The sequence below is a fragment of the Bacillus sp. KICET-1 genome (genome assembly GCF_027721405.1).
GTDB classification, from domain to species: Bacteria; Bacillota; Bacilli; order Bacillales; family Bacillaceae; genus Bacillus; species Bacillus velezensis.
Genome location: NZ_CP113515.1, coordinates 3,570,495 through 3,628,165, shown reverse-complemented (window position 1 = coordinate 3,628,165; position 57,671 = coordinate 3,570,495). Strand labels below are relative to the sequence as shown.

At 45.9% G+C, this 57,671-nt stretch carries 56 protein-coding genes and 3 riboswitches (2 of these 59 cut by a window edge); of the genes, 41 read left to right on the top strand and 15 right to left on the bottom strand.

Going from position 1 to position 57,671, the window contains the following annotated elements; genetic code table 11:
• Positions 1-185, top strand: partial view of a YkoP family protein gene (locus OVA33_RS18060; RefSeq protein WP_007407215.1) — the final stretch only. 370 nt of this gene lie to the left of the window's left edge; 185 of the gene's 555 nt are visible here — the last part of the coding sequence; its start codon lies off the left edge, out of view; its stop codon occupies positions 183-185.
• A gap of 9 nt (positions 186-194) precedes the next feature.
• Here OVA33_RS18060 and OVA33_RS18055 read toward each other — a convergent pair whose 3' ends face one another.
• Positions 195-2,030, bottom strand: coding sequence for a DNA ligase D (locus OVA33_RS18055; protein WP_025650359.1), 1,836 nt, complete (start codon positions 2,028-2,030; stop codon positions 195-197).
• A gap of 2 nt (positions 2,031-2,032) precedes the next feature.
• Positions 2,033-2,914: a non-homologous end joining protein Ku gene (gene ku / locus OVA33_RS18050; RefSeq protein WP_015239724.1), complete on the bottom strand. Its 882-nt coding sequence runs from the start codon at positions 2,912-2,914 to the stop codon at positions 2,033-2,035.
• 533 nt (positions 2,915-3,447) lie between these two features.
• Between ku and OVA33_RS18045 the strand changes: the two genes are divergently transcribed.
• The 4 genes from OVA33_RS18045 (at position 3,448) to OVA33_RS18030 (ending at position 7,310) form a co-directional block, all read left to right on the top strand.
• Positions 3,448-4,083, top strand: coding sequence for a DedA family protein (locus OVA33_RS18045; RefSeq protein WP_390184486.1), 636 nt, complete (start codon positions 3,448-3,450; stop codon positions 4,081-4,083).
• A 246-nt stretch (positions 4,084-4,329) separates the two neighbouring features.
• Positions 4,330-5,112: a TerC family protein gene (locus tag OVA33_RS18040; RefSeq protein WP_025650362.1), complete on the top strand. Its 783-nt coding sequence runs from the start codon at positions 4,330-4,332 to the stop codon at positions 5,110-5,112.
• A gap of 276 nt (positions 5,113-5,388) precedes the next feature.
• A complete protein-coding gene (sigI, locus tag OVA33_RS18035; RefSeq protein WP_003154719.1) occupies positions 5,389-6,144 on the top strand; it encodes an RNA polymerase sigma factor SigI in 756 nt (251 codons plus the stop codon).
• The gene (locus OVA33_RS18030; RefSeq protein ID WP_017417640.1) at positions 6,141-7,310 is read left to right on the top strand and encodes an anti-sigma-I factor RsgI family protein; all 1,170 of its coding nucleotides are present in this window, start codon (positions 6,141-6,143) and stop codon (positions 7,308-7,310) included. Before sigI ends, OVA33_RS18030 begins: the two co-directional genes overlap by 4 nt.
• Before the next feature lie 6 nt (positions 7,311-7,316).
• Here the strand turns inward: OVA33_RS18030 and OVA33_RS18025 are convergent, their stop codons facing one another.
• Positions 7,317-7,511 carry an alpha/beta-type small acid-soluble spore protein gene (locus tag OVA33_RS18025; protein WP_003154717.1) on the bottom strand — a complete coding sequence of 65 codons (195 nt, stop codon included), beginning with the start codon at positions 7,509-7,511 and terminating at the stop codon, positions 7,317-7,319.
• 135 nt (positions 7,512-7,646) lie between these two features.
• Positions 7,647-8,348, bottom strand: a complete 702-nt coding sequence (locus tag OVA33_RS18020; protein WP_012117404.1) for a DUF1836 domain-containing protein — start codon at positions 8,346-8,348, stop codon at positions 7,647-7,649.
• Between the two features lie 148 nt (positions 8,349-8,496).
• Between OVA33_RS18020 and htpX the strand changes: the two genes are divergently transcribed.
• From htpX to OVA33_RS18000, 4 genes are all read left to right on the top strand, one after another.
• A complete protein-coding gene (htpX, locus tag OVA33_RS18015; RefSeq protein WP_007407207.1) occupies positions 8,497-9,390 on the top strand; it encodes a protease HtpX in 894 nt (297 codons plus the stop codon).
• 158 nt (positions 9,391-9,548) lie between these two features.
• Positions 9,549-10,901, top strand: coding sequence for a TrkH family potassium uptake protein (locus tag OVA33_RS18010; protein WP_007408478.1), 1,353 nt, complete (start codon positions 9,549-9,551; stop codon positions 10,899-10,901).
• 94 nt (positions 10,902-10,995) lie between these two features.
• Entirely contained in the window at positions 10,996-11,670 is a 675-nt protein-coding gene (locus OVA33_RS18005; protein ID WP_017417641.1) for a DUF421 domain-containing protein, read from the top strand.
• A gap of 1 nt (position 11,671) precedes the next feature.
• Positions 11,672-11,842, top strand: coding sequence for a hypothetical protein (locus tag OVA33_RS18000; RefSeq protein ID WP_014417569.1), 171 nt, complete (start codon positions 11,672-11,674; stop codon positions 11,840-11,842).
• 41 nt (positions 11,843-11,883) lie between these two features.
• Here the strand turns inward: OVA33_RS18000 and OVA33_RS17995 are convergent, their stop codons facing one another.
• Positions 11,884-12,906, bottom strand: coding sequence for an acyltransferase family protein (locus OVA33_RS17995; RefSeq protein WP_017417642.1), 1,023 nt, complete (start codon positions 12,904-12,906; stop codon positions 11,884-11,886).
• Positions 12,907-13,161: 255 nt separating this feature from the next.
• Here OVA33_RS17995 and OVA33_RS17990 point away from each other — a divergent pair, with 255 nt between their 5' ends.
• Both OVA33_RS17990 and OVA33_RS17985 read left to right on the top strand, forming a co-directional pair.
• The gene (locus OVA33_RS17990; protein ID WP_014417571.1) at positions 13,162-15,381 is read left to right on the top strand and encodes a PAS domain-containing sensor histidine kinase; all 2,220 of its coding nucleotides are present in this window, start codon (positions 13,162-13,164) and stop codon (positions 15,379-15,381) included.
• Positions 15,378-15,875: a methylated-DNA--[protein]-cysteine S-methyltransferase gene (locus OVA33_RS17985; RefSeq protein ID WP_007610941.1), complete on the top strand. Its 498-nt coding sequence runs from the start codon at positions 15,378-15,380 to the stop codon at positions 15,873-15,875. The genes OVA33_RS17990 and OVA33_RS17985 overlap by 4 nt, the downstream gene beginning before the upstream one ends.
• Before the next feature lie 241 nt (positions 15,876-16,116).
• Here the strand turns inward: OVA33_RS17985 and mtnA are convergent, their stop codons facing one another.
• From mtnA to OVA33_RS17965, 3 genes are all read right to left on the bottom strand, one after another.
• A complete protein-coding gene (gene mtnA / locus OVA33_RS17975) occupies positions 16,117-17,178 on the bottom strand; it encodes an S-methyl-5-thioribose-1-phosphate isomerase (RefSeq protein ID WP_017417644.1) in 1,062 nt (353 codons plus the stop codon).
• A 6-nt stretch (positions 17,179-17,184) separates the two neighbouring features.
• A complete protein-coding gene (gene mtnK / locus OVA33_RS17970; RefSeq protein ID WP_017417645.1) occupies positions 17,185-18,369 on the bottom strand; it encodes an S-methyl-5-thioribose kinase in 1,185 nt (394 codons plus the stop codon).
• 109 nt (positions 18,370-18,478) lie between these two features.
• Positions 18,479-18,633, bottom strand: a riboswitch (SAM riboswitch).
• 92 nt (positions 18,634-18,725) lie between these two features.
• On the bottom strand, positions 18,726-19,505 hold the full coding sequence (locus OVA33_RS17965) for a carbon-nitrogen family hydrolase (RefSeq protein ID WP_017417646.1): 780 nt from the start codon (positions 19,503-19,505) through the stop codon (positions 18,726-18,728).
• Positions 19,506-19,596: 91 nt separating this feature from the next.
• Here OVA33_RS17965 and OVA33_RS17960 point away from each other — a divergent pair, with 91 nt between their 5' ends.
• From OVA33_RS17960 to OVA33_RS17935, 6 genes are all read left to right on the top strand, one after another.
• The gene (locus tag OVA33_RS17960; RefSeq protein WP_014417575.1) at positions 19,597-20,793 is read left to right on the top strand and encodes a pyridoxal phosphate-dependent aminotransferase; all 1,197 of its coding nucleotides are present in this window, start codon (positions 19,597-19,599) and stop codon (positions 20,791-20,793) included.
• A 36-nt stretch (positions 20,794-20,829) separates the two neighbouring features.
• Positions 20,830-20,929: riboswitch (SAM riboswitch) on the top strand.
• Positions 20,930-21,010: 81 nt separating this feature from the next.
• Positions 21,011-22,225 carry a 2,3-diketo-5-methylthiopentyl-1-phosphate enolase gene (mtnW, locus tag OVA33_RS17955; RefSeq protein ID WP_044801329.1) on the top strand — a complete coding sequence of 405 codons (1,215 nt, stop codon included), beginning with the start codon at positions 21,011-21,013 and terminating at the stop codon, positions 22,223-22,225.
• A complete protein-coding gene (gene mtnX / locus OVA33_RS17950; RefSeq protein ID WP_017417648.1) occupies positions 22,222-22,926 on the top strand; it encodes a 2-hydroxy-3-keto-5-methylthiopentenyl-1-phosphate phosphatase in 705 nt (234 codons plus the stop codon). The genes mtnW and mtnX overlap by 4 nt, the downstream gene beginning before the upstream one ends.
• Positions 22,884-23,513, top strand: a complete 630-nt coding sequence (locus OVA33_RS17945; RefSeq protein WP_017417649.1) for a methylthioribulose 1-phosphate dehydratase — start codon at positions 22,884-22,886, stop codon at positions 23,511-23,513. Before mtnX ends, OVA33_RS17945 begins: the two co-directional genes overlap by 43 nt.
• Before the next feature lie 15 nt (positions 23,514-23,528).
• A complete protein-coding gene (locus tag OVA33_RS17940; protein WP_017417650.1) occupies positions 23,529-24,065 on the top strand; it encodes a 1,2-dihydroxy-3-keto-5-methylthiopentene dioxygenase in 537 nt (178 codons plus the stop codon).
• A 279-nt stretch (positions 24,066-24,344) separates the two neighbouring features.
• Positions 24,345-24,605: an aspartyl-phosphate phosphatase Spo0E gene (locus tag OVA33_RS17935; RefSeq protein WP_003154690.1), complete on the top strand. Its 261-nt coding sequence runs from the start codon at positions 24,345-24,347 to the stop codon at positions 24,603-24,605.
• A 210-nt stretch (positions 24,606-24,815) separates the two neighbouring features.
• Here OVA33_RS17935 and OVA33_RS17930 read toward each other — a convergent pair whose 3' ends face one another.
• Positions 24,816-26,333, bottom strand: a complete 1,518-nt coding sequence (locus OVA33_RS17930) for a sporulation kinase KinD (protein WP_104843305.1) — start codon at positions 26,331-26,333, stop codon at positions 24,816-24,818.
• Between the two features lie 198 nt (positions 26,334-26,531).
• On the opposite strand from OVA33_RS17930, the gene OVA33_RS17925 reads away from it, so the two are divergent.
• A complete protein-coding gene (locus tag OVA33_RS17925; RefSeq protein ID WP_063636601.1) occupies positions 26,532-26,978 on the top strand; it encodes a MarR family transcriptional regulator MhqR in 447 nt (148 codons plus the stop codon).
• A gap of 35 nt (positions 26,979-27,013) precedes the next feature.
• Here the strand turns inward: OVA33_RS17925 and motB are convergent, their stop codons facing one another.
• From motB to clpE, 3 genes are all read right to left on the bottom strand, one after another.
• A complete protein-coding gene (motB, locus tag OVA33_RS17920; protein WP_017417652.1) occupies positions 27,014-27,799 on the bottom strand; it encodes a flagellar motor protein MotB in 786 nt (261 codons plus the stop codon).
• On the bottom strand, positions 27,771-28,586 hold the full coding sequence (gene motA, locus OVA33_RS17915; RefSeq protein WP_007408461.1) for a flagellar motor stator protein MotA: 816 nt from the start codon (positions 28,584-28,586) through the stop codon (positions 27,771-27,773). Before motA ends, motB begins: the two co-directional genes overlap by 29 nt.
• Before the next feature lie 169 nt (positions 28,587-28,755).
• Positions 28,756-30,852 carry an ATP-dependent protease ATP-binding subunit ClpE gene (gene clpE, locus OVA33_RS17910; protein ID WP_017417653.1) on the bottom strand — a complete coding sequence of 699 codons (2,097 nt, stop codon included), beginning with the start codon at positions 30,850-30,852 and terminating at the stop codon, positions 28,756-28,758.
• Positions 30,853-31,253: 401 nt separating this feature from the next.
• Here clpE and OVA33_RS17905 point away from each other — a divergent pair, with 401 nt between their 5' ends.
• From OVA33_RS17905 to OVA33_RS17875, 7 genes are all read left to right on the top strand, one after another.
• Positions 31,254-32,291: a YkvI family membrane protein gene (locus tag OVA33_RS17905; protein WP_017417655.1), complete on the top strand. Its 1,038-nt coding sequence runs from the start codon at positions 31,254-31,256 to the stop codon at positions 32,289-32,291.
• Between the two features lie 97 nt (positions 32,292-32,388).
• Positions 32,389-33,510, top strand: a complete 1,122-nt coding sequence (locus OVA33_RS17900) for a hypothetical protein (protein ID WP_025650399.1) — start codon at positions 32,389-32,391, stop codon at positions 33,508-33,510.
• A gap of 108 nt (positions 33,511-33,618) precedes the next feature.
• Positions 33,619-33,663, top strand: a riboswitch (PreQ1 riboswitch).
• 96 nt (positions 33,664-33,759) lie between these two features.
• Positions 33,760-34,419: a 7-cyano-7-deazaguanine synthase QueC gene (gene queC, locus OVA33_RS17895; protein WP_003154679.1), complete on the top strand. Its 660-nt coding sequence runs from the start codon at positions 33,760-33,762 to the stop codon at positions 34,417-34,419.
• A complete protein-coding gene (gene queD / locus OVA33_RS17890) occupies positions 34,420-34,860 on the top strand; it encodes a 6-carboxytetrahydropterin synthase QueD (protein ID WP_003154678.1) in 441 nt (146 codons plus the stop codon). It abuts the gene before it with no gap.
• Complete coding sequence (queE, locus tag OVA33_RS17885; RefSeq protein WP_017417657.1) at positions 34,853-35,584, top strand: 7-carboxy-7-deazaguanine synthase QueE; 732 nt, start codon at positions 34,853-34,855, stop codon at positions 35,582-35,584. Before queD ends, queE begins: the two co-directional genes overlap by 8 nt.
• 17 nt (positions 35,585-35,601) lie before the next feature.
• Positions 35,602-36,099 carry a preQ(1) synthase gene (gene queF / locus OVA33_RS17880; protein ID WP_017417658.1) on the top strand — a complete coding sequence of 166 codons (498 nt, stop codon included), beginning with the start codon at positions 35,602-35,604 and terminating at the stop codon, positions 36,097-36,099.
• A 348-nt stretch (positions 36,100-36,447) separates the two neighbouring features.
• A complete protein-coding gene (locus tag OVA33_RS17875; protein WP_014417589.1) occupies positions 36,448-36,723 on the top strand; it encodes a DUF3219 family protein in 276 nt (91 codons plus the stop codon).
• A gap of 71 nt (positions 36,724-36,794) precedes the next feature.
• Here the strand turns inward: OVA33_RS17875 and OVA33_RS17870 are convergent, their stop codons facing one another.
• A complete protein-coding gene (locus tag OVA33_RS17870; RefSeq protein ID WP_003154669.1) occupies positions 36,795-36,980 on the bottom strand; it encodes a YkvS family protein in 186 nt (61 codons plus the stop codon).
• A 163-nt stretch (positions 36,981-37,143) separates the two neighbouring features.
• Between OVA33_RS17870 and OVA33_RS17865 the strand changes: the two genes are divergently transcribed.
• The 6 genes from OVA33_RS17865 to OVA33_RS17840 all read left to right on the top strand — a co-directional run bounded on the left by OVA33_RS17865 (position 37,144) and on the right by OVA33_RS17840 (position 43,613).
• Positions 37,144-37,338 carry a hypothetical protein gene (locus OVA33_RS17865; RefSeq protein ID WP_014304905.1) on the top strand — a complete coding sequence of 65 codons (195 nt, stop codon included), beginning with the start codon at positions 37,144-37,146 and terminating at the stop codon, positions 37,336-37,338.
• 274 nt (positions 37,339-37,612) lie between these two features.
• Positions 37,613-38,236, top strand: a complete 624-nt coding sequence (locus tag OVA33_RS17860; RefSeq protein ID WP_014417591.1) for a cell wall hydrolase — start codon at positions 37,613-37,615, stop codon at positions 38,234-38,236.
• 115 nt (positions 38,237-38,351) lie between these two features.
• Positions 38,352-39,692, top strand: coding sequence for a polysaccharide biosynthesis protein (locus tag OVA33_RS17855; RefSeq protein WP_003154663.1), 1,341 nt, complete (start codon positions 38,352-38,354; stop codon positions 39,690-39,692).
• 62 nt (positions 39,693-39,754) lie between these two features.
• Positions 39,755-40,249, top strand: a complete 495-nt coding sequence (gene stoA / locus OVA33_RS17850; RefSeq protein WP_063636602.1) for an endospore biogenesis thiol-disulfide oxidoreductase StoA — start codon at positions 39,755-39,757, stop codon at positions 40,247-40,249.
• 242 nt (positions 40,250-40,491) lie between these two features.
• Complete coding sequence (locus tag OVA33_RS17845; protein WP_017417664.1) at positions 40,492-42,405, top strand: heavy metal translocating P-type ATPase; 1,914 nt, start codon at positions 40,492-40,494, stop codon at positions 42,403-42,405.
• Between the two features lie 113 nt (positions 42,406-42,518).
• Positions 42,519-43,613, top strand: a complete 1,095-nt coding sequence (locus OVA33_RS17840; protein ID WP_017417665.1) for a M24 family metallopeptidase — start codon at positions 42,519-42,521, stop codon at positions 43,611-43,613.
• A gap of 57 nt (positions 43,614-43,670) precedes the next feature.
• Here OVA33_RS17840 and OVA33_RS17835 read toward each other — a convergent pair whose 3' ends face one another.
• On the bottom strand, positions 43,671-43,796 hold the full coding sequence (locus OVA33_RS17835) for a hypothetical protein (RefSeq protein WP_017417666.1): 126 nt from the start codon (positions 43,794-43,796) through the stop codon (positions 43,671-43,673).
• A 99-nt stretch (positions 43,797-43,895) separates the two neighbouring features.
• Here OVA33_RS17835 and OVA33_RS17830 point away from each other — a divergent pair, with 99 nt between their 5' ends.
• From OVA33_RS17830 to OVA33_RS17790, 9 genes are all read left to right on the top strand, one after another.
• Complete coding sequence (locus OVA33_RS17830) at positions 43,896-44,861, top strand: LacI family DNA-binding transcriptional regulator (protein WP_017417667.1); 966 nt, start codon at positions 43,896-43,898, stop codon at positions 44,859-44,861.
• Positions 44,862-44,911: 50 nt separating this feature from the next.
• A complete protein-coding gene (glcT, locus tag OVA33_RS17825) occupies positions 44,912-45,778 on the top strand; it encodes a glucose PTS transporter transcription antiterminator GlcT (protein ID WP_012117426.1) in 867 nt (288 codons plus the stop codon).
• 231 nt (positions 45,779-46,009) lie between these two features.
• Entirely contained in the window at positions 46,010-48,106 is a 2,097-nt protein-coding gene (ptsG, locus tag OVA33_RS17820) for a glucose-specific PTS transporter subunit IIBC (RefSeq protein WP_007409599.1), read from the top strand.
• A 96-nt stretch (positions 48,107-48,202) separates the two neighbouring features.
• Positions 48,203-48,469: a phosphocarrier protein HPr gene (locus tag OVA33_RS17815; protein WP_003154654.1), complete on the top strand. Its 267-nt coding sequence runs from the start codon at positions 48,203-48,205 to the stop codon at positions 48,467-48,469.
• Complete coding sequence (ptsP, locus tag OVA33_RS17810; protein ID WP_017417668.1) at positions 48,469-50,184, top strand: phosphoenolpyruvate--protein phosphotransferase; 1,716 nt, start codon at positions 48,469-48,471, stop codon at positions 50,182-50,184. Before OVA33_RS17815 ends, ptsP begins: the two co-directional genes overlap by 1 nt.
• Positions 50,185-50,271: 87 nt before the next feature.
• Positions 50,272-50,511 (top strand): splAB operon transcriptional regulator SplA, encoded by a 240-nt coding sequence (locus OVA33_RS17805; protein WP_003154646.1) that lies wholly within the window; start codon positions 50,272-50,274, stop codon positions 50,509-50,511.
• Between the two features lie 84 nt (positions 50,512-50,595).
• Positions 50,596-51,624 carry a spore photoproduct lyase gene (splB, locus tag OVA33_RS17800; protein ID WP_017417669.1) on the top strand — a complete coding sequence of 343 codons (1,029 nt, stop codon included), beginning with the start codon at positions 50,596-50,598 and terminating at the stop codon, positions 51,622-51,624.
• 126 nt (positions 51,625-51,750) lie between these two features.
• Positions 51,751-53,718, top strand: a complete 1,968-nt coding sequence (locus OVA33_RS17795) for a methyl-accepting chemotaxis protein (RefSeq protein WP_063636805.1) — start codon at positions 51,751-51,753, stop codon at positions 53,716-53,718.
• An 80-nt stretch (positions 53,719-53,798) separates the two neighbouring features.
• Positions 53,799-54,665 (top strand): NAD(P)-dependent oxidoreductase, encoded by an 867-nt coding sequence (locus OVA33_RS17790; protein ID WP_003154640.1) that lies wholly within the window; start codon positions 53,799-53,801, stop codon positions 54,663-54,665.
• A 35-nt stretch (positions 54,666-54,700) separates the two neighbouring features.
• On the opposite strand, the gene OVA33_RS17785 is transcribed toward OVA33_RS17790, so the two are convergent.
• The gene (locus OVA33_RS17785; protein WP_017417671.1) at positions 54,701-55,477 is read right to left on the bottom strand and encodes a CAP domain-containing protein; all 777 of its coding nucleotides are present in this window, start codon (positions 55,475-55,477) and stop codon (positions 54,701-54,703) included.
• 340 nt (positions 55,478-55,817) lie between these two features.
• Between OVA33_RS17785 and OVA33_RS17780 the strand changes: the two genes are divergently transcribed.
• Positions 55,818-57,671 carry the 5' portion of a peptidoglycan D,D-transpeptidase FtsI family protein gene (locus OVA33_RS17780; RefSeq protein ID WP_063636603.1) on the top strand. It continues 279 nt past the right edge of the window, so 1,854 of the gene's 2,133 nt are visible here — the first part of the coding sequence; it begins with the start codon at positions 55,818-55,820; its stop codon lies beyond the right edge, outside the window.

Sequence of the window (57,671 nt, the reverse complement as noted above, 5' to 3'; positions counted from 1 at the left end):
CGAGACTCGGTTTTGATGTGATAAAACCGTCCAGCGGCTGCTACAGGCTGTTTAAGAAAGCGGCCCATATTCCGATTTTATACTTTACTGCAAAACAGCTCACCCTCAAAAACATTCCTTACTCCTGCTATTTATTTATTTCCAAAGAAAAATTGATGTGCACGTATCAGACTGAAAAGAGCTGACAAAAAGCGTCAGCTCTTTCTCTTGATTTGCTCAAGCACGATTGAAAGCGGGCCGTCCTGCGGATTCCGGTAAAAATCATAAAACGGATCTCCCTCTGTCCTGACGCGGTTCACTACTGTATCGATCGTATAATCATCAGGTGTTAAAGAGGAGTTGACTTCGCTCCAATAAAGGGGAGCCGCAACCGTTCCCAATTCGTTGCCCCGGGTCGAATAGGGGGCGATAATGGTTTTCCCTTCGGCATGCTGCAAGTAATCTAGGTAGAGCCTGCCGTTTCGGTTTTTGATAAACCGCTCTGTCGTAAAAAGATCCGGGCGCGTCCTGACGCAATAATCGGCGATGAGCATTGTGAACGCACGGGTTTCTTCATAGGTGAATGCTTCCGGTGAAAGCGGGATATAGAGCTGAATGCCTTTATTTCCGGAGAGCTTCGGGAATGACGTAATGCTGAATGAGTCAAACAGCTGTTTCAGCACATGCGCAGCCTCCACTGCCATGGGAAAATCATTCCTTGACGGAGGATCAAGGTCAATGACGATTTCTGCGGGCCTTTCAGAATGAACTTTCTGAAACGGAACGTGAAATTCAAGCGCCAGCTGATTAGCCAGCCATAGAAGTGACGGTATGCTGCTGCATACGATGTGCTCGTGGCTCCCGTCAAACACGCTTGAGACAAAGTCCGGCGTGTAGTCCGGTTTGTTTTTTTGAAAAAAAGATTCGCCAGGCGCGCCGTGCGGATAACGGATCACCGTGACGGCCCGATCTTTAAGAAAGGGCATAAGAAAATCGCTCATTTTCACCATATAACTAAGGAAATCTGCTTTCGTTTTTTCACGTTTTTTAAAAACGATCTTATCCAGGCTTGTGAACTGCAGCTTCGGCGGCAGCGTTTTAGAGCGGAGGATAAGCTGCTGATACGTGCATTCCGTCCAATCCATTTCAAACTGAAAAGACACAAAAGATACTTCACGCAGCGTGTCCTGCAATATGGTTAAATACTGCACGGTCATGCAGATAGAAGGCTCAAGTGTATACTCGCCGCTTTTTTGTTTTTTTCCGTGGGTCTCCATAATGGTTCTGACGGCGTTTTTTTCTTCCGCCTGCATGCCGTGGGAAACGGAAGCGATCGGGATGGCGGTGCCGTCTTTTAAAACAGAGGCTGTTACATACCCGTTCTTCGGATTAAACCCGGTTAATAGCACATGTGCCGTTTTCATATGTTTATACTTTTGCCAGTCGGGAGAGCGTTTATTTTCCGCCCAGCCGCTTGATGCTCTTTTTGCTACGATACCTTCTCCGTCATGGCGGACGACCTTGTCCCAAAGCGCATCAAAGTCAGTGTGTTCCGGAATGTATTGAATCGCTTCTTCCGCTAAGTGATGAGGGCAGGCTGGAAGATTTGCTTCTTTAAGCAGTTTGGAAAGGGCGCGTTTCCGTTTCACATACGGTAATGAAACGGTGCCCGCGCCTTCCAGAACGAGGAGATCAAATGCCAGAAAGCGGCACGGCCGTCTATCAGCGGTGCTTTCAATTGCTTCCGTCCGTTTTAAACGTCCGCGGATTTGAAGATGCTCAAAGTCCGCTCTGTACGGATTGATTAAATAGACAAGCTCTCCGTCAAGCGTAATGGGGAACCTGTCTTTCATGTGCTGAAAACACCGAGCCGCAAAAGCTGTGATTTCCGGAAATTGATTCGTCAGCGTCTGTCCGTTTCTGCTGGTTAATGTAACGCCGCTTTCGTCTATGCGGAGAAGACAGCGGAACCCGTCATACTTTACCTCATAGCGCCACTCACTGCCTTCAGGCGGTACAGAGGTCAAAATCGGCTGCATCGTCAGCACCATGATTAAGACGTTCCGGCTTTTTGTCTGGTCGTCTTCTGCTTTTTGCCTCCGCCGCCTGCTGACGCGGCGTCTTTTGGCCGCGCCGGTGCAGCCTGTTCGCGATCCGGCCGCTTCGTCCGGTCAATGCTTGCCTGAAGCGCGCTGACAAGATCGATGACATCTTCGCGCGGGCCGGCAGCAGCCGGTGTCACGCCCGCTTCTTCATGTTCGAGCTTATCGTTAATTTTAGCGAGAAGGGCTTTCCGGTATGTGTCTTCGTATTGTTCCGGGTCAAACTCGGTTGTCAGCTCATTAATTAACGTAATCGCCGTCTGCAGCTCTTTTTCATTAACGGCTGTCTGCTCGGGAACGCCCGGCACATGTCCGGCATTTCTGACTTCATCCGGATAATGAATGGATTCCATCACGATGCAGTTGTCATACACGCGAAGAATCGCAAGCTGCTGTTTAGAGCGGATCGTAATGGAGGCAATCCCGATTTTACCCGTCGTCCTCAGCGCTTCTCGCAGAAGTGTATAGGCTTTTGTGCCGTTATCTCCCGGCCCGACATAATATGACCGGTTAAAATAAATCGGATCAATTTCCTGCAGCTGGACAAAGTCAACAATCTCAACCGCTTTTTCTTCATGTTCCTGTTTTACGTCTTTCAAGTCTTCGTCTGTCATAATGACGTATTTCCCTTTTACATACTCATAGCCTTTCACGATTTCATCAGGTTCCAGACTTTTTTCACATCCGGTGCAGATTTTCTCGTATTTAATCGGCGCATGGTCTTCTTTATGAAGACTGCGGAATTTTATATCTTTATCTTCAGTGGCCGCAAAGAGCTTGACCGGGATATTGACGAGGCCGAAACTGATCGAACCCTTCCACATCGTGTGCATGAATAAAAACTCCTTTTTGTCTTTATTGTGGATAAACGGGTCCGTTCCATGTGTAGCAACTTATGGGTGTTGCGGCGCTTCATGGAGCGGCTGTTCCATTTCCTCAGGCGGAAATGGTCGGCTGAAAAGGAAATGAATTCTTTATTTACAATCAGTGAATCGGTAAGTTCTTTAAAGCGCTGAAGTCCCTGAAAATCATCAGCGGTAATCAAAAAGATTATACAAAATCATTCCCCGGGAAATGCCCACGCATTCCCATGTGGTGACTGAGAAAATTTCCCGCTCCCATATGAACTGAATCCGCGGTCAGCCGCCGCTTACTTTTCGGGAGATCTTAAGTGATGTAAACGCCGCCAGACAAGCAATCAGGAGACAGGCGGGACGTTGTATTGCGCATGTCATTCCCTCCCGCTATACCGATCTGAAACGACTCACATTTATAAAGGGCATGTCTAAAAGATATTTCAGCCTCAAGGTTTTGTGTTAAAATCATTCTTAAGTTTCGGAATATAGACGTAAGCCGGGAGTGATAGATCATCGAAGATTTCATCATATCAATAATAGAGGCGTTTAAAAGCTTATCTTATGCCGGAATTTTTTTGGCGCTCAGTATAGAATTCATCCCGGCGGAAATTGTTCTTCCGCTTGCGGGCTATTGGGTCTCAAAAGGGGATATGACACTTGCCGGGACCGTGTTTGCCGGTTCGCTCGGCGGTGTTTCAGGCCCGCTTGTCTTATATGGAATCGGCAGGCTGGGCGGTCGGCCGTTTTTGCTGAAATATGGAAAGTATATATGGATAAAACCCGAATCCCTGCAGAAATCAGATGATTTCTTTCAGAAGCACGGAGGTTTGGTCGCGTTCAGCGGCCGTTTTATACCGGGGGTCATGACGCTGATTTCTTTGCCGTGCGGCATTGCGAAGATGAATGTCTGGGTGTTCTCTCTATATACATATGCGGCGATGCTGCCGATTACATTTGCTTACGTATACCTCGGAATGAAACTCGGGGAAAATTGGAAAAGCGTCGGTTCCATTCTCGATCAATATATGCTGCCGCTCGGTATATTCATTGTGTTGCTTCTCATTCTTTGGATGTTTTTAAAGAGAAGAAAACAGCGGGCCAAAACAGAAAAAATTTCTCAATTTGTTAAAAAAGTTAAGCGTTGACAAATGATGAAACAGGCTTTATCATGAGCGTATAAACAAATATTTCTTGAAATCCCAAAGGGGAGTAGCGTCCGGATATTCCGGAAACAAAGTCGTCAATTCATGGATCATATCCATCGGCTTTGTTGGCATGCCAATCATTCATGTCTAGCAAGACCTTTGCCTTATATCGGCAAAGGTCTTTTTTGCGTAAAAAAACCGCCGGTATAAGCTCGGATGATAGAAAAAAGAAACGGAGGGAATGGATTGGACTTTGCATTATTATTGGAGTATGGATGGGTTCTTCTCGTTTTAATCGGGCTGGAAGGGATTTTGGCGGCGGATAACGCGCTGGTGATGGCTGTGATGGTGAAGCATCTTCCTGAAAAACAAAGGAAGAAGGCTTTATTTTACGGATTGGCGGGCGCATTTATTTTGCGTTTCGGGTCGCTGTTCGCCATTTCTTTTCTGGTGAATGTTTGGCAGGTCCAGGCCGTCGGCGCTTTATATCTGTTTTACATTGCGGTCAGCCATTTGCTGAAGCGGTATGTATTTAAAGATAACGCCGGTGAGAAAATGCAGAAAGAAAGCGGGTTTTGGCAGACTGTCTTGAAAGTGGAGCTCGCGGACATCGCTTTTGCCGTTGACTCCATTTTAGCTGCGGTCGCGCTTGCCGTAACACTCCCGGGAACAGAGCTTCCTGCCATCGGCGGCTTGGACGGCGGTCAGTTTCTCGTTATTTTAGCCGGCGGCGTAATCGGTTTAATCATTATGCGTTTTGCGGCATCAATGTTCGTATCCTTACTGAAAACCAGGCCGGGCCTTGAAACGGCGGCATTTGTGATTGTCGGATGGGTAGGCGTAAAGCTCGCTCTTTATACATTGGCCCATGAGGAACTCGGTATAATTCCGGCAGATGTCATCCATTCGGCGGCCTGGAAAATCATTTTCTGGGCGGTTCTGGCTGCCATCGCGGTTTGCGGATGGTTTATGTCAGGAGCAAAACAAATAGAGTCTGGCGCGGAATCGGAAAAAAGAGAACACGCGTAAAATGATCAAAAAGGGAGTCTGGCTTTTTAAAAAGCAGGTTCCCTTTTTTGTTTGAAACGCTTACATTTAAGACATATGATAACAATTTTATAACAGCATTGTTACAAAAAACACAGAGAAAACCCCCTTAATTCTGCATGGGGGCACGAAATCATGTATAGTACGTCTTATTGGCTTGTCATAATTGAGACAAATGAAATCGATTTCTCTTTTTCTTCCTTTGCGAATCCCTACTAAATTAGCTATGATTATGAGTAGTTATAGGGAGGAACTGAGGTGAAACCAGTGCTTAGCCTTTTGTTTAAATTGGGAAAAAAGAAGCAAACGCTTGAAACATCTGTTGAAAAAATACAAAAAGGCGACAAAGATCTGCAGAACGATTTAATACAGCAATATAAGCCTTTTATCGCGAAGACGGTTTCATCCGTTTGTAAACGATATATAGATGAAAAAGACGACGAATTCAGCATCGGGCTGATCGCGTTTAACGAAGCCATTGAAAAGTATTCGGCTGAAAAAGGTAATTCGCTGCTTGCATTTGCAGAGCTGATTATAAAAAGAAAAGTGATAGACTATATCAGAAAAGAAGCAAGAACCGCTCAGCATATCAATATGGATGTGCAGGAAGGCGACGACCAGGAATCTTCGCAGAGCCTTATCGAAGCGGAGCTTTCCATTGATGAATACCGCAAACAGATAGAGCAGGAACAGCGCCGGGAAGAAATTCTTTTTTTTCAGAAGCAGCTCAAAGAATACGGGCTGTCTTTTAAAGAGCTGCTGGAACAATCGCCGAAGCATACAGATGCGAGGCAGAATGCGATTAAGGTAGCCTACACGCTTGTTGAAAATGAAGAGCTGGCGTCCATTTTGCACCAGAAAAAACAGCTTCCTGTCAAACAGCTGGAGCAGCTCGTGTCGGTCAGTAGAAAAACGATCGAACGGAACCGAAAATATATCATCGCCATGAGTATTATTATTACCGGTGATTATATTTATTTAAAAGATTATCTTAAAGGGGTGTTGCACTCATGAGAAGAGGGATCATAGTAGAGAAAAATAAAAAATTCGTCACGTTGCTAACCCCTGACGGACAATTTTTAAAAACAAAAAATGATCACCGCACTTGTGAAATCGGAGAGGAAATTACGTTCGAAGGCGAAACGCGTATGGGAAGAAGGGCCAGCTTTTTTGATTTTCTGAAACTGCGCCCTTTTAAATTGGGAGTGTTTACGATGACTGCTATTATTTTGTTTATTTTAATTTTGCTCCCGGTTTTTTCGGATAACAAAGCTTACGCGTATATGACGCTTGACATTAATCCCAGTATTGAAATGGCTTTAAACAGCAAATATGAAGTCATTGAACTGACACCGCTGAACCATGACGCCAAACAGGTCATCAGTGACATCGGAGATTGGAAAAGCAGCGATTTTAAGGAAGTCATCAGTAATATTATTACCGATTGCAGCAAGCATGGATATGTAAAGGAATCAAAAGAGATTTTAATTTCCACGGTTTATGAAAATACAGATGACAATACATATAAAAAAGGCGTTAAAAAACAGCTGGCCGACATGACTGAAAAATATAAGGGCACCTACCAGGTCCAATCGCTTGAATCTGATATGGAAACAAGAGAAAAAGCAAAACAGGAAGGGGTGTCAACAGGCAGCTACATAAGAAGAAACGAAAAGAAAACAGAAGAAAAACAGCCTGAAAAGCAAACCGACGGCAATGAAACAGATCAAAAAGATACCGAAACAGACGCTGATCAAAGCGAGCAGCCGGACACAGATAAGCCGGCGGCTGATGAAAAGACAGCTCCTGATGAAGAAAAGGCAGCAGAGAAGCCGGGAAATAATGAAACAACGCCCGGTACGGAAGAAGCGAAGCCGGACAGTCAGGACGGCAATCAGCAAACCGAAAAAAATGCAGCTTCCGGATCAGAGGAAAACACACAGAAGGAACAAGATGGGGAAACAGAGCAGCCCCCAACACAAAATCCTCAGGAAAACGGAAATGACAAAGAGCCTAAGCAAAAGTATTACAATCATTACTGGAATCATGATCGCAATGAACATTGGGAATCCTATCGGCATCATGAAGATTCGTCAGACCGAAGGAATCCGAACGGCTACCGGCACGGAAAGGAGAATGCCGATAAATATCAAAATTCGCCGAGAAGTCCCGGCGAATAAGCTGCATTATTGATTTTTCCCGTTTAATTGTGATTGAGCCTGCTGTACAAGACGTTTTGTCATTTCCCCGCCTACAGAGCCGTTTGCGCGTGCTGCTGTATCAGAGCTAAGGTTCACGCCGAATTCTTGAGCCACTTCGTATTTAAATTGGTCAAGTGCCTGCTCAGCCCCTGGAACTAAGAGTTTATTTCTGCTCGCCATCTTTTTCATCTCCTTTTCTCTGGCAAGATGTGTTTTCGCATTTTAGTTTCAAACGGAACGGTATTGATTATGCTGGCAATTGTTGTACAGCAAAAAAACCCCGGCGCAGACACCGGGGCGAAGAAGCGTTATGAATTATAATAAATGGCTGATCATTTTGTAGGCTGAGGCTTGAATATGGAAAGTCAAAACGGAGAGCACCGTGACGGCGATTATGGATCTGATATTGTTCCATTGTCCGCTTCCGAGTTCTTTAAAGCAGCCTTTGAGCTTGTCCGTCTGCTCTTCGACGAGCTCCTGCAGGCTCGTTTCCTTCATCGGCGGGTTTGCCTTATGATGAAGATAATCAATCACTTGGGCGCAGCTTTCATAGTAGCTGATCGGGCTGATGACGTCGTCTGATCTGTCTGTGATCGTGTTAAAAGCAATTTTTAATATGCCGCGTATATGTTCGAAGTCATAAATTGATTTTAAATCACGTACAATGAGAAGGATGACAGCTTGTTCAATTGTATATTTTTTGCCGAGTAAGGGGTGGCCGATTAAATCTTTAATATCGCGCTTCACCCAGTTTTGGACGGCGGTTGATTTTAAAGACGTCAGCTCGCACAGATTTCCCAGCTCGACAATCTCGTTAGTTGAAAGCCCGTATTCCTTTTTCTCTTTTTTTCGTTCGAATCTCGTCAGAAATTCAGGGATATGCAGACGGCTTTCCGCTTCATCCAAGGTCATATCCGCTGATTGCAATAAGATTTGGAGAGGAGTTGCGTCTCCTTGGCCTTTTAACGCGTAAAGAAGCCGGACCATATCAGTTCGGGTCAGTTTAAACGTGTTCATGGTTCACCTCTGATTGATTACGTGTTCACTTTTTAATATCACTGAGAATTACATTAACATCATACGTCGAAATTGTTGCATTTTCAAACAGATCATTTATAATTTAAGTAAATAAGTTCTTTTGATCTTAAAAAAGACGGAGGTAATTATGGCGAAAAGAATATTTCTGTTTATTTTAACGAACCTTTTGGTCATTACGACAATCGGAATTGTGCTTACGATTATTACAAGCGTTACCGGTGTCGGCTCGTATATACAAAATGGCCGCATTGATCTGATGGCATTGCTCGTGTTCAGTCTTGTCGTCGGTTTTGTCGGTTCTTTTATTTCTCTCGGAATGTCCAGATGGATGGCCAAAACGATGATGGGCGTCCGGGTGTTAAATCCGAAGAAACAGTCGCTCAGCTATGAAGAGCAGCAATTGGTTGACCGTGTGCACAGATTGTCACGTGCCGCAGGGATGACGAAAATGCCTGAAGTCGGCATTTATCATTCCCCGGAGGTCAATGCTTTTGCGACCGGGCCTTCTAAGCGCCGTTCGCTTGTCGCGGTTTCTTCAGGTTTATTGCAGCAGATGGATGATGCTGCGGTGGAAGGGGTTCTTGCCCATGAAGTCGCACACATCACAAACGGTGATATGGTCACGATGACGCTGCTGCAGGGAATCGTCAATACGTTCGTCGTATTCCTTTCCCGAATCGCGGCATGGGTTGCAAGCCGCTTTGTCAAAGAAGACCTCGCACCGGTCGTTCATTTTATCGCGATGATCGTGTTTCAGATTATCTTTTCCATTCTCGGCAGTCTTGTCGTCTTCGCCTACTCGCGCCACAGAGAGTTTCACGCTGACCGCGGCGGTGCAGACCTTGCCGGCAAGGATAAAATGATTCACGCCCTGCGTACGCTGAAGTCTTATACAGGACATGTGAATGAAGAAGACCAGACGGCAGTGCAGACGTTAAAAATTAACGGCAAAAAGCATTCGTCATTGTTCTCCACACACCCTGATCTCGATGAGCGCATTCGCAGGCTGGAAGCAAAATAATCAACAAAACCTCTGACAATCGTTTCAGAGGTTTTTTGTTTAAAGATCGGCAAACTACATAAGGTAATGAAAAATCTTTCTAAAAAGACCTTTAAAAATTCTCCCAATATCATTAGAATAATTACGTACTACATTTGAGAGGCAGAAGGAACTATCTTATGAAATTAAAACTGAAGAAATTCATACAGATCTTGTCGCCAGCACAGCTGATTGCATTATATTATTTTCTTGCTGTGACGGTGGCATTTATTTTGCTAAGTCTGCCGGCCGCCCACAAACAAGGGGCCAGCTGGTCGTTTATAGACGCGCTGTTTACGGCTGTCAGCTCAGTCAGTGTCACCGGTTTAACGGTCGTCAACACGGCTGATACATTCAGCACGGCCGGGATTGTCATTTTGGCTTTCGTGCTTCAATTCGGCGGAATCGGCATCATGACGCTCGGAACATTCGTCTGGCTCATTATGGGCAAACGGATCGGTCTGCGGGAACGGAAGCTCATCATGGTGGATCAGAATCAATCGCAGTTTTCCGGTATCGTCAACCTGATGAAGCAAGTGCTGTTTTTGATTTTATTAATCGAGTTTTTAGGCGGCATCATCTTAGGAACATATTTTTTAACGTATTATGATTCGTTTGAACAGGCGTATTTGCACGGATTCTTTGCGAGCGTCAGCGCCACGACAAACGGCGGTTTTGATATTACGGGTAATTCACTCGTCCCGTTCAGACATGACTATTTCGTGCAGTTTATTACGATGCTTCTGATTATTTTCGGTGCGATCGGTTTTCCGGTGCTCGTTGAAGTAAAGGACTTTTTGTTTTCAAAACAGCGCAGATACTCATTCACGCTGTTTACGAAAATTACGACCGTTACGTTCGGAATGCTCGTTTTGTTCGGAGCCGTGGGCATTTACGCGCTTGAAGCAAGCCATGTTATGAAGGGGAAAAGCTGGCATGATGTTTTATTTTTATGTCTCTTTCAATCAACTGCTACGCGAAGCGGCGGGCTTGCGACAATTGATATCAGCCAGCTGTCGGCGCCGACATTATTTTTCATCTGTGCCCTCATGTTTATCGGTGCATCACCGAGCTCGGTCGGCGGCGGAATCCGTACGACGACGTTTGCGCTTAACCTTCTTGCTCTGTTTCATTTTGCCCGGGGGAATAAAGCGGTCAAGGTCTTTAAACGCGAGCTTCACCAGGCTGATGTCATGAAGTCGCTTGTCGTTACGATGATGGCGATTCTGCTCGTGTTCGGATCGACGCTGATTCTGGCCGTGACGGAGAAAAATCAGACGCTGCTCGGACTGCTTTTTGAAGTGTGTTCCGCTTTCGGAACGACCGGCCTGTCGCTCGGGATTACTCCGCATTTAAGCGACATCGGAAAATGCGTGATCATGATTGTCATGTTTATCGGCCGGATCGGCATTTTGACGTTCCTTTATTTGATCGGCCGAAAAGAAATCGAAGCAAATTATCACTATCCGAAGGAAAGAATGATTATCGGCTGACACCGTTTTTCAGAAAGCGGTGTTTTTTATTGCCGTAAAATGGATGAGTGGAAACAGTTTCTTTGGAGATTCTACTTGTAAAGAGGTGACGTCATTGTTTGCCGTATTTTGGAAGTCGGTAGTTATGATAGCGGTCGGTACCTTTTTATTGCGGATTGCCGGACGGAAATCAATCAGCCAGCTGTCGGTGACCCAGACAGTCATCATGATTTCGATCGGCTCGATTATTATTCAGCCGTTTATTGAACATAATTTATGGGAAACTATTTTCGCGGCGGCGATTTTTATTGCGGTGTTAATCCTGATGGAATATTTAGAAATCAAATCAAGCTTTTTTGAGTTTTTATTTTCAGGAAAAACCGTCGCCGTTGTCAGAAACGGAAAAATCATCCCGGAAAACTTAAAAAAAATGCGTTTTACCGAAGATCAGCTGTCAATGAGGATCAGGCAGGAAGGCCTCGGAGACATTCAAGATTTTAAATATGTGCTGCTTGAGCCGAACGGACAGATCGGCTATGAACTCATTGATGAGGCCAAAAACGTGACAGTGCGCGACTTGAAAAAAATGCTTGATGAATTCAAAATAGATTTGCTGACAGAAGGAGGAAATCAAATGAAACGCAAAGCAGCAAAGAATGAAGCTTTAACCAACAACAACACACCGACTGAGAGCATGGACAAAGATGCATACAAAACACAATATGACGGTGATCCCGGACTGAGAGGCGCAAACCGCAAATCAAAACACGGCAAACAAGGAGGCGAGTAACATGACGAAAAAAAACCGCCACAGCAAAGACATGCAAAACCATAAAAAGCCGATGGACCCTAAATTGCTTGAAGAAGAGTTTGCAAGCGAGCTCGGTGATTATAACGCCGGAAAATGGATTGAAACGCTTGAACAGACGAAGCCAAAGAAAAAAGAAGACGGCAAAAAATAAAAAATACCTCTTAGGCGGCAACGCTTAAGAGGTATTTTGCATTATTTCGAATAAGCACCGTTTCTTGTTCCTTTCACCGCTTCAAGCAAGCCGGTTATCCGCAGCTCAATAAACGGCTGTGCGGCCGTTTTCACCGCATTGCTGGAGAGAATGGACGTAAGAGCGGCCGTTAACATTAAGAGCATGACTAAATTCTGATAATCAGACAAGTGATCTTCAAGCCCGATCTGCCGCAGCGTTTTTATAATGAATCCATGCAGCAGATACACGTAAAACGTTCTCGTACCCCATTTCGTAAAGAAATAACGCTTTTGCGGAACGAGCGCCAAAAAGCTGAAAGTGGCGGCAAAGGCCAAAACATACCAGCCGATGCGTGACAGACCGCTCAACAGCGACACTGTGCCGAATGTGGAATAAGGCTCCGATCCGAACAGCCACGAGTAATCAAAGTCAATGCACCAGCATAACAGGAAAACAATCCCCAGCACGCCCGCGGCAATCTGCCTGCCTCTTTTAGCCCGAAGCAAATCAAAGTGCTGTTTCTTTAAATAAAACCCGACGAGAAACATCGGAAGAAAAACAAACGTCCGTGAAAGACTCAGCGTGCTGCTGATAAAATCAAGATACCCGATCATGACGGCAAGCCCGCAGCTCGCCCCAAGCGCCCACATTTTCGGCAGCTTCGTAAAGGGATAAAGCAGCAGATTCCAAAAGAATAAGCTGACTAAAAACCAGAGAGACCACTGCGGATCAATCGGATTGACGCTTGCCATGCTTTCATCCTGAATCAAATAGTAAAAAACTGAGTAAATGCCCTGGAAAATCAGGTACGGAATAATCAGCTTCACAGCCAGCTTCTTCACATAACCTGTCCGCTTAAAGTTTTTTGCGAAATAGCCGGAAACCAGGATAAAGGCCGGCATATGAAAAGTATAAATGAATTTGTAGAGATGGAGCATAAACTCATTTCCGTTAATAAATGACCGGAGGATATGGCCGAACACCACCAGAAAAATCAAGATAAACTTGGCGTTGTCAAAGTAACTGTCTCGCGATTTTGTCATAGCATCACCTTCTCTTCAAAAATCATCCACTGCATGATTATTTCCTGTTGGTGTTCATTTTAAAATAAAAAACAAAAAATTGAAGGAGGACAAAAGGGATTGTTAGGATGATGTAACGGGGAGGTAAGGATCGTAGAAAAAGACTTTAACTTGTCATATCATTGAAATTTTCTGAAATGTATAGGGCGAATGAAGGAAGATGAGGTATTTTGTAGAAATATTGAAGGATAGGTTTTTGAAGAAGGAGTGTACTGAATGGCTGAAACTCTGGATTTGCAAACAAACGAGTCGCTGAAAGAGCAGCTGAAGCGGATGAAAGAGGAAAATGACCGCCTGAAGAGTGATTTGAACCGGTATCACGTGATTATGAATAACACGCTTGATGCCATTTTTATATGCCGTAAGGAAATGAAAATCGTCCAGGCGAACGAGGCTGCGGCCCGGATGATGCAGATTGAGGCAGAGAACCTCATTAACCGCTCCGTCCTGGATTTTTTATATTCCGTGCCTCAGGAAGAACTGAATAAGGCCGTGAAAAAGTTTTTAAAAAAAGGCCATCTGTGGAAAGAGGTGCCGATTAAGCTTGACAGCGGCGCGACGAAATACATTGAATTCCTCGCCAGAGACGGAATTGGGGAGGATTATTTTTTTGTGGTGATGAGGGATATCTCCTCTAAAAAAATATTAGAGCGCGAATTCTCCATGAACGAGCAGCTGTTTAAAGATTTGTTTGACAGGGCTGTCGACGGCATCGTGCTGTTTGATAAGGACGGCGGGTTTATTGATGCGAACCTCTCTTTTTGCAAAAGCTTTGAGATCGGCCAGAATGAATTGTCCCATCTGTCGCTCCGCCATTTTACCGACGGAGAAAACAAAAAGCATCTGAAAGAAATCTGGGAAACCCTCCGCAGAAAAGGAAACGCCAAAGGAGAACTGCCCGTCAAGCTTCGGTCCGGCGAAGAGAAGCTGTTTGAATTTACGATTACGTCCAACTTAATCAGCGGGTTCTACATGTCCATTATGAGAGACATAACAGAGAAACGGCTGATGGAATTGAAACTCTTTAAAAGCGAAGAGCGATTCCGCGAAATTTTTGAAAACGCCATGGACGCGATTGTCATTTGGTCTGATGACGGAAAGATTGCCAAAGCAAACGAATCGGCGTGCCGCATTTTCGAACTGCCGATGGATAAGCTGGTGGAGACGAATTTATGTACGTTTATCGTTGATCCGCAGAAAAAATACAAGCAGATTAAGAAGAAATATGAAAAATACGGGGAAATCCGTGAAGAAATGCTGTTTCAGATGGCAAACGGCCAATTTAAAGAGCTGGAATTCACATCAAAACGAACCATACTTGAAGGTCAGCATTTAACCATTTTAAGAAATGTCAGCGATCGTAAGCGGATGGAAAAAGAATTGCGGGAAAGCGAGCTGAAATTCAGAAAAGTATTCAACGGCTCAATGGACGGCAAGGTCTTATTTGACAACCAATTCCGCATTATTGACGCGAATCCTCTCGCAAGCCGTATACTTGGTATGCCGGATGAGGAGCTGAGAGCGTACACCGTTCCGGATATTCTTTCTTTATTTGATATTGAAAACGCGGGTGTTCCCGCCAGAAAGATTGATTTAGAAGGAATGGATAATGAAATCCCCTTCCTGTTAAGCAGCAGCGACAGCCGCAAACTGGAATTCTCCTTCAAAAGAAATATCATTCAAAATATGAATCTGGCCATCTTTAAAGATGTCACAGAGGCCAAAGAGCTTGAAGAGAGGCTGCGGAAATCCGATACTCTTCATGTTGTAGGGGAGCTGGCGGCGGGCATCGCCCACGAAATCAGAAACCCGATGACGGCGCTGAAAGGGTTCATTCAGCTTCTTCAAGGAAGCATTGAAGGCGAATATTCTCTGTACTTTAACGTCATTACCTCAGAATTAAAACGCATCGAGTCTATCATCACTGAATTTTTAATTTTAGCGAAACCCCAGGCGATATTATATGAAGAAAAAGACGTGACGCAGATTATGAAAGACACGGCTGATCTTTTGAATGCCCAGGCCAATCTTGTCAATGTGCAGATCCATCTGAACCTGACCGGAAACATCCCGCCGATTTACTGTGAACCGAATCAATTAAAACAGGTGTTTATCAATATTTTAAAAAACGCCATTGAAGTCATGCCGGGCGGCGGCAATATCTACGTGACCATTCAGTCTTCTGATCAAGACCACATTTTGATTTCTATTCAAGATGAAGGAACAGGCATTTCCGAAGACAAATTAAAACGTCTGGGTGAACCATTTTACACGACAAAAGACAGGGGAACGGGCCTCGGCCTCATGGTCAGTTATAAAATCATCGAAGAGCATCAGGGCCGCATTCATGTGGAAAGTGAAGAAGGGAAGGGCACCGTTTTTCATTTGACGCTTCCGATCCGGCAGAATACGGAAGAAAGAAGGAGCGGGGAATGATCTGTTTTACAAGTGTAAGAGCGCCGTTTGGAACCGTCATCGTAACAGAGGAAGAGAGCTTTATTACCGGCCTGTTTCTCACCGGGGAAGATTTTGAGGAATGGCGGAAAGACGCGCCCGGCGTAAAGCCGTGCGAAACCGCTTTGCTGTCGGAGGCGAAACAGCAGCTGGCATCATATTTTTCAGGAGAAAGAAAGCAATTCTCTCTGCCTCTGAGACAAAAAGGCACACCCTTTCAGGAAAGGGTGTGGAACGCGCTGACGATGATTCCTTACGGGGAATCCCGAAGCTACGGCGATATGGCTGAAGCGATCGGAAAACCGAAAGCGGTGCGCGCCATCGGACAAGCCAATAAACGAAACCGGCTGCCGATTTTGATCCCGTGCCATCGGGTAATCGGCAAAAACAGCGCCTTAACGGGATACGCGGGCACGAAGACGGATGTAAAAGCGGTGCTGCTGAACATCGAACAAATATCCTATAAAGAAAAATAAAGCGTATGGCACGTTCCGTTTTTTCGCGTCCGACATATCATTTTATTAAGTGAAAAAAGTTGCCCTGATGAAAAAGGAGGACGAAGCCTGATGAAAATGAGCCGTCCGCAAAAGATAGCCGGTTATGCAGAGCTGTTTTTTAAAATGCATCTCATTACAGCCGCCCAAAAAGATGAAGTGATTACATTGTGCAGACAAAAAAACCGCTGACATTGCCTGAGGCAATATCATCAGCGGTTTTTCAGCTCAGCTGGCAGTCAGCGAATAATTGTTCAATTTCTTCCGTGTAAGAACCGGTCACAATTCCTTTCTCGGTTATTATGCCAGAAATCAGGCTGCCCGGTGTGATGTCAAAGGCCGGATTGAAGACCGGAACATCCTCGGGAGCGGTGCGTATGCCGGAGATCTGTCTGACTTCATCCGGATCTCTTTCTTCAATCGGAATCTGATCGCCGTTTTCAATCTGCAAGTCAAATGTCGAAAGCGGTGCGGCCACAAAAAACGGAATTTGAAAGGCGTTTGCCAAAATAGCGAGGCCGTACGTTCCGATTTTGTTGGCCGTATCACCGTTTTTTGCAATTCTGTCAGCGCCGACAATGACCGCAGAAATATGTTTTTCCTTCATTGTATGGGCGGCCATGCTGTCCGTAATGAGCGTGACATCAATTCCGCCCTGCATCAGCTCCCACGCCGTCAGCCGTGATCCTTGAAGAACGGGTCTTGTTTCACATGCGTAGATATGAAGGCCGAGGTCTTTTTGTTTCGCTAAGTAAAAGGGGGCAAGCGCCGTACCGTACCGGCTTGTGGCAATCGAGCCCGCATTGCAGATGGTCATGATCTGATCGCCTTTATTAAAAAGGTGCAGAGCATTTTGGCCGATCATTCGGCATGTTTCTTCATCCTCAATCTGAATTTGAATGGCTTCATGAACGAGCGTTGTCTTCGCTTCATTGATTGAGATCGCATCCCTGATCGAATCCGTAAGTCTGTCAAGCGCCCACGCAAGGTTGACGGCAGTGGGCCTCGAACTGTTTAAATACGCTTTGACATCCGCGAATTGACGTCGGAAATCTGAAAGGTCGCGGGCTTCAAATGACTTGGCGGAGAGTGCGAGTCCGAACGCTGCGGTTATACCGATGGCCGGGGCGCCCCTTACTTTCAGCGTGACAATCGCGTCGAATACATCTTCCTTTGTTTCAAGTTCCGCATATTCAGTGACGTCGGGAAGCTTTTGCTGATTTAAAATGCGGATGTAGGTTTCTTTCCATTCCACAGAACGGGGGATGGCAAATTCATTGGTCATGCTGCATCATTCCTTTACACGGAGCTTAAATTGGTCCAGAACCTCGGTGATATGCTTCAGTTTTTTTCTGTTTTCGATATAATAGGCGCCGATGTCAAGCGCCAGCTTCTTCCGTTCGATTCGTTTGTCAAACGGAGTGATTTCATCTAAGTCAGCCACATGGGCGAGTCCGATCGTGCGCCGGATCAATTCGCATCCCGCAAAACCGACCGCTTCCTCAAACGCGTTTTTCAGTGTGTCTTCCAGCAGGTGTCTGCGGGAAGGCAAGCAGTCTTTCTCCCATGCTTCACTGAATGTTTTCACAAATGTATCCCATACGGCAGCGGTGTGGTCATATAACGGCTGTCTGTCGTCACCGTCGCGGCTGAGGGCGTTTAACAGCAGATTGGCGATAAATTGGCCGATGTCAAACCCGATCGGTCCGAAGAAAGCAAACTCGGGATCAATCACCTTTGTTTCATGTTCATCTGCGAAGATGCTTCCCGTGTGCAGATCGCCGTGAACCAATGTTTCCGCGGAATTCAGAAAGATGGCTTTCAATTCGTCAGCGCCTTCTTTCAGCCGGGAATTGTTCCAAACTTTTTCTGCGTATGGGCGCAGCTCCTCTTCAAAATCGTTTGTCTCATGGTCGAGAAACGGTTCTGTAAACACAAGCCTTTCTGTAATATTGCAAAGCTCAGGATTTGTAAACTGCTTTGCGAGCTGCTGCTTTACTTTCGCATCAAGCGCGTAATCGGATGAGTAAAAAAGCGTTTTCCCTAAAAATTCACCGATATGAACCGATAAGTTCGGATAATGCTGCCCTTCCAGCAGCCCTTTTCTTGAAATCCGCAAACGGGAGAGGTCTTCCATTACCGTGACGGCCATTTCAGTATCGGAATAGTAAACGGCCGGAACGAGGTGCGGCACGTGTTCGCCCTGGCGGATGAGGGCGCTGCTTTCGATTCTCGCCCGGTCAATGGTAAGCGGCCAGCTTTCACCGACGACTTTCGCGTAAGGGATTGCCTGTTTAATAATCAGTCCTTTTTTGTTTTCTTTATCGTAAACATGAAAGACGTAATTTAAATTGCCGTCGCCGATTTCACGGCATGTCAGAGTGCTTTTGCTTTGGAATAAGCCGAGCTTGACGGCTAACGCGGCGGCGGAGCTTTCTGTTAATTGTTCATAAAGACTTGTTTTAGTTGCTGACATGGATTTACCCTCCAATTATGTAGTGGCAGTAAGAGATCGTGACGGAGAATACGCCCGAAAAAAAGCCCCCTTCTCTGAAAGAGAAGGAGGCTGAAACAGTGCAGTCCGCCTCTTATCTCTCAGATAACATCTGATGGAATTAGCACCGTGCCTTATGAGACAATCGTCTCGGCGCAAAATGTACGCGCCCCATTTCACAATGGAATTACGGTCGGTTGCTGTTGGGGTCAAAAGGCCAATCCCTCGCCCAACTCTCGATAAGAGAAAAATATATTGATTTGTATCACAATTCGGATTAATCAGTTGATGAAAATATTAGCAGGTGCCGGATATTCTTGTCAACGTTTTTTTGAAAATTAATATAAATCACGCCGCAAGTCTTGGAAAACCGGAATGGTTCCGCGGACGGCCGCGCTTTCTGACACATCGATTTCCGTCCGGACTGCGCCTTCCGTCCGGTCTCCTTCGGCTAAAATCCGGCCCCACGGGTCAATAATCAGGCTGTGGCCGGCAAATTCATTATCGGGATTGGACCCCGTGCAGTTAGAGGCTGCGACAAAACATTGGTTTTCAATTGCTCTGGCGATAAGCAGGCTTCGCCAATGATCAAGGCGGGGCAGAGGCCATTCAGCAGAGATAAACAGGACATTCGCGCCCTGGGACGTATGCTTTCTGATCCATTCGGGGAAACGGATATCATAGCAGATCAGCCCGGCGCACTTGACACCGTCAAGCTCAAAGGAACCGTCACTATTTCCTGCTGACAAGTAAAGGTGTTCATCCATCAGCTGAAACAGATGTGCTTTCTGATACCGCTTCACGATCTGTCCGCTGTTATCGGCGATGTACATGGTGTTATAGACATTTTCGCCTTCTTTGACCGCAAAAGATCCGGCAACGAGGTGTACGTTGTATGTTTTTGCCGTTTCTTTAAGCCATTGTTCCGAAACTTTGCCGTTTTCATCCGCCAGCTGATCTAGCCGTGTGAGATCATAGCCGGTCGTCCACAACTCAGGAAGCACGATTACATCCGCATGGCGGCTTTCTTGCTCAATCAAAGATTCTGCTTTTTTAAAGTTTTCTGAAGGATTTCCGTATGAAATATCAAATTGCAAACAGGAAACGGTCCATTTCATTTTTTAACACCTCAAGTTTCTCTTTACTTTTTTTATTTAACCATATATGATGATGGACTATCATTTCAAGACATTTTTAGAAGGTGAAAATATGAACTTTGAAATCTCAGATGTACTCAAACAGCTGCCGGAACAATTTTTCGCATCATTGGTGCAAAAAGTGAATCAAAAGCTGAAAGAAGGCAGAGACGTCATCAATTTAGGGCAGGGAAACCCTGATCAGCCGACGCCTCAGCATATTGTTGAAGAAATGAAGCGCGCCGTCGAAAGGCCGGAAAATCATAAATACTCATCATTCCGGGGCGCTTACAGCTTCAAAAAAGCAGCCGCTGCATTTTATGAAAGGGAGTACGGGGTCACGCTTGATCCGGAAACGGAAGTCGCCGTGCTGTTCGGAGGCAAGGCGGGACTTGTTGAGCTTCCGCAATGTCTTTTAAACCCTGGAGATACCATTCTGGTGCCTGATCCCGGATATCCTGATTACTGGTCGGGCGTCGCCCTTGCAAAAGCGAAAATGGAAATGATGCCGCTGACGGAAGAAAGAGGGTTTCTCCCTGATTACAGCGTAATTCCTGAAAAGGTGCGGAGCGAGGCGAAGCTGCTGTATCTCAATTATCCGAATAATCCGACCGGCGCTGTGGCGACAGAGGCGTTTTTCGAGGAGACGGTCGGTTTTGCGGAGCAAAACGGCATTTGTGTCGTTCATGATTTCGCGTACGGAGCCGTCGGCTTTGACGGGCATAAACCGCTGAGCTTTTTGCAGACCGAAGGCGCAAAAGAGACGGGAATCGAAATCTATACCTTGTCCAAAACCTATAATATGGCGGGTTGGCGGGTCGGATTTGCCGTCGGAAACGCTTCTGTCATCGAAGCGATCAACCTTTATCAGGATCATATGTTTGTCAGTTTGTTTCCCGCGGCGCAGCAGGCGGCGGCAGCCGCTCTTTTAGCGGATCAGGCATGCGTCGCAGCGCAAAATGACAGATATGAATCGAGACGCAATGCATGGATTGAAGCCTGCCGCGATATCGGCTGGGATGTGACGGCTCCGGCGGGCTCCTTTTTTGCATGGCTCCCTGTGCCTGACGGTTATACGTCACAGTCGTTTTCAGACCTGCTGCTCGAGAAAGCGGATGTCGCGGTCGCTGCCGGAAACGGGTTCGGAAAATGGGGGGAAGGCTATATAAGAGTCGGTCTTCTGACAAGTGAAGAAAGACTTAAAGAAGCTGCGGAACGGATCGGGAAACTGAATCTTTTCACCCGAAAAAGCATTGACATATCAGGATAACAATGCGATAATTCAAAATACTTTATAAAATCATTATTCTTATCAAGAGCAGGCAGAGGGACGAGCCCGATGAAGCCCGGCAACCGACTGATAAAGCACGGTGCTAATTCTTGCAGCAGGAGCTGAGAGATAAGATTCGGACATAACACGAAGCCTCTTTCTGCTCATACGGAAGAGGTTTTTTTATGTTTTGCGAAAGAAAGAGAGGCGTTCACGCATGAGCGAAGTATTGGCAACATATCTTCTGACAGACACAACGGACAGTGAAAAGCGGGCGGAACAGATTGCGGCGGGGCTGACGGTAGGCTCCTGGACTGACCTGCCCCTGGTGAAGCAGGAACAGCTCAGAAAACATAAAGGGCGGGTCGTAAAAGTTGAGGAGAAAGAAGGAACCTCAGAAAACGAAACACAATCCGTCATCACCATCGCCTATCCCGAGGCGAACTTTTCAAGAGATATTCCGGCCGTCCTGACGACGGTATTCGGAAAGCTGTCACTGGACGGAAAAATAAAATTGACTGATCTTGAATTTTCCGAAGGGTTTAAACGCTCCCTTCCCGGGCCGAAATTCGGTATATACGGCATCCGCAAACTGCTGGGCGAATTTGAAAGACCGCTTCTGATGAGCATATTTAAAGGCGTGATCGGACGGGATCTCGCCGACATTAAAGAACAGCTCAGACAGCAGGCGCTCGGCGGCGTGGATCTTATTAAAGATGACGAAATTTTCTTTGAAAATGAACTGGCTCCGTTTGAAACCCGCATTATCGAAGGAAAACAAGTCCTGAAGGAAACCCGGGAGGAGACGGGGCATAAAACGCTGTATGCCGTAAACCTTACGGGAAGGACCGCTGAATTGCGGGATAAAGCGAGGCGCGCGGCAGAACTCGGGGCGGACGCGCTTTTATTGAATGTGTTCGCTTACGGTTTAGATGTGATGCAGAGCCTTGCTGAAGACAGGGAAATCCCGCTTCCGATCATGGCGCATCCGGCAGTCAGCGGCGCGTTCACATCATCTCCCGTTTACGGCTTGTCGCATGCGCTTTTGCTCGGCAAGCTGAACCGCTATTGCGGCGCTGATTTCAGCTTATTTCCGTCACCTTACGGATCCGTTGCTCTTCCGAAGGAGTCCGCGCTTGCAATCCATGATGAATGTGTAAAAGACGATGTCTTTCATCCGTCGTTTGCCGTCCCGTCAGCAGGCATTCACCCCGGTATGGTGCCATTATTGATGCGCGATTTCGGCATCGATCACATCATCAATGCCGGCGGAGGCATTCACGGCCACCCGAAAGGAGCCGAGGGCGGCGGAAAAGCGTTCCGCGCCGTCATTGATGCGGTGCTTGAAGCGCAGCCGATTGAAGAAAAAGCCGCGTCGTGCAAAGATCTTCAGCTCGCATTAGACAAATGGGGAAGGGTGGAAGCCGTATGACCCGCACACCGCTGATTATTTGTGATTTCGACGGAACGGTCACCATGAACGACAACATTGTCAGCATGATGAAAGAATTCGCGCCTCCTGAGTGGCTTGAATTAAAAGACGGTGTTCTGTCAAAAAGCATATCAATCCAAGAAGGAGTCGGCCGGATGTTCGGACTGCTGCCGAGCAGCTTAAAAGAAGAACTGACCGGCTTTATCCTGAAGGATGCGAAAATACGGGACGGCTTTTTGGATGTTGTCTCGTTTGTCCGCTCAAACGATCTCCCGTTTTATATCGTAAGCGGGGGAATGGACTTTTTTGTGCATCCGCTTTTGGAAGGGATCGTAGAAAAGGAGCGGATTTTCTGCAATCATGCATCCTTTGACAATGAATATATTCATATAGACTGGCCGCACGCCTGTGACGGAGACTGTACCAATCAATGCGGCTGCTGCAAACCGTCAGTCATCCGGAAGCTATCCGATCAGCAGAAATTTCTCGTTATGATCGGTGATTCGGTCACGGATGTCGAGGCTGCAAAGTTATCCGATATGTGTTTTGCGAGAGATTATCTTTTGACTGAATGCAAAGAACTCGGCCTCCGGCATCTGCCTTTTCAAGATTTTCATGAGGTGAAAACAGGCATTGAAAACATCGGGGAGGTGCAGGCATGGCTGCAAAAGAAGAACGCTGGCGCGAACTTGCCGAGGTAAAACGCGAGCTGGCCGAAAGAGACTGGTTCCCGGCAACGAGCGGGAATCTTTCCATCAAAGTATCTGACGGGCCGCTGACTTTTCTCGTTACGGCGAGCGGAAAAGACAAACGAAAAGAAACAGACGAAGATTTTCTCTTGATCGATGAGAACGGGAAGCCCGCTGAGACCGGCCATTCTTTAAAACCCTCAGCGGAAACGCTTCTCCATACTTACTTATACCAAAAGACAGACGCAGGCTGCTGTCTGCATGTCCATACCGTCAATAATAATGTCATCTCAGAACTTTACGGGGATGAAAAACAAATCACTTTTCAGGGGCAGGAGATGATTAAGGCGCTCGGATTATGGGAGGAAAACGCGTCCGTGACCGTTCCGATCATTGACAACCCGGCGCACATCCCGGCATTGGCCGAAAGCTTCGCGCACCATGCGGACGCCGGCTCAGGCGCGGTGTTAATCCGCAATCACGGCATTACGGCATGGGGGCGGACCGCATTTGAAGCGAAAAGGGTGCTGGAAGCCTATGAATTTTTATTCAGCTGTCACCTCAAGCTTCTGTCACTGCGGCCGCAGCTTGTAAAATAAAAGGAGGAATAGAAAATGGCGACCATCAGAATTCATGACGAAAAGAATACGCTCATTGAAAAACAGGAAGAAGTAGCGCGCTTCTTAGACGAACAAGAGGTGATCTATGAGCAGTGGAACATTGAAAAACTTCCGTCTGAGCTTTCGGAGAAATACAATCTGACAGAAGATGAAAAAGAAAGGATTCTCGCGGCGTTTGACAAGGAGATTCAGGATATTTCAGCCCGGCGCGGATATCAGTCTCAGGATGTCATTTCTTTATCAGATACCACGCCGAATCTTGATGAATTATTAAAAAATTTCCAAAGAGAACATCACCACACGGATGATGAAGTCCGCTTTATCGTCAGCGGACACGGCATCTTCGTCATTCAAGGCAAAGACGGCACATTTTTCGATGTCCGTTTAAATCCGGGAGATTTGATTTCAGTTCCGGAGAACATCCGCCACTACTTTACGCTTCAGGAAGACCGCCGGGTCGTCGCAATCCGAATTTTCGTGACGACTGAGGGCTGGGTGCCGATTTACGAAAATGAAAGTGTGCAAAACTGATAGACGCCCGAACCTCTCATGCCCCGCCGGCATGAGAGGTTTTTTATTGTAATATAAAGTCAGCTGTGGCTGTTTTTTAAATCTTGAATATGCCGCATTCTGTTTATATCATTACCTGAATGGGTATTATTCTCGTATTCATGCTAAAGATTCCAATATGAAATGAAAAAATAAGTTATTTAGTAAAAAAATGTTTACAAATAAAGTATAATCTGTAATAATGCTCAATAACCCAATCAAACTTGTTTCCTATTCTTTTAGCGGTGAGGGGTGAAGTGAATGGGCAGTTATTCTGAACAAGAAAAATTGCTTGTATCTATTGATAAAAAAAGAAAAATGATGATAGATGCGGCTAACAGGCAAGGGTTTACAGGATATGACACGATCAGGCACAGCCAGGAACTGGACTGTCTGATGAACGCGTATCAGCAGCTGGTAAACCGTGATCGTACACATCACCAAGGAATACAGGGCCTTGTGAAGAAAATAGGCTTGTTCTCCCGCGGTGACGTCATGCCTGCATATGAAGCAAACAAATGATTGATGATAAAACAGATAACGAAGACTGAATGCGCTTCCTGATCAAGCGCCGCATCCGAAAGATGACCGCGTACAGTCAGCAGATTTTTCCGCTGGCACGGCTCACGAAGCGCCTCGTACTATCTGCCGGCTATGATGCCGTTCCTCTGGTATATCCTCTTACACATATTCTTCTTTAAATAAAAAACACCCCGATCCAGGGTGTTTTTTTCATCGTGAAGCGGCAGGGAGGGCAATGGTGACCTCTGTCCCCTTATCGACTTCGCTTTGAATGTCAATCGAACCGCCGTACATCAGCATGATTCGTTTACATACGACAAGGCCGAGGCCGGTGCCTTTTTCCTTTGACGTGACAAACGGAAGAAAAATGTGTTCAAGCATATCTTCAGAAATGCCCATTCCGTTGTCGGCCACCTTAATGACTGCTTTATGGTCGCGGGCTTCTAAATAGATGGACAGCCGGCCGCCTTCCTGCATGGATTCCAGCGCGTTTTTCGCGACATTTAAAATCACCTGTTTAATATGGTCTTTCGTACAGTTGACCTTGAGCGGCCGATTGACGAGAATCTCCACATTCACTTCCACATTATACAGATTCCCTTCAGAATAAATAATCGGCATAATTTCATCAAGAATATCCTGCAGCGAGTTCACTTCCAACCGTTCAGCAGTAGGTTTACCGAGCACTAAAAACTCACTGACAATCTGATTGATCCGTTTAATCTCCTGCTCAATAATTGAGAAATACAGCTGATCTTCCTCCGATTTGTATTTTTTCTGCAAAAGCTGAATGAAGCCGCTGATCCCTGTAAGCGGGTTGCGGATTTCATGGGCGGTGCTGGCGGCAAGCGTTCCGATCAGCTCCAATTTCTGCGCTTCATTTTGAGCGCGCTCCAGCTGGGTCTTGCGCTTAAGCAGATAATATTGAACGAGGATGAACAGAATATTCAGCAGCACGGCAATACTGGACATCGGCAGCAGCACGCTTTTGGTCAGCTCGTTCAGCTCAACCGGTTTCGGATAAACATTGATATTCCAATTAATATCATCCAGATAGCCGCTGACCGGTTGCACCCCTTCTGATTGATCAGCCCGTCCGCTGGCAAATATCACTTTATTCTGATTGGTTGCCTTGACATAAACGTCAGGGCTCAGCATATTGATCATATTTCTCAAATAATCGACTTGAATGGCGGCTACTAAATAATCCGTGACTTCCCGTTTTGCGTCTAACACCGGCACGCAGATCGTGAAGATGCGCTGGCCTGTAATTCTGCTGGAGTAGTCATTTGTGATAACCGTTTTTTTCGTCTTTTTCGCCTTCGTAAAATACGGTCGGTCGGCCAAATTCACCTTTGATTTCAGATCAGTCGTGCTTGCGATGACATCACCTTTGGAATTCAGCATATACAGACCGCTGAATCTGGGTTCATCCTCAAAAGCCTGATCGAGAATATCAATGATCTTTTCTTCATTGACAGGCTTATCGACAGCGATCGCAAGTGTTGTCATCCGGGCTTTTGTTTCACCGATTAAATAATTGAGCTTATTGCGGTGAAGGTTGAGCATCATACTGGCTTCCTGTATGTGTTTATCGGCTATTTTCTGCTTTTCTTTTTCATTAATGAAAAAGCTGATAATAAGTGCCGGGATGATCACCAATATGAGATAAAGTTTGATCTTTCCCCGGGCACCTTTAAATGTATTCACTCTGCATCGCTCCAACATTACACTTGAATAGAGGTATTATATCATTTTTATACTTCTTTAATAAGAAAAAATAACCAAAATGATAGAAAAACAAATTATTTTATTAAGGCCAGACAAAAAGAAGAGAAATTTTGGAAACATTTTTGTTGACATTTTTCATTTTGTTTATTAATGTTTCTCTGTAACGGTTTCTTTTGTAAAAGGATGATTGAATGTATGACGGATAAAACAGAAAACTCATTGAAATTATTTATTGTACTGTCACGTGCGTACCGATCTATTAACGACCATATGAATAAACATATTCATAAGCACGGCCTGAACCCGACGGAATTTGCGGTGCTTGAGCTGCTGTACCACAAAGGCAACCAGCCGCTTCAGCAGATCGGCGACAAAATTTTATTAGCGAGCGGAAGTATTACATACGTTGTTGACAAATTAGAGAAAAAAGAACTTCTCATCAGAAAAGCTTCGCCGACTGACAGAAGAGTGACTTTCGCACAGATTTCCGAAAAGGGAATCCGTCTTTTGGACGATATTTTCCCTGATCATGCTGAAGAAATTAAAGAAATGATCAGTGTGCTGAGTGATAAAGAGATAGAAATGTGTACGGAAATGCTGAAAAGAGTGGGATTAAACGCTAAACATTTTCATCAGAAATAAAAAAGGAAGCCATTTGAAAGGCTTCCTTTTTTATATTACTGATTTTGGTCAGTCGCGGCGTTTCTAGGCTGTATCAATACCTCGACGCGCCTGTTTTTGCTGCGCCCTTCAGCGGTTTTGTTCGACACGGCCGGTTTATACTCTCCGAAACCTTTGGCGCTGAAAACTTTTGCGTCAAGTTTCGGGTTTTCTGTCAGAATAGCCATGAAGTTGACGGCCCGCATGACGCTTAAATGCCAGTTAGATTGATATTGTGAGTTTTTAATCGGTACATTGTCCGTATGTCCGCTGATGATAATGTTCCTCGGCGGATTCAGCACAAGGAGATTCGAGATTTCCTTGGCAAGCGGAATATCTTCCTGACGGATATCCGCCCGTCCGGAATCAAAAAAGATACTGTCTTTAATCGTAATTAAGAGTCCTTCTTTAGTCAGCTTTGTTTCAAGCTGAGTTTCAAGCTTTTTATTTTTTATAAATTGATTGACTTGCTTTTGCACGCCTTCAAGTTCTTCGCGGTCGGCTGCTTCTCTTTCTTTCTTTTTCTGTTCTTTATCTTTTTCCTTGTCTTTTTTTAACTGATCAACGCCGTCTTTTTCGTTTTCAGGAGGGGTGAGGCTTGAATATTCAAGAACACCCGTGCCTCCGGTAAACACGGCGTTAAATGATTTAGACAGCATTTGGAATTTCGCCGCATCGACCGAGCTCATGGCGAACAATACAATGAACAGAGCCAAAAGAAGGGTGAGCAAATCCGCGTACGGGATCAGCCAAGACTCATCCACATGCTCGTCATCATGCTTCTTCTTCTTTTTTCTCGCCATTGTTTGCCTCTCCTTCTTGTTCAGCGACTTTTGCGCGTTCATTCGCAGGAAGATACATGAGAAGTTTTTGTTCGATCACTTTCGGAGCCTGTCCTTCAAGCACTGACAGAACGCCTTCGATCATGATTTCACGCAGTTTGACTTCCTGCTTTGATTTGCGTTTCAGTTTGTTGGCGAAGGGATGCCATAGTACATATCCTGTGAAAATCCCGAGAAGGGTGGCGACAAACGCCGCACTGATGGCATGTCCGAGCGCCTCGGTGTTGTTCATGTTGGAAAGAGCGGCGATAAGGCCGATGACCGCACCCAAAACGCCGAGTGTCGGCGCATATGTGCCGGCTTGTGTAAAGATGGCTGCGCCGGCCTGGTGTCTGTCTTCCATCGCTTCAACTTCCTCAGTCATAATATCTCTGATAAATTCTGCGCTTTGTCCGTCAACCGCCATGCTCAGGCCGTTTTTCAAAAATGCGTCATCCACGTCTTCAATGCTTGCTTCCAATGCGAGCAGACCTTCACGTCTGGCGATTTGCGCCCATTGAGAGAACATAGGAATTAATTGCGCAATTGTCAGCTGTTTGTTTTCTTTAAACAGCACTTTAAAAAGGGCAGGCACTTTTTTGATTTCTTTTCCGGGGAATGCGATGATCACCGCAGAAATCGTACCGAACAAAATAATCAGAATAGCTGCCGGGTTAGCGAGTGCGCTTAAGCTGACCCCTTTCAGCACCATGCCCACGCTTAAAGCAATCAAGGCGAGGATGATACCGATAATCGATGTTTTATCCATAGTTTTCACCAAATCCTTTATACTAGCTTTCTATGGTTAATATCGGTGGCAGTGCATGGAACTTTAGGGTGATTGAGAAATTGTTCCCGAATTCTTCACAGTTTCTCCCTTCCGGCATGGAGAAAGAAACAAAAAAGCGGCTCCCCGAAAGGAGGGAACCGCTTTTTTCTTATTGTGCCCGGACTTTGATGCCGTCCTCTTCCATTACGACATGGAAGGCTTTTATTTCGTTGTCATCCAATAAGAGATCTGTCATTTCGTCCTCGATCAATTCTTGGATGGTTCTTCTGAGCGGGCGTGCTCCGAAAGCGGGGTGGTAGCCGATTTCAGCGATTTTTTCTTTCGCATCATCGGTGACGCTCAGGCTGATGCCGCGCTCTTTTAATGTGTCTTCAAGCTCTGTGAGAAGCAGGCTGACGATTTTCACGAGATGTTCTTTTTTCAGGGATTGGAATTCAATAATGCTGTCAAATCGGTTTAAAAACTCCGGTTTGAAGAACGCGCTCAGTGAATCAATCAGCGTTTGTTCTTCCAGGACGCTCTCTTCAGATTGGAATCCGACTTTCACCTGTTTTTCGCCGGTTCCAGCGTTGCTTGTCATAATCAAAACGGTATCTTTGAAGCTGACCGTTCTGCCCTGGCTGTCTGTCAGACGGCCGTCCTCCATAATCTGCAGAAACATATGCTGGACATCAGGGTGGGCTTTTTCAATCTCATCGAGCAGCACGATGCTGTACGGATTGCGGCGCACTTTTTCCGTTAATTGACCGGCTTCATCGTGTCCGACATATCCCGGCGGTGAACCGATGATTTTTGATACGGCGTGTTTTTCCATGTATTCACTCATATCGAGACGGATAATGGAATCTTTTGTACCGAACAGTTCATCTGCGAGTGTCTTTGATAACTCGGTTTTTCCGACTCCGGTCGGTCCGACAAAGAGGAAGGAGCCGACAGGTCTGTTTTTGGATTTTAAGCCGGCGCGGCTTCGTCTGACCGCTTTCGCCACTTTTTTCACGGCTTTTTCCTGACCGATGACGCGCTGATGAAGATGCTCTTCAAGTTCCTTCATTTTTACTTGTTCATCAGCCTGGAGTTTTCCGACCGGAATGCCTGTTTTCTGTTCAATGATGGCTTGAATATGCTCCGCCCCGATTTCAGGTGAAGAGGCCGGTGTTTCATGCGCCAGCTGTTTTTCCAACGCCGCTTCTTCATCACGCAGTTTCGCGGCAAGCTCATAATTTTCTTCATGAAGCGCTTTTGTTTTCTCCGCGTCAATTGCTTTGAGTCTCTCAGCCGCATCTTCTTCATTTACGGTATCAAGCTCCAGGTTCGCCTTAGAGCCGGCTTCATCTAATAAGTCGATCGCTTTATCCGGCAGGTGGCGGTCCTGAATGTAACGGGATGAAAGCGTAACACAGGCGTTTATCGCTTCATTGCTGAATGTGACGCCGTGGTATTTCTCATATTTATCTTTAATGCCTTCCAGAATGCTGATGGCTTGTTCTATTGTAGGCTCGTGAACCATGACAGGCTGGAAGCGTCTTTCAAGCGCCGCATCTTTTTCAATCTGGCGGTACTCTTTCAGCGTTGTCGCCCCGATGACCTGCAGCTCGCCTCTGGCAAGCGCCGGTTTCAGGATGTTCCCGGCATCCATTGATCCCTCGGCAGAGCCGGCGCCTACAAGAAGATGAATCTCATCAATGAACAAGATGACGTTTTTCCGTTCTTTTAATTCGTTCATTAATTGTTTCATTCTTTCTTCAAACTGGCCTCTGATCCCTGTATTGGCGACGAGAGAAGCGACGTCAAGCAGGTAAAGCTCTTTGTTTTTCAATTTGTTCGGCACATCGCCTTCAGCGATTTTAAGCGCGAGGCCTTCTGCAATAGCCGTTTTACCGACGCCCGGCTCACCGATCAGCACCGGATTGTTTTTATTCCGGCGGTTCAAAATTTCAATTACGCGCGCCACTTCATTATCGCGGCCGATCACAGGGTCAATCAGACCTGCTTTTGCGCCGTTTGTGACGTTTTGAGCGAGCTCGTCGAGCAGGCCTTTTTCAGGGCCGGCCTGCTGTTTATTTTGATTGGGAGCGAAACCTTGCTCAAACGGGAATCCGAATGATTGCGGCCCCATGCTCATAGACGGTTTTCGGGTTAATTCTGTATAACATGTTTCACATAAAACGAATTGTTTTTGAATGGAATTGACTTGCATGTTCAGGCGAATCGTCGCCTCGTTTTTCTGACAATGTTGACAACGCATTTGCCAAAACCTCCTTGAAAAATGTTTGATCATCTTTGACCAAATGGATTAGAAAATAAGGCCGAAACTTTGACCTTCTTTGATTAATAGTATACTCTGACCTTCTTTGACTTTCAAGTATTTTGTTTCAAACCCCGAAAAATAAATGTTTACAGCATGATAAGTGATATTTGTGAGGTTTGATTATTTTTGACCAATATAGTCAGAAAGGAAATGAAATGCTTTGACCTTTCTTGATGAAGAGTATACGCCGGCCCTTTTTTTCTTTCAATATTTTTGCTTAGAGGAGAGAGCTGAATCTGTTTTCTCCGGGGAAGGACGATTTGTTCGTCTTTTCGGGCGACTTGTCTCATAAGCATATATAAAGGCCTGGACAAATCTGCGCTTAGCCGGAGGGTGAAATGGGACAAACAAAAGGTTCTGCAAGTCAGCTTGCATTTGTATACGTAGGCACGGTTGTAGGAGCCGGTTTTGCCACGGGACGGGAAATCGTTGAGTTTTTTCTGAAGTTCGGCTGGATCGGTCTGTTCGGTATCGTGGTAAGCGGTCTGATGTTTACATATTTAGGCGCCAAAATCATGATCATTTCCAAACGGATTCACGCAGCATCTTATCAGGAATTGAACACATATTTATTCGGCCAGTCCATCGGCCGTGCCGTAAACATGTTTATGATGTTTATATTGCTGGGAGTGACCTCTGTCATGCTGTCCGGAGCGGGGGCGCTGTTTCATGAACAGCTTGGATGGTCCGCACAAGCGGGGATCCTTTTGACGATCGTACTGAGCTTTGCCGTCATGACAAGCGGCGTTAAAGGTGTGTTCGGCGTCAATATATTGGTTGTGCCGCTTTTAATTTCTTTCTCTTTTATCGTGACAGCTGATTCATTTGTATTTACAAGCACGAGAAACGCGGACGAATGGGTATGGCCTGACAAGTGGAATTGGCTTTTGTCCGCCGTCTCTTACGGCGCGTTAAATTTATCGCTCGCCCAAGCCGTCCTTGTGCCGCTTGCGAACGAAATGTCTTCAGAGAAGGTGATCAGAAAGGGGGCTTATTTAGGCGGTGTTCTTTTGACACTGGTGCTTGCCGCGAGCTTTTTATCATTATCGGTGCTGCCGGATGTGCTGGAGTTTGACATTCCGATGGCTCAAGTTGTCTATTCGTATTCGCGTTCGCTTCATATCATTTATTTGTTTATTATTTTCGGGGAAGTGTTTACGTCAGTCATCGGCAATCTATACGGATTGGAAAAACAATTAAACAGTTTTCTTCATATAAAAAGTACATATATTTACGGCGGCATTTTGGCGTTTGCTTTCATTATCAGCCAAATCGGCTACGGACAGCTGATTTCCACCGTTTACCCGGTGTTTGGATATGTGAGCCTCGCTTTTATCGGCGCATTGATTTGCAAAAAAATCCCGAAAGAAAAATAAGGATATAAGGAAAATGTCTGTATTTTTTGGGAATTCCCCTTCTTTTTTCCTGACATTTCTGTATAATGAATTGGGAAATGATGGGGAGGAGTAAGAGATGAAAGCTCGACGTGTATTATTGGGATTTATTTTTATTTGTATCGGCATTGCGTTTTATTTACAGAAGGCGGGAGTTATACATATATCCGCAGGTTCGGCGTGGCCGTTTCTTTTCATTATAATGTCCGCAGGGTTTCACGCCGGATTTATTTTTGCGAAAAAAACGCCTGACCAGGCGGGACTGCTCGTACCGGGCGGTATGTTTCTTGTGCTGGGCTGCCTGTATTGTTTTGAAACGGCAACAGGATGGACGTATTCAGGCGTGACGTGGCCTGTTTATATATGGGCGCCTGCTCTCGGTCTGTTTGAGCTGTGGTATTTCGGCGGGAGGAAGTTAGGTGTATTGATTCCTGCTTTCATCCTGACTGCCGTGGGAGCACTATGCTTTGCCGGTATGCTGATGCCGGGGCTGTGGCCGCTTTTGATCATCGCAGCCGCGCTTTTGTTTCACGCCGCTGCCTTTATGCAGCCGAAAAAAAGATCGGGCCTTCTTATTCCGGGCGGCATTTTGCTTGTGACGGGCGGCTTGTTATGGTTTGAAACGCTGACGGATTGGAGATACGCAAGTATGACATCGCCTGTCTACCTCTTTGCCGTTGCGTTCGGCCTGTTTGAAGCTTGGCTGTTCGGCAGAAGGAAAAGGGGGCTTTTGACTGCTGCTGCGGTTCTGTGCGCCGCGGGCATTTTCGGCATATTCACCAATGCAAATGAAGTCATCAGCGAACGAGGCTGGCCCGCTCTCATTCTTTTGCTGGGCGCCGCTTTTCACATTCCGATTTTCGGCCCGAAACCTGTCAAAAACGCGGGACTTCTCGTACCGGGCGGCATCTTGTTGATTACGGGGATCTTGTTTGTCTTTGAAACGGCAACCAATTGGTCCTACTCCGGTGTGACATGGCCTGTTTACCTGTTGGCAACGGCATTCGGTTTATTTGAGCTGTGGCTGTTCGGCGGGAAACAGAAGGCGCTGCTCATCCCGGTTGCGGTGCTGACCTTGACAGCACTTTGCTTTATGATGACGTATCAGCCGATCATTCCGGTTTCTGTTTTCTGGCCTGCTTTATTTGTTCTGATCGGGATTGCGCTGATGGTATTTCCGGGGAAAAAACGCGGGGCTTAAATCCGCTTTTGCAGCCTGACACAGGTTTCAGGCTGTTTTTTTATTGTCACGGGAAACAATATTATGGTATGATAGCAAAAGTGAAAAAAGAAGAAAATCCGTATTGATGCGGGAGAGGTTCTAGCTACACCCTCTATAAAAAACTAAGGACGAGCTGTATCCTTGGATACGGTTTTTTTATGTTTTTTAGGGCGCCTTCTCCGAAAAAGGCGCTTTTTTTATGGAATGATAGATAAGGGAGAGAAAGACATGAAAAAAGAAAAAGCGGTTGTGGTGTTCAGCGGAGGCCAAGACAGCACGACTTGTTTATTATGGGCTTTGCAAAACTTTGAAGAAGTGGAAACTGTTACATTCCATTATAATCAGCGTCACCAAGAAGAAATCGATGTGGCAAAATCGATTGCCGAAAAGCTCGGTGTCAAAAACCACTTGCTTGATATGTCTCTTTTAAATCAGCTTGCGCCGAATGCGCTGACAAGAGATGATATCGAAATTGAAGCGAAGGACGGGGAATTGCCGACAACCTTTGTACCGGGACGCAACCTTGTATTTTTATCCTTTGCATCGATTCTTGCATATCAAATCGGTGCGCGCCACATTATTACCGGTGTTTGCGAGACTGATTTCAGCGGCTACCCGGACTGCCGTGACGAGTTTGTCAAATCCTGCAATGTCACCGTCAATTTGGCGATGGAAAAGCCGTTCGTCATTCATACGCCGCTTATGTGGCTGAACAAAGCAGAAACGTGGAAACTTGCGGATGAGCTCGGCGCGCTTGATTTTGTAAAGAATAATACACTGACTTGCTATAACGGCATCATTGCGGACGGATGCGGCGAATGCCCGGCATGCCTGCTCCGCAATAAAGGATATGATGAATATATGAAAATGAAAGGAGAGCGGAACTAATTGCTTTCTCAAATTTACCCGCAGGTTCAGCATCCTTATTCGTTTGAGTTAAATAAGGACATGCACATTTCAGCCGCGCACTTTATTCCCCGCGAAAGCGCAGGAGCGTGCAGCAGAGTCCACGGGCACACGTATACAGTAAATATTACCGTTGCGGGGGATGAACTGGACGATTCAGGCTTTCTCGTGAATTTCAGCGTGCTGAAGAAATTGGTGCACGGCGCTTATGACCATACATTGCTGAATGACCATGAGGAATTTTCTGATGATGACAGATATTCACTGCCGACGACCGAGGTCGTGGCCAAAACGATTTATGATAAGGTGCAGTCCTACCTCGAAACACTGGAGAACCAGCCGGTCTGCGTGCAGGTTTTTGTCAGGGAAACCCCGACAAGCTATTGCGTATACCGCCCGAAAAAAGGTGATAGGAATGGCTAAAGGAATTCCGGTATTAGAAATTTTCGGACCGACGATACAAGGGGAGGGCATGGTTATCGGCCAGAAAACCATGTTCGTCCGCACGGCGGGCTGCGACTACTCCTGCAGCTGGTGCGACTCCGCTTTTACATGGGACGGCTCAGCCAAAAAAGATATCCGCTGGATGACAGCGGAAGACATTTACCGCGAGCTGAGAGAAATCGGCGGAGACGCCTTTTCTCATGTCACCATCTCAGGAGGAAACCCGGCGCTGTTAAAGCAGCTTGACGCGCTGATTTTGCTGCTGAAAGAGCACGGGGTGCGCGCCGCTTTAGAAACGCAGGGAACGGTCTATCAGGATTGGTTCACAATGATTAACGACCTGACGATTTCACCGAAGCCGCCAAGTTCGGGGATGACAACCGATTTTGCAAAGCTCGATCACATTGTGTCTTCGCTTGATGCGGCAGAAAGGCTTAACGCGGTCAGCTTAAAGGTTGTCATTTTTAATGATGAAGATCTGCAATTTGCGAAAACCGTGCACAAGCGGTATCCGAATATTCCATTTTACCTTCAGGTCGGAAACGATAACGTCCATACGACAGATGATCAGTCACTGATTGCACATTTGCTTGGGAAATATGAAGCGCTTGTTGATAAGGTAGCTGTCGATGCGGAGCTGAATCTCGTCAGAGTGCTCCCGCAGCTGCACACCCTGTTATGGGGCAACAAACGCGGAGTATAATAGAAAGGAAGATGAACATGACGACAAGAAAAGAATCAGAATTAGAAGGTGTAACATTACTAGGCAACCAAGGTACAAATTATTTGTTCGAATATGCACCGGACGTGCTGGAATCCTTCCCTAATAAACATGTAAACCGTGACTACTTTGTAAAATTCAATTGTCCGGAATTCACATCTTTATGTCCTAAAACAGGGCAGCCGGACTTCGCAACCATCTACATCAGCTATATTCCGGATGAAAAAATGGTGGAAAGCAAATCGCTGAAGCTGTATCTTTTCAGCTTCCGCAACCACGGAGATTTCCACGAGGACTGCATGAACATCATCATGAATGACTTGATCGAATTAATGGATCCGCGTTATATCGAAGTATGGGGCAAATTCACGCCAAGAGGCGGAATCTCCATTGACCCGTATACAAACTACGGCAGACCGGGAACAAAATATGAAAAAATGGCCGAACATCGGATGATGAATCATGATATGTATCCGGAGACGATTGACAACCGTTAATTTCAGACGGAGTACGGTCTCGGAATATAACCTAAATACCCCCGCCTTTTAAGCGGGGGTATTTTTCGTCTCTGCCACGCAGCCAAAAAGGTGCATGATATTCGCACAGAACTTCTATAAGGAAAAGAGAGATCATTTAAAGAAAAGAAAAAGACGAGTAAACCCGGGGGAGTGTACTCGCCGCTTCATTACGTGACGGGTGCTGGATGGCAGCTCGTCTGTTTCATTATAAAATAGGGAACGTATGTTTGTAAAGACCTGCGCTGTTTTTTCTCATTCGGAGCGGATTAAATTGTAAAGGAATGGTCAGCATGATAGCATGTCCTGTAAAAAGAAGGAGTGTTCGTTATGGAGCCGTTAGAGTTAAACGGTGTAAGGCTGAAAATGTATGATTGTAAAGAAAGTGCGGGCAAAAACGGCCGTATGATTTCATTTGTATTGAAGGTGACCTCTGAAACGTATCATGATATTGCCGTCCTTTTGTATGAAAAAACATTTGACATCAAGGCGCCCGAGCGCGGGCTTGAATTCCGCGGTAAAATAACCAACTACTATACATCCGTCACAAATCTTTACAATAAAGATGAGACCGGTGATTTTTATGTAGAAATGACCGAGATCTGAATTCATTTGAAAAAGCTGCCGGGCGGCAGCTTTTGTGCGGGATATGTAAATGGTTCGGATGTTCGGGGGGTTTAATAGGAGTCTCTGATGATTTTATAATTCTTATGGTTGACGACAGTGAGGGAATCTAATTCAAGGTCACGATAATTATCCATGATGGTTACATCAACGATGACGGAGTTTTCATTTACTTTTTCAACAATACCGGTTAATCCGTTTTTAAATTCAATGACGTTTCCAACCTTAGCAATTTTCACGAGCTTCCTCTCCTTTATCATAAATCCTGTTTGAAAATATTTTGCAGTATTTTCTTTAAGAAGTAAAGCGATATGGGTATCAGCCCGCTCAATCATTGTCCCGGCGGGGGAAAGATGGTATATTGTTTTTCGGGAAAAAGCCGAGAAAAGGAGGCTGTATTCGTTGCTGCCTGAGGAAATTTCAGAACGTATCAACCAAATGCGCACCGGTGAAATCAAAGAATTCAGGGTGCAGAAAGAACATTTTCTTGCATTTCGAGCGGTTTTGTCGAAGCAGGAAGATTTTAAGCATTTCCGCGGTATTGCCCAGCAGGGCGGAGATGTTATATTTCAGTATTTAGAACAGCCAAGAAGCTGACGGCTCCTCGCACTTGAGGAGTCTTTTTTGGGGTTTCAGTTTCTCATTTCATCTGGCTGTAACAGATGTAAACAAAATGTAAAATCCCTCCGATGGATACTTTTACTGCTATTTGGTTAATGTTGTGAAAATGACGGCTGTTTTCCTGCCAATAACAAGGCTGTTAACGAACTTCTTCCATCATAAAAGCTGATTGGGAGCACTGGAAAATCTTTAACCGTGAATTTGCGCACAGCTCTTGTTAAGGTAGTGAAGTATTTAAGGAGGAAATCGTATGACGACAAAATTTGCTGCCTTGGCTGTCTTTTTTCTATGTTTTATGCCTGCATCAAAAATTGAACATACAGAAGCTCTGTTTACTTTTGCGAAGAAGCCAAAGCAAGAACCCAGCACACTGGTTGCTGATTTAAATAAAAAAAGCTCGGTTCCGAAGCTTTCAAAAACGGATCATAAGCATTCTATCCAACCGATAAAGCTGTCATCTCACCAAGAGAAGAAAGCAAAACCGGAAGAGACGGCTTATCAGCCGCCGAAAAAAACGTATTCCCGCGCTGACAGACAACTTCTGGCACGTCTCGTTCACGCAGAAGCGAAAGGTGAATCTTATAAAGGGAAGGTTGCGGTAGCCAGCGTAGTGCTGAACCGCACTGAAAAAAACGGCTTCCCGGATACCATTCGGGGTGTGATCTATCAAAGGAATGCATTTGAACCGGTAGCAAACGGAAGCATTAATCAAAAGCCGGATAAGGATTCCGTCGCCGCCGCAAATGAGGCGCTTGATCATCCGGGCAGAGAAACGAACGCGTTGTTTTTCTACAATCCGAAAACGGCATCTGACCACTGGATCCGTTCGCGAAAAATTATCGAGCGGATCGGCAGACACGTATTTGCGATGTAAGCATAGCGGGATCAAAAATATCCCGGCTATGCTTTTTTCAATTTTGAGAAATCGAAAATATTTTCAGAACTTGTCTCATATGATGATGGAAGAACGAGAGACAAGGAGAGACACCATGAATCGATTTGTGAAAGGGATCATTCTTTTATCCATCGCCGCCTTTTTCGCGGAATGTCTGGAATTTGTCGTGAATATGATACTGGCGCGGGAGCTTGGCGAGCATGGGATGGGGCTTTACATGAGCATTCTGCCCACCATTTTTTTAATTATCGTGATCGCAAGTCTGGAGCTTCCGATCTCCATTTCAAAATTCATCGCGGAATCCAATCAGAAGCTGCATGAAAGCATGCTCCGGCATGCCTTCAGAATGACCGCCGTTTTTACCGCGTTTTCAACCGCGGCCGCAAGCATCGCGCTGCCGTTCATTCCTGTATTCGATACGTATCACCCGTTTATTAAAGGGATTGTCATCGGGTTGATTCCAGTCGTCGCTTTTACATCCATCGCCAGAGGTTATTTTATGGGTGTGCAGCAAATGGGAAAAATCGCGGTTGCGAATGTCTTGAAAAAAATCATTCAAGTGCTTTGTCTGTTTATCTTTTTTCAATGGTACTCTTTTGAAATTGATATGGCCGTGCTCATTTCATTATTTGTGCTGGTCGCAAGCGATGTTGTGGTGTTCGTTTACTTGTATACGCAGTTTATTTTGGCGCGGAGGGCGCTTTCCGGCCATCAGCACATTCATCTTCGCGGGAAAGACGTGCGGAAACGCCTCCTGGCCGTATCCATCCCGACAACGGGACTTCGTATATTTCATGCGGTGACAAACGCCATTGAACCCTTTTTAGTGAAAGGAGCGCTGCTGGCGTCCGGGGCAGCCGGGACAGCCGCGATTGATCAATACGGCATGCTTGCCGGTGTAGCGATGACAATCGGTTCGTTTCCTGCATTTATCGCCCATTCGCTGATGGTCGTCATGATTCCCAGCATTTCAGAAGCGTATGCGCTGTCCCAATATGATATTGTGCTGAAACGGCTGAGACAAGCGATTTTTATTACATTCGGCTACGGCATTCCGGCAGTCTGGGTCATGTTTCAGTTCGCGGGCCCGCTGACCCATTTGTTTTTTCAGTCTCCGGAAGCGCAGTATTATTTGCAGCTTTTGTGGCCGTTTTTTCTTTTTCACCTGTTTGTGATGCCGCTTCAGGCCTGTCTGATCGGCATCGGCCACGTGAAAACGGCGTTTTATCATAACGTATGGAGCAGCATTGTAGGGCTTTCGATGATGTATGTGCTCGGTTCTATGCCGGAATTGCAAATGCTCGGCATTATACTCGGCATGAATACCGGCATGATTCTTCTGACAAGTTTACATTACGCGACGATCTGCAAAGACCTCGGTGTCTCCGTGTTTTTGACGGGCGGCGGAAGAACAGCGCCCCGGATCGAAAGCTGAAAAGGCTGATACATTTCAATAAGGAAGGGCAAGCTATCCGAAACGCGTGAAAGGAAGATCATATGCATAAAAACCACCTAATTGTATGTGCAGTCCTTTTGATAGCTGCCGCCGTCTGGATGCCTGAAGCAAACGCCTCATCAGAAAAACAGGCAGTTCCCGCCGTGTTTCTGATGAAGACGATTGAAGGAGACGAGATATCGATTCCGAATAAAGGGCAGAAAACGATATTGCATTTTTGGACATCGTGGTGTCCGCCGTGCAAAAAAGAACTGCCGCAATTCCAAACGTATTATGAACAGCATCAGTCCGATGATGTAAGCCTTGTAACGGTAAATCTGATGAATGCCGAGCGAAACAAAAATACCGTTCAAAACTTTGTCAGTCAGCACCATCTCACTTTCCCGATTGTTCTTGACACGAAAGGCGAGCTTATGAAGGAATACGATGTCATGACGATTCCCACGTCATTTCTGCTGAATGAAAAAGGAGAAATCGAAAAAAAGATCGTCGGTCCGATGACCGCCTCACAATTAAAAGAATGGTCAGAGAAATAAAAAGGTGCGGGAGGAATTCTTCCCGCACCTTTTTTGAATATAATGAACAGCTGAAGAAACACTAATGATAATTATTATCAAAAAGAAATTAAAACAATTATAATTGAAATCTTCCGCCGGCATGCTATAATAAAGAAAACACTGCGATAACACTGTGAAAATGCTGCCTGTCAGGTGGCTGTTTTGCTTTTATCGGGGAATTGAAGATGATTTGCGTTCTCAATTAGAGAGGAGAATTCATAATGAATGAACAAGTGATGACACAAACCCATTCACAACAGCACATACAAGAAGAGCGGGCCGGAAAAAAGTGGCTCCAGCATGCAGAACTCATTGCGGCGCTCGTATCCGGCGTCCTTATTCTTGCGGCCTGGTTTTTTACCGAAACAAAAGGCCTGTCCGTCACTTTGTATATCCTTGCCTTCCTGATCGGGGGATTTGCAAAAGCGAAAGAGGGAATTGAGGATACCATTGAGACGAAGGCGTTAAATGTGGAACTGCTGATGATTTTTGCGGCTGTCGGCTCCGCCCTGATCGGTTATTGGGCGGAAGGCGCTGTTCTTATTTTTATTTTTTCGTTAAGCGGCGCGCTCGAAACATACACGATGAATAAAAGCAGCCGTGATTTAACCTCTTTGATGAAACTGGAACCGGAAGAAGCGACTCTGCTTGCGGACGGACGGGAAAAGCGGGTGCCGGCTGCTGAACTTAAGATCGGTGACATGATCGTCATTAAGCCGGGCGAACGCGTAGCGGCAGACGGGATCATTGAGTCTGGCGTGACGAGCCTCGATGAATCGGCGCTTACGGGTGAAGCGATGCCGGCGGAAAAAACAGCCGGAGATTCTGTGTTTACAGGAACGGTAAACGGAAACGGCTCCTTAACGGTCCGTGTGACGAAAACAAATGAACAGTCTTTATTCAGAAAAATCATCCGGCTGGTGGAATCAGCCCAAAACAGCGTGTCACCGGCTCAGGCATTTATTGAGCGGTTCGAAAGTGTCTATGTCAAAGGCGTGCTGTTAGCCGTGGCTTTGCTTTTATTCGTTCCTCATTTCGCTTTAGGCTGGAGCTGGAGTGAAACCTTTTACCGGGCGATGGTGTTTATGGTGGTCGCCTCCCCGTGCGCGCTTGTCGCTTCTATTATGCCCGCTGCGCTTTCCCTTATCTCAAATGGGGCCCGCAACGGATTATTGGTTAAAGGAAGTGTGTTTTTAGAGCAGCTGGGAAGCGTACGGATGATCGCTTTTGACAAAACCGGCACGGTCACTAAGGGACAGCCGGCAGTCGCGGCATTTCAAGCTGCGGAAAATGTGAGTGAAGATGAGATCATGCAGGCGGTGTATGGGATAGAAAAGCAATCAAGCCACCCGCTTGCAAAAGCGATAGCTGAATTTGCCGAAAGCCGGGGCGCCGCGCCCGCAGGACATCTATCGATTGACGAGACGTCCGGATTCGGTGTTCAGGCTGAAATAGAAGGCGTCAAATGGATGGTCGGAAAAGCGGGATTTGCAGGTGAAGATGCGGCAGATGCTTTTTTGCAGACATCGGGAAAAGAATTAAAGGATAAAGGCTTTACACTGGTCTTTGTCAAGAAAGATGACCGGATTGCGGGCTGCTTTGCCTTAAAGGATCAAATCCGACCTGAAGCGAAAGCCGTGATGGCTGAGCTTGAATCACTGGGCATTCAAACAGCCATGCTCACCGGCGATCAGTCTGAAACTGCGGCTGCCATTGCAAAAGAGGCGGGCATGACGACGGTTGTTGCCGATTGTCTGCCGGACCAAAAGGCAAAAGAAGTGAAGAAGCTGAAAGAAACGTACGGCACAATCGCCATGGTGGGGGACGGCATTAATGACGCGCCCGCTCTGAAAACCGCTGACGTCGGTATTGCGATGGGCGGGGGAACGGACGTGGCTCTTGAAACGGCTGACTTAGTCCTTATGAAAAATGATCTTCACAAGCTTGTGAAAATGTGCAGACTCTCAAGGAAAATGAACCGGATTATTAAGCAGAATATTGTTTTCTCGCTCTCGGTCATCTGCCTTTTGATCTGCGCTAACTTTCTGCAGGTGATGGAACTGCCGTTTGGCGTGATCGGGCATGAGGGGAGCACGATTCTGGTCATACTGAACGGACTGAGATTATTAAAATAAACATGACAGCCGCACATCGGGCGGCTGTTTTTTTAATGTTCGTTCACAGCATAAACGCCGGAAAACTGATAGAATGAATAAAGAGTCACTTTGGTAAGGAGGAAAATCAAAAAATGAACAGATTAGAACGTGTTTCATCTTGGCTGAAAAAAGAAGGACATGATGCGGCGTTTATACATACAAAGGAAAACGTATTTTATTTAACTGATTTTTACACGGATCCGCATGAGCGGTTAATGGGATTGTTCCTGTTTCAGGAACAGGAGCCGTTTTTCGTTTGTCCGGGAATGGAAGCCGGACAAGCCCGAAGCGCCGGGTGGGAGCATGGTATTATCGGCTACGGCGATCACGAAGATCCGTGGGAGCTGATCAAAGCCGAGCTCACAAAACGAAATGTGCGGCTTGATTCCATCGCGGTTGAAAAGGATTCGATCTCTCTTTCCCGCTCAGAACAGCTCAAACAAGCTTCAGGGGGCGCGGCATTTGTTTCGGCAGAAGAAACGCTCAACCAATTCCGTCTCGTAAAAGATGAGAAGGAAATCAGCATTCTCAGGGAAGCGGCAAAACTCGCGGATTACGGAGTTGAAGTCGGTGTCGCGGCGCTTAAAGAGGGTGTGAGTGAAACCGAAGTACTCGCGCAGATTGAGTTTGAGCTGAAGAAAAAAGGCGTGCAGGGCATGTCATTTTCAACGATGGTGCTGTTCGGGGAAAAATCAGGCCAGCCCCATGGAAATCCGGGTGCAGACCGGTTGAAAAAAGGCGATTTCGTTCTGTTTGATCTGGGTGTTATTCTTGACGGCTACTGTTCAGACATTACGAGAACATTCGCATACCAATCAATCAGCCCGAAACAGGAAGAGATTTACGAAACGGTGCTTAAAGCTGAACAGGCGGCGCTTCAATTAAGCAAACCCGGCGTCAGAATCGGCGATCTTGATTTAAAAGCCCGCGGCATTATTGAAAAAGCAGGATACGGAGACTATTTCCCGCACCGCCTCGGCCACGGACTCGGGATTTCGGTTCACGAATATCCATCAATGAGCAGCGCGAACAACACACTCCTCAAAGAAGGCATGGTCTACACGATAGAACCGGGGATTTACGTGCCGGATGTCGGCGGCGTGCGCATTGAAGACGATGTGTTCGTCACAAAAGACGGCGCCGAAGCATTAACGCAGTATCCGAAAGAATTAACGATTCTGAAATAGAAAGCTTTGTGATAAAAAAGGACGGTTCTGGAACGCAGCGTCCTTTTTTATCACCTTTTAAATGAAAAAATCATCAAAATGCTGAAATGGTTTGATGTCATGCTTTTCATTCAGGGGCCGCATGGCAAGGTAACTGCCGCCGATTATGGCCAGACACAAACCGATTAAGCAAAGAATCCCCATCGCTGTTCTTCTCCTTTCAAACGAATAGGCTGTATCTGTTTCTAGCTTACTGTATGAAACGCATTCCAGATCAAGGGAAAAAAAGAAAGGGGGGACGCCATGGCTACGATCAGAGACATTGCCGGCGCTGCCGGGGTTTCCGTTACCACGGTATCAAGAGTGTTAAACGATCATCCTTATGTAAGTAAGGACAAAAGAGAAAGAGTGAAAAAAGCGATGCAATCGCTCGGATATACGCGCAACATTCATGCTGTGCATTTATCCAAAGGTTTTTCCGATATGATCGGCGTGGTGCTTCCGTCGGTGAATCTGCCGTATTTTGCAGACCTTGTTGCAGGTATTGCCGAGGCTGCCGAAGCGTCAGGCGTGCATCTTTCTTTATACCAGACAGATTATCAGGAGCAAAAAGAACGTTTTGCTTTATCACAATTACAGGAGCGCCAAGTGGACGGCCTGATTATCTGCTCCAAAGCAATTCCTGATGAGCATCTGCTTACCGTGAAAGAACCGCTCATCCTCTGCCAGTACACTGATGCGGCGGGGCTTTCCTCCATCAGTAATCCGCATCGGGAAGCATTTCGGCACGGTCTGGATTATCTGATAGAAAAGGGACACCGGAAAATAGCGATCAGCCTGGCCAGAAAAAAGGGAAAAAACAGTCAAGTACGCATTGCCGCATACAAAGAGGCGCTGAAGAAGATCGGGCAGCCTTACAGGGAAGAGCTGGTTGTGGAAAAGGCGCTGACGCTGCTTGACGGGAAAGCCCTTTTTCATAGATGGAAGAGCTGGGATGACAAACCGACTGCGCTGTTTGCAGCGAATGATCAAGTATCCGCAGGTCTTTACCTTGAAGCTAAGGCAAACGGGATACGCATCCCGGAAGAGCTTGCGATTTTGAGCATCGACAATCATGATATCAGCAAGATGTTAGGTATTTCCACAATAGATATACAAACAAAAGAAATGGGAAAGCAGGCTTTTCACATGCTTGAGAACAGGATCAGCGGCGGGCCTCCGGCAAGGAAAGTTCTTGATTACCGCCTTATTGAACGATCAACCGTCTAAAAAAAGAATTGACGCGCTTTCCGTTCGTTTTGTACGATATGAGGTATTGAATGACAAAGGAGCTGAGGATCATGAAGGGGTCCTTTACAGTTGAAAAGGTATTAAATAACAATGTGCTCATCGCAACACATGATAGATACAGTGAGGTCGTCTTAATCGGAAAAGGGATCGGCTTTGGAAAAAAACAAGCGGATGTCATTGAAGATAAAGGGTATGACAAGATGTTCATCTTAAAGGATGAAAAAGAACAAAAACAATTTAAAAAGCTCCTCGGTTATGTGGACGAGACACTTGTCGACATCTCCAATGACGTCATTTATCATATCAAGAAGCGGACAAGCCAACCGTTAAATGAGCATATCCATATTGCGCTGACTGACCATATCGCCTTTGCGGTAAAGCGGCTGCAGCAGGGTTTTGACATTAAAAACCCGTTTCTCATGGAAACCGAAACGCTTTATCCGGAAGAATTTCAAATTGCCCGTGAAGTCGTCGGCATGATTAATGAAAAGACGGGAATCTGCCTTCCGGAAGGAGAGATCGGCTTTATCGCTCTGCATATCCATTCCGCCCTGACGAATCGGCCCCTTTCAGAGGTCAATCAGCATTCACAGCTGATGTCCCGCCTCGTTCAGGTGATTGAGGAATCTTTCCAGATGAAAGTGAATAAAGAAAGCGTCCACTATTTGCGGCTGATCCGGCATATCAGATTTACCATAGACAGGATTAATCGGGAAGAGCAGACAAAAGAACCAGAAAAGTTAATGTTATTATTGAAAAATGAATACCCGCTATGCTACAATACTGCTTGGAAACTGATAAAAATCTTGCAGCAAATACTGAAAAAACCAGTTCATGAGGCGGAAGCGGTTTATCTCACGCTTCATTTGTACCGATTAACCAATAAAATTTCATAATTTCAGTTGAAACCTTAAAAACGTGTCACTGATTCGATCAGGCATGAGTGATTGAGGGTAAAAAAACGGGAAGAACGATCCCGTTATTTTGCACACCCTTTTTACTCATGCCTTTTTTGTTGTGTAAAAGGGCAAATGTAAACGGTTAAACTGAAGACTTGCGCCAGTGAATTCGTTGTCATGAATTTTCGCTGTAAGGTCACACTAGCTAACAGAGGAGGTACATCTTTTATGTTTAAAGCATTATTCGGCGTTCTCCAGAAAATCGGCCGTGCTCTTATGCTTCCGGTTGCGATTTTACCGGCTGCAGGGATCTTGCTTGCGTTAGGGAATGCCATGCAGAACAAAGATATGATTCAAGTCATGCATTTCTTAAGCAATGATAACGTTCAGCTTGTGGCGAACGTCATGGAAAGCGCCGGCCAAATCGTATTTGACAACCTGCCGCTTCTTTTTGCAGTAGGGGTTGCGATCGGTCTTGCCAACGGAGACGGTGTTGCCGGAATCGCGGCTATTATCGGATACTTGGTCATGAACGTATCCATGAGCGCCGTGCTTATGGCAAACGGCAGTATTCCGTCTGACAAAATTGAACGGGCAAAGTTTTTTGCGGAAAACCATCCGGCCTATATTAACATGCTGGGGATACCCACTTTGGCGACGGGCGTGTTCGGCGGTATTATCGTCGGGGTTCTGGCCGCGTTATTGTTCAACAAGTTTTATAAAATTGAACTTCCGCAGTACCTCGGATTCTTTGCGGGTAAGCGGTTCGTCCCGATTATCACATCAATTTCCGCATTAATTCTCGGTCTTATTATGTTAGTGATCTGGCCTCCGATCCAGCACGGTCTGAATTCCTTCTCCACGGGTCTTGTGGAAGCGAATCCAACCTTGGCGGCCTTTATTTTCGGGATGATTGAGCGGTCATTGATTCCGTTCGGTCTTCATCACATTTTCTACTCGCCGTTCTGGTATGAATTTTTCAGCTATAAAGATGCCGCCGGAGACATCATCCGCGGAGATCAGCGGATTTTCATGGCTCAGATCAAAGACGGCGTGCAGCTGACGGCGGGAACATTTATGACGGGGAAATATCCGTTTATGATGTTCGGTCTTCCGGCGGCAGCGCTTGCAATCTATCATGAAGCGAAGCCTGAAAAGAAAAAACTTGTAGCCGGAATCATGGGTTCTGCCGCTCTGACAAGTTTCTTAACGGGAATTACCGAGCCGCTTGAATTCTCATTCTTGTTTGTGGCTCCTATCCTGTTTGCGATTCACTGCGTATTCGCGGGGCTTTCCTTTATGGTCATGCAGCTGCTGCATGTAAAAATCGGTATGACCTTCTCAGGCGGTCTGATTGACTACTTCCTGTTCGGAATTCTGCCTAACCGGACGGCTTGGTGGCTTGTCATTCCGGTCGGCTTAGGATTAGCCGTCATTTACTACTTCGGTTTCCGGTTTGCGATCAGAAAGTTCAATCTGAAAACGCCGGGCCGTGAAGAAGAGGCTGCGGATGAAGGTGCGGGCGCCTCAGGCGAAGCCGGCGACCTTCCTTATGAAATCCTGCAGGCAATGGGTGATCAGGAAAACATTAAGCACCTTGACGCTTGTATCACGAGACTCCGCGTTACGGTCAACGACCAGAAGAAAGTGGATAAGGCCCGTCTGAAACAGCTTGGCGCCTCAGGCGTTCTTGAAGTCGGAAACAACATTCAGGCCATTTTCGGCCCGCGTTCTGACGGTTTAAAAACACAGATGCAGGATATTATTGCCGGACGCACGCCGCGCCCTGAACCGAAAGTATCCGCGCAAGAAGAAGTCAGCCAGCAGGTTGAAGAGGTTATCGCAGATCCGCTCCGAAACGAGCAGGGTGAAGAAGTGTTCGCTTCTCCGATCACCGGCGAAATCCATCCGATTACTGATGTGCCTGACCAGGTGTTCTCAGGAAAAATGATGGGTGACGGTTTTGCGATTCTTCCTGAAGAAGGAATCGTCGTATCGCCTGTCCGCGGAAAAGTGCTGAATGTTTTCCCGACAAAACATGCGATCGGCCTTCAGTCTGACGGCGGAAGAGAGATCCTGATTCATTTCGGAATCGACACAGTCAGCCTGAAAGGTGAAGGATTCACTTCTTTTGTTTCTGAGGGTGACCGGGTTGAACCGGGGCAAAAACTGCTTGAAGTTGATCTTGAAGCGGTTAAACCTCATGTTCCTTCATTAATGACACCGATTGTCTTTACAAATCTTGCCGAGGGTGAAGCGATTTCCCTTTCGGCCGAAGGTACCGTAAAACGGGAACAAAAAGATATTGTGAAAATCGGAAAATAAGCATATAAATACGCCGTGCTTGTCAGATGACAAGTACGGCTGTATGATATAATATTGTGTAGTAAAATAGCTTTAATTTAAAGGAGAATGATAATCATGGCACAAAAAACATTTAAAGTAACAGCAGATTCCGGAATCCACGCTCGTCCTGCGACAGTTCTTGTACAGACTGCAAGCAAATACGATGCTGACGTAAACTTAGAATATAACGGCAAAACAGTAAACCTTAAGTCAATCATGGGCGTTATGTCTCTAGGTATCGCTAAAGGCGCTGAAATCACAATTTCCGCTTCAGGCGCTGACGAAAACGATGCTCTTAACGCTTTAGAAGAAACAATGAAAAGCGAAGGACTCGGCGAGTAATGCAAGAATTAAAAGGAATAGGCGCTTCAGCCGGAATTGCGATTGCGAAAGCATACCGGCTTGAAGAGCCGGACTTAACGGTTGAAAAGAAAAACATTGCTGATGCTGCGGCTGAAGTAAGCCGTTTTGATGAAGCGATTGTACGTTCTAAAGAAGAGCTTGAAAAAATTAAAGAGCATGCTTTAAAAGAACTGGGACAAGACAAAGCTGACATTTTCTCCGCGCACCTTTTAGTTCTGAGTGATCCTGAGCTGTTGAACCCGGTAAAGGAGAAAATCAGCACAGATTCAGTCAATGCTGAATTCGCTCTGAAAGAAACAGCTTCCATGTTCGTTACTATGTTTGAATCAATGGATAACGAGTACATGAAAGAGCGTGCGGCGGATATCCGTGACGTAACAAAACGTGTGACGGGGCACCTGCTGGGCGTGGAAATTCCGAACCCGAGCATGATCTCAGAAGAGGTTGTTATCGTGGCTGAAGATTTGACACCGTCTGATACGGCGCAATTAAACCGCCAGTTTGTAAAAGGTTTTACAACTGATATCGGCGGACGCACTTCACACTCCGCGATCATGGCCCGTTCGCTTGAAATTCCGGCTGTTGTCGGCACAAAAGCGGCTACAGGGACAATTGAAAACGGTGTTACGGTAATCGTAGACGGCATCGATGGTGATGTGATCATCGATCCTTCCAGTGAAACGTTAAAGAAATATGAAGAAAAGCACAGTGCTTACCTGGCGCAAAAAGCTGAGTGGGCGAAGCTCGTCAATGAACCGACTGTTTCTAAAGACGGCCATCATGTAGAGCTTGCCGCAAACATCGGCACCCCGGATGATGTAAAAGGCGTTCTTGAAAACGGAGGAGAAGCTGTAGGGCTTTACCGTACGGAATTCCTTTACATGGGACGCGACCAGCTTCCGACGGAAGAGGAGCAGTTTGACGCTTATAAAACGGTTCTTGAGCGTATGGAAGGAAAATCAGTTGTCGTGCGGACATTGGATATCGGCGGCGACAAAGAGCTTCCATACCTGCAGCTCCCTAAAGAAATGAACCCGTTCTTAGGCTACAGAGCCATCCGCCTTTGCCTTGAAGAGCAAGAAATCTTCAGAACTCAGCTTCGTGCGCTGCTTCGTGCAAGTACATACGGAAACTTAAAAATCATGTTCCCGATGATTGCGACAGTAAACGAGTTTAAACAGGCGAAAGCGATTCTTCTCGAAGAAAAAGAAAAACTCGTTGAAGCCGGCGTAGCGGTTTCTGACGATATTGAAGTCGGTATGATGGTAGAGATTCCGTCTACAGCCGTTATCGCAGATCAGTTTGCCACAGAAGTTGACTTCTTCAGTATCGGAACAAATGACTTGATCCAATACACGATGGCTGCTGACCGCATGAACGAGCGCGTAGCTTATCTGTATCAGCCATACAATCCGGCGATCCTTCGTCTGGTCACCCTTGTTATTGAAGCTGCTCACAAAGAGGGCAAATGGGTCGGCATGTGCGGAGAAATGGCGGGAGACGAAATTGCGATTCCGATTCTTCTCGGCTTAGGCTTAGATGAGTTCTCAATGAGCGCTACATCCATCCTTCCGGCAAGAACGCAGATCAGCAAGCTTTCTAAAAAAGAAGCTGAATCATTCAAAGAAACAATCTTGTCTATGAGCACGACAGAAGAGGTTGTCGCATTCGTTAAAGAAACATTCAATAAGTAATACAAAAGCCAGACGGTGTAAGCCGTCTGGTTTTTTTCATATTCGGAAAAAAGGGGGGAACAATAACTTTCAACAGGAGGGATTATTATGACAAAATCATTTGCAGCGGGGGATACGGTCTATGTGATTTACCGCAATCCGCATGCCGCCAATGTTGCCCATATTAAAGAGGCGGAGATCGTCCATCACCCGTATCATGAGGGAGAACTTTCTCTGTTTTTATACGAAACCTATCATCCGCTGGCCGAAGATGACGCGGTCTTTTCGACATATGAGGAAGCGGAAGCGCTTTACAGCGAGCTTTTTGAAGAAGACCGGTATCATTGATCAAAGGAAATGTTTACAACGCATATTCACTCTCTTTTGGACGGAAAGTAACAACATGAGAATATGTAAAGGGAGTGTCTGTCTATGCTGAAGCCGTTTGTTCCCCAGCTTGTTTATATAGAACCGAGAGCGCTCGAATACCCGTTAGGACAAGAGCTGAAAAATAAGTTTGAAAACATGGGGCTTGAGATCAGAGAAACGACATCGCATAATCAAGTCCGGAATATTCCGGGAAAAAATCACTTGCAGCAATACCGGAACGCGAAATCAACATTGGTAATCGGCGTCCGGAAAACACTGAAATTCGATTCTTCAAAGCCGTCCGCCGAATATGCCATTCCATTTGCGACGGGCTGTATGGGGCATTGCCACTATTGCTACCTGCAGACGACGATGGGGTCAAAGCCTTACATCCGGACATATGTCAATGTGGAAGAGATTCTGGATCAGGCTGATGAGTATATGAAAGAACGGGCGCCGGAATTTACAAGATTTGAAGCCTCTTGTACGTCTGATATCGTAGGAATCGATCATCTGACACATACATTAAAAAGAGCCATTGAACATTTCGGACAAAGCGAATTGGGACAGCTCAGATTCGTGACTAAATTTCACCACGTCGATCATTTGCTTGATGCAAAACATAACGGAAAGACTAGGTTCAGATTCAGCATCAATGCGGACTATGTCATTAAAAACTTTGAACCGGGAACTTCTCCGCTCGACAAACGGATAGAAGCCGCCGTCAAAGTCGCTAAAGCGGGCTATCCGCTCGGTTTCATCGTGGCGCCGATTTATATTCACGATGGCTGGGAGGAAGGCTATAAGGAACTGTTTGAGAAACTTGACGCGGCGCTTGATGAAGGCGTTCGGCATGACATCACATTTGAACTGATCCAGCACCGTTTTACAAAACCGGCCAAACGGGTGATTGAGAAGAACTATCCGAAAACAAAGCTTGAGCTTGATGAAGAAAAGCGCAGATACAAATGGGGACGCTACGGAATCGGCAAGTATATATACCAAAAAGACGAAGAGCATGCTTTAAGGGAAACACTGGAGTCTTATATCGAAACCTATTTCCCGAAAGCGAAAATCGAATATTTTACGTAAGGCGGAGCTGTCGGCATGACGGCTCTTTTTTTGCTGCGCCAAATGGCGGAAATTTTTGATATTTATTTCAAGGTTTATTCATTTTCTTGGCCGAAAGACCGATATAACTCTCAGGAGGGGATGGTTATGTTTAAAAAAATGCATATCAAAATTGCTGTGTTTGTCTCGGCAATGCTTATTGTAACGGTTGCTTTTTTAACGGTTTCTTCATATTTGACATTAAAGCCGATGATGACGGAGGAAGCAAAACGTACGACAGAGAATGTCACCAATTCACTCGGTCAGAACATTGAGCTTCAGCTGAAAAATGATGAGACCGTATTAATGAGATTAGCAGGCGGTGAATTGTCCCGGTCTTTTCTATCAGATGGGAAGAAAGAAACCGCGCGGCTTTTTAACGATGAGTTAAAACAGATCGGACAGAATGACAAATATGTCGCGCTTGCGTATGTCGGAACCGCAAACAAACAAATGTTTACATATCCAAAGGCCGATTTTGCCAAAGACTATGATCCGACAAATCGAACGTGGTATAAGATGGCGGCCGAAAAACCCGATAAAGTTGTCTGGACTGACCCTTATAAAGATGCAGTGACGGGAGACATGATTGTGACGGCGTCAAAAGCCATTCAAAACAGCGGAACCGTCGTCGGAGTGGCGAGCTTAGATCTGAAGCTGTCCTCCATTCAGAGCATGGTCAACGAGCAAAAGGTTCCATATAAAGGATTTGCGTTTTTGGCGGATGAAAACGGTTCTCTGCTGGCGCATCCGGAAAAACAGGGGAAAAATATTTCGGAAGATCAGACGTTAAAAGACATCACTACGGACAAAGAAGGCATCAAAGAGCTGCAGGGGAACATGGTCGTCTACCAAACGGTAAAAGAAACAGGGTGGAAAGTCGGAACGCAGTTTGAAAAAGATCAGCTGATGGGAGTAGCCGACAAAATGAACACGGTGAGCATTTTTATGTCACTGATCGCCCTTGTGATTACGATCGGACTCAGCTATTTCCTAGCAAAAACGATAACCGGGCCGATTCAGCAGCTGATCGCAAAAACAAATTCAGTCTCAGCGGGAGATTTAACCGTCCGCGCTCAGACGAAATCAAAAGATGAAGTAGGCGAGTTAACAAAAGACTTTAACCAAATGGTTGAAAATATGAAAGAGATGGTCGAACAGGTCAAGGCCTCCTCAGAAAATGTGTCTGATACATCTGACCAGCTAACCGTCATCTCACAGGAGACAAATGAAACGAGCGGACAAATCGCAAAAGCGATAGAGGAAGTCGCCGCCGGAGCGACAGAGCAAGCGTCAGAGGTTGAGACGATCAACGAAAAATCGGAAAATCTCTCAGTCAAAATAAAAGGAATCGCAGATCGCGCAGGCAGCATAAAACAACTCTCAAAGTCTTCAGAGGATGCCAGCTACAAAGGACTGGACGCGCTCGGGCAGCTGCTGATGAAGTCAAACGAAGCCAATTCAGAAACGAAAAAAGTAGAGGCAATGCTGAATGACCTGGAAGAACAAACGAAAAACATAGAAGAAGTCGTGACGGCAATATCCGCTATTTCAGACCAGACGAATCTCTTGGCGCTGAATGCGAGCATAGAAGCCGCAAGAGCGGGAGAAAGCGGACGGGGCTTTGCCGTCGTCGCTGAAGAAGTCCGCAAGCTTGCTGAACAATCAGCTCTTTCTTCCGGCCATATCAGTGAGACGGTCCGTCTGATTCAATCTGAGACAAAAGAAGCGTCACACGCGATGATTGAGGCGAGCAGAATGAATGATGAACAAAACAGCGCCATTCATGAAACGGGTGAGGTTCTCAATCTGATCACGACGGAAATGCAGTCTCTCGTTCAAGGTATAGATCATATTTACAATGACATTCAAAAAATGAGTGAAGAACAAGCCGCGATTCAAGAAGCGATTCAAAGCATCTCCGCCATTTCTCAAGAATCAGCGGCAGCCGCGGAAGAAGTGAATGCTTCTACTGATGAACAGCTCGTTACGCTTGAAAAAGTGAAGCAATCGACTGATATGTTAAAGAGCGCAAGCGAAGATCTGATCAGCGCCATTTCTAAATTCACCTTGTAACGCGGACTCTATCAGCCTATAATATGGTAATATAGACATGAAAGAGTGATATATGAATCGCATCAGGGGAGGAAAGCGCAGTGAACAAAACGGTCGGATTTATCGGTTTAGGCGTCATGGGAAACAGTATGGCATCGCACATTTTAGAAGCGGGCTATCCTGTTTTAGTCTACACACGGACGAAACAAAAAGCGGAAGAGATTCTGAATAAGGGAGCGGTCTGGCAGGAGACGGTCAAAGACCTTTCAGAGAAAGCTGACATCATTATTACCATGGTCGGCTATCCGAGTGATGTCGAGGAAATCTATCTCGGCGAAAACGGCATTCTCCGGCACGCAAAAGAAGGGGCGTTTGTCATTGATATGACGACATCAAAACCATCTCTGGCGAAGAAAATAGCGGAGAAAGCCAAAGAAAAGTCCATTCACGCCCTGGATGCACCCGTTTCCGGCGGAGACATCGGCGCGAGGAACGGAACGCTTGCCATTATGGCCGGAGGAGAAAAAGAAGCGTTTGAAGCATGCCTGCCGCTTTTCTCCGTTATGGGGGAAAACATTCAGTATCAAGGGCCGGCTGGCAGCGGCCAGCATACGAAAATGTGCAATCAGATCGCGATTGCAGCGGGAATGGTCGGAGTGGCTGAAGCGATGGCTTACGCTGAAAAATCCGGTCTGAACCCGGAACAAGTGCTGAAAAGCATTACAACCGGAGCGGCTGGCAGCTGGTCATTGTCAAATCTCGCCCCCCGTATGCTGAAAGGCGATTTTGCACCAGGATTCTACGTGAAACACTTTATTAAAGACATGGGAATTGCCCTTGAAGAAGCGGAGCTCATGGGAGAAGAGATGCCCGGATTGGCGCTCGCCAAATCATTATACGACAAGCTTTCCGCGCAAGGTGAAGAAAACAGCGGAACTCAAAGCATTTATAAGCTTTGGGTGAAATAAAAAAGATTGCCCGCAGGGGCAATCTTTTTTATTATTTATTTTCCGATAAATTGCTGTGTCCAGATGTTTCCTGATTCTACATAACCGACACCGATTTGAGTGAACTCAGGATTCATGATGTTCTTTCTGTGGCCTTCACTGTTCATCCAAGCTTTAACGACAGCTTCAGGAGTCGGCTGTCCTTTGGCGATATTTTCACCGGCGGTTTTATAAGTGATTCCGAAAGACTTCATCATATCGAAAGGTGAGCCGTAAGTAGGACTTTGGTGATCAAAATAGTTTTTGTCTTTCATATCTTGTGATTTTGCGTGAGCGGATTTGCTTAATTTTTCATCAATCTGCAGAGGTTTTAAGCCTTGCTTTTGTCTCTCTGCATTTGTCAATTCAACGACTTTCTTTTCGTACGCACTGACAGATGAAGGAGTTTTCTCGCTGCTGTTGTTTGTGTTATCTGTCTGCTTTGCATTGTCAGCCGTCTGGTTTTGATCGGCTTTCGGTTTTTCGGCAGCTGTCGGAGCCGTTTTTGCCGGTGTTTCTTTTTGAACGTCTTTAACTGTCATATCAGAATGCTTTGCGTGTTTTTGCAGCAGCTGAGTCAGTTCTTTCTCATTTTTAACGTTCAGCTTTTTCACGCTCGTTTTCATATGTAGTTTTTCAACAGCCTCTTGAAGAGTCAGATGCTGTACGGTGTTTCCTTTTTTCACAGTAACGACGTGCTGGCATGACAGCTCTTTGGCAGATGCCTGCTGAATGCCTCCGAATGTAATCAAACTGACTGCCGCGGCGGCAGATAAGAGAAATGCTTTTTTCATAAGTTTATAGCCTCCCAGAGAAGTTGTTTTTTTCTACATGAAAAATCTTATCACAGCTTTTTTGTCATAATGCAGGCAGCCATTTCCTTTGACAACAAACTCTTGTCATAATTGTAATTGAGCGCAGAAAAACGGCTCTATACCGGGAAAAACGATCTGTATTTATTTTTTAAAATCCGTTACATCTCTTCAAATTATTTGAAGTGTTAGATATATTTTAAGATAATTTGATCTTGACAGTTTTTTTTACCCGTTTTCGCTGTAACAACTTTTACAAAAATGTTACAATTAAAATCTGTTTATGTAAATATATTCAATGATTTGAGAGGTGTAACAGAAAGTGGCTGAAGTCGCGCGCGAACCAAAGAAAAAAACGAAACGTTACAGAGCGCTGAGAATGAATCTCTATTTTTTGATTGTTTTTCTTCTCTTTACGGCACTGATTTTTAAACTCGGCATCGTCCAGATTGTCGAAGGGGATAAACACCGCCAGGATGCGGAGAAGGCAAATGCAAAAACCGCCTATTATCCGACACCGCGGGGAAAGATGTATGACAAGCGGAACAGGGTGGCGGTTGATAACCAGGCTGTGCCTGAAATTGTATATGTATCCACCTCAAAAACCTCGGCAAAGGACAAATTGAAAACGGCAAAAAATCTCGCCGCACTGATTCATATTGATACTGAATTTATGAAGGATCGAAATATCATTGATTACTGGCTTGCCGCACATCCGAAGAAGGCGGAAAAGCTTATGAAGGATTCAGAAAACAGCCTGAAATCCCAAGAAGTGTACAAACGCCAGATTGAACGCGTCCCGAAGCAGGAGATTGATGCGATCAAAAAAGATAAAAAAGAGCTGGAAATCGCGGCGATTTATACGCGTTTTTCAAGCGGCAACGCTTATCAGCCGCAAGTCGTCAAATCAATGGACCCGAATAAGCTGAACGGAAACGGAAACAGCGGTTCACTGCTTGACGAGCATGAAAACAACAAGCAAAAACCGAAAAGCGACCTGACATATGAAGAAGTTTCCGTCGTATCTGAGCACCTGAAAGAGCTCCCCGGCATTGACGTAATCAATGACTGGACGCGGAAATATCCGTACGACAAAACACTGTACTCTCTGTTCGGCGGTGTGACGACACCGGAACAGGGATTGTTGGGCGAACGGAAAGATTACTATGTCACAAGAGGCTATTCACTGAATGACCGAGTGGGAAAAAGCTACATCGAATATCAGTATGAAGACTATTTAAACGCGCATAAAGAAAAAGTAGAGTATGTGGAAAACAGCAAAGGTGAGGTCGTCAGCCAAAAGCCCGTCGATGAAGGCAGCAGAGGCTACGATCTGCAGCTCTCGCTCGATATGGAACTACAGTCGAAAGTCGAAAAAGTCATTGAAAAAGAGCTGAGAAGAAGCCGAGCCGCAGGCAACTATATGGTTGACAGAGGATTTGCCGTCATGATGGACCCGAACAACGGGGACATTCTCTCAATGGCGGGGAAACGAATCGATCTCGAAACAAATAAAACACAGGATTTTGCGATCGGAGCATTTACGACCCAATATGAGATGGGCTCTTCTGTTAAAGGAGCGACTGTTCTTGCAGGTTACCAAAGCGGCCTCCCGCATTATAAAACGTTTGTCGACGCACCGCTTAAGTTTAAAGACGGCACGGAAAAGCAATCGTGGACACAAATGGGGACCATTACTGAGCTTACCGCGCTGCAAAGAAGTTCAAACATATATATGTTTCATGTGGCCATGCATATCGCGGGCATTACTTACGTTCCGCACGGCACGCTGCCGGCCGGATTAGACGATATTAAGAAAATGCGCAACTATTACGCCCAATTTGGCTTGGGTGTGAAGACCGGGATTGATCTTCCGCAGGAATCAGCGGGCATGCAGTCAAATCCGCAAATGGTCGGGGGGTTGCTGCTTGACTTTGCGATCGGACAGTTTGATACGTATACGCCGCTTCAAATGGCTCAATATATTTCAGCCATCGCAAACGGCGGGTATCGCGTCCAGCCGCGGATCGTCACAAGCATTCATGAACCGGACAGCAAAAACAAGATTGGAAAAGCGATTGAACAGCGCGATATTAAAATTTTGAACAAAGTAAATAACAGCCCGAGCGATTTTGACCAAGTTCATAAAGGAATGAAGTTGGTCACAAGCTCACCT

Bases quoted from the DNA above. Each gene is read 5' to 3' on its own strand.
- OVA33_RS17960 (WP_014417575.1), top strand. From the start codon at position 19,597: ATGAACTTTGAAATCTCAGATGTACTCAAACAGCTGCCGGAACAATTT.
- OVA33_RS17925 (WP_063636601.1), top strand. From the start codon at position 26,532: ATGACGGATAAAACAGAAAACTCATTGAAATTATTTATTGTACTGTCA.
- OVA33_RS17985 (WP_007610941.1), top strand. From the start codon at position 15,378: ATGATCTGTTTTACAAGTGTAAGAGCGCCGTTTGGAACCGTCATCGTA.
- OVA33_RS17900 (WP_025650399.1), top strand. From the start codon at position 32,389: ATGAAAGCTCGACGTGTATTATTGGGATTTATTTTTATTTGTATCGGC.
- OVA33_RS17785 (WP_017417671.1), bottom strand. From the start codon at position 55,477: ATGAAAAAAGCATTTCTCTTATCTGCCGCCGCGGCAGTCAGTTTGATT.
- OVA33_RS17905 (WP_017417655.1), top strand. From the start codon at position 31,254: ATGGGACAAACAAAAGGTTCTGCAAGTCAGCTTGCATTTGTATACGTA.
- stoA (WP_063636602.1), top strand. From the start codon at position 39,755: ATGCATAAAAACCACCTAATTGTATGTGCAGTCCTTTTGATAGCTGCC.
- OVA33_RS17860 (WP_014417591.1), top strand. From the start codon at position 37,613: ATGACGACAAAATTTGCTGCCTTGGCTGTCTTTTTTCTATGTTTTATG.
- OVA33_RS17840 (WP_017417665.1), top strand. From the start codon at position 42,519: ATGAACAGATTAGAACGTGTTTCATCTTGGCTGAAAAAAGAAGGACAT.
- OVA33_RS17935 (WP_003154690.1), top strand. From the start codon at position 24,345: ATGGGCAGTTATTCTGAACAAGAAAAATTGCTTGTATCTATTGATAAA.
- OVA33_RS18000 (WP_014417569.1), top strand. From the start codon at position 11,672: ATGACGAAAAAAAACCGCCACAGCAAAGACATGCAAAACCATAAAAAG.
- OVA33_RS17945 (WP_017417649.1), top strand. From the start codon at position 22,884: ATGGCTGCAAAAGAAGAACGCTGGCGCGAACTTGCCGAGGTAAAACGC.
- queE (WP_017417657.1), top strand. From the start codon at position 34,853: ATGGCTAAAGGAATTCCGGTATTAGAAATTTTCGGACCGACGATACAA.
- mtnX (WP_017417648.1), top strand. From the start codon at position 22,222: ATGACCCGCACACCGCTGATTATTTGTGATTTCGACGGAACGGTCACC.
- OVA33_RS17805 (WP_003154646.1), top strand. From the start codon at position 50,272: ATGACAAAATCATTTGCAGCGGGGGATACGGTCTATGTGATTTACCGC.
- motA (WP_007408461.1), bottom strand. From the start codon at position 28,586: ATGGATAAAACATCGATTATCGGTATCATCCTCGCCTTGATTGCTTTA.
- OVA33_RS17990 (WP_014417571.1), top strand. From the start codon at position 13,162: ATGGCTGAAACTCTGGATTTGCAAACAAACGAGTCGCTGAAAGAGCAG.
- OVA33_RS18055 (WP_025650359.1), bottom strand. From the start codon at position 2,030: ATGGTGCTGACGATGCAGCCGATTTTGACCTCTGTACCGCCTGAAGGC.
- OVA33_RS17830 (WP_017417667.1), top strand. From the start codon at position 43,896: ATGGCTACGATCAGAGACATTGCCGGCGCTGCCGGGGTTTCCGTTACC.
- OVA33_RS17795 (WP_063636805.1), top strand. From the start codon at position 51,751: ATGTTTAAAAAAATGCATATCAAAATTGCTGTGTTTGTCTCGGCAATG.
- ku (WP_015239724.1), bottom strand. From the start codon at position 2,914: ATGCACACGATGTGGAAGGGTTCGATCAGTTTCGGCCTCGTCAATATC.
- OVA33_RS17875 (WP_014417589.1), top strand. From the start codon at position 36,448: ATGGAGCCGTTAGAGTTAAACGGTGTAAGGCTGAAAATGTATGATTGT.
- OVA33_RS18025 (WP_003154717.1), bottom strand. From the start codon at position 7,511: ATGGCGAGCAGAAATAAACTCTTAGTTCCAGGGGCTGAGCAGGCACTT.
- htpX (WP_007407207.1), top strand. From the start codon at position 8,497: ATGGCGAAAAGAATATTTCTGTTTATTTTAACGAACCTTTTGGTCATT.
- OVA33_RS17940 (WP_017417650.1), top strand. From the start codon at position 23,529: ATGGCGACCATCAGAATTCATGACGAAAAGAATACGCTCATTGAAAAA.
- motB (WP_017417652.1), bottom strand. From the start codon at position 27,799: ATGGCGAGAAAAAAGAAGAAGAAGCATGATGACGAGCATGTGGATGAG.
- queC (WP_003154679.1), top strand. From the start codon at position 33,760: ATGAAAAAAGAAAAAGCGGTTGTGGTGTTCAGCGGAGGCCAAGACAGC.
- ptsP (WP_017417668.1), top strand. From the start codon at position 48,469: ATGCAAGAATTAAAAGGAATAGGCGCTTCAGCCGGAATTGCGATTGCG.
- mtnA (WP_017417644.1), bottom strand. From the start codon at position 17,178: ATGACCAATGAATTTGCCATCCCCCGTTCTGTGGAATGGAAAGAAACC.
- ptsG (WP_007409599.1), top strand. From the start codon at position 46,010: ATGTTTAAAGCATTATTCGGCGTTCTCCAGAAAATCGGCCGTGCTCTT.
- OVA33_RS17815 (WP_003154654.1), top strand. From the start codon at position 48,203: ATGGCACAAAAAACATTTAAAGTAACAGCAGATTCCGGAATCCACGCT.
- mtnW (WP_044801329.1), top strand. From the start codon at position 21,011: ATGAGCGAAGTATTGGCAACATATCTTCTGACAGACACAACGGACAGT.
- splB (WP_017417669.1), top strand. From the start codon at position 50,596: ATGCTGAAGCCGTTTGTTCCCCAGCTTGTTTATATAGAACCGAGAGCG.
- OVA33_RS18010 (WP_007408478.1), top strand. From the start codon at position 9,549: ATGAAATTAAAACTGAAGAAATTCATACAGATCTTGTCGCCAGCACAG.
- queF (WP_017417658.1), top strand. From the start codon at position 35,602: ATGACGACAAGAAAAGAATCAGAATTAGAAGGTGTAACATTACTAGGC.
- OVA33_RS17855 (WP_003154663.1), top strand. From the start codon at position 38,352: ATGAATCGATTTGTGAAAGGGATCATTCTTTTATCCATCGCCGCCTTT.
- OVA33_RS18030 (WP_017417640.1), top strand. From the start codon at position 6,141: ATGAGAAGAGGGATCATAGTAGAGAAAAATAAAAAATTCGTCACGTTG.
- OVA33_RS17930 (WP_104843305.1), bottom strand. From the start codon at position 26,333: ATGTTGGAGCGATGCAGAGTGAATACATTTAAAGGTGCCCGGGGAAAG.
- mtnK (WP_017417645.1), bottom strand. From the start codon at position 18,369: ATGTCAGCAACTAAAACAAGTCTTTATGAACAATTAACAGAAAGCTCC.
- glcT (WP_012117426.1), top strand. From the start codon at position 44,912: ATGACAAAGGAGCTGAGGATCATGAAGGGGTCCTTTACAGTTGAAAAG.
- OVA33_RS17845 (WP_017417664.1), top strand. From the start codon at position 40,492: ATGAATGAACAAGTGATGACACAAACCCATTCACAACAGCACATACAA.
- OVA33_RS17965 (WP_017417646.1), bottom strand. From the start codon at position 19,505: ATGAAATGGACCGTTTCCTGTTTGCAATTTGATATTTCATACGGAAAT.
- clpE (WP_017417653.1), bottom strand. From the start codon at position 30,852: ATGCGTTGTCAACATTGTCAGAAAAACGAGGCGACGATTCGCCTGAAC.
- OVA33_RS17835 (WP_017417666.1), bottom strand. From the start codon at position 43,796: ATGGGGATTCTTTGCTTAATCGGTTTGTGTCTGGCCATAATCGGCGGC.
- OVA33_RS17995 (WP_017417642.1), bottom strand. From the start codon at position 12,906: ATGACAAAATCGCGAGACAGTTACTTTGACAACGCCAAGTTTATCTTG.
- OVA33_RS18020 (WP_012117404.1), bottom strand. From the start codon at position 8,348: ATGAACACGTTTAAACTGACCCGAACTGATATGGTCCGGCTTCTTTAC.